General features: G+C 61.2%; 37 protein-coding genes (1 of these 37 cut by a window edge). 14 read left to right on the top strand and 23 right to left on the bottom strand.

Annotated elements, in window-relative coordinates; all coding sequences use genetic code 11:
* Positions 1-803: the 3' portion of a transporter gene (locus tag SH412_RS18820; RefSeq protein ID WP_336519554.1), read on the top strand. The gene continues 136 nt to the left of window position 1, outside the view; 803 of the gene's 939 nt are visible here — the last part of the coding sequence; its start codon lies beyond the left edge, outside the window; it ends in the stop codon at positions 801-803.
* A gap of 414 nt (positions 804-1,217) precedes the next feature.
* Here SH412_RS18820 and SH412_RS18815 read toward each other — a convergent pair whose 3' ends face one another.
* The 20 genes from SH412_RS18815 to SH412_RS18720 form a co-directional block, all read right to left on the bottom strand.
* The gene (locus SH412_RS18815; RefSeq protein ID WP_336519553.1) at positions 1,218-4,400 is read right to left on the bottom strand and encodes an efflux RND transporter permease subunit; all 3,183 of its coding nucleotides are present in this window, start codon (positions 4,398-4,400) and stop codon (positions 1,218-1,220) included.
* Positions 4,401-4,422: 22 nt separating this feature from the next.
* Positions 4,423-6,603 (bottom strand): heavy metal translocating P-type ATPase, encoded by a 2,181-nt coding sequence (locus SH412_RS18810; protein ID WP_336519552.1) that lies wholly within the window; start codon positions 6,601-6,603, stop codon positions 4,423-4,425.
* A gap of 30 nt (positions 6,604-6,633) precedes the next feature.
* The gene (locus SH412_RS18805) at positions 6,634-6,987 is read right to left on the bottom strand and encodes a YnfA family protein (RefSeq protein WP_336519551.1); all 354 of its coding nucleotides are present in this window, start codon (positions 6,985-6,987) and stop codon (positions 6,634-6,636) included.
* Between the two features lie 22 nt (positions 6,988-7,009).
* Positions 7,010-8,473, bottom strand: coding sequence for an efflux RND transporter periplasmic adaptor subunit (locus tag SH412_RS18800; protein WP_336519550.1), 1,464 nt, complete (start codon positions 8,471-8,473; stop codon positions 7,010-7,012).
* A 162-nt stretch (positions 8,474-8,635) separates the two neighbouring features.
* Positions 8,636-9,127 (bottom strand): hypothetical protein, encoded by a 492-nt coding sequence (locus tag SH412_RS18795; RefSeq protein WP_336519549.1) that lies wholly within the window; start codon positions 9,125-9,127, stop codon positions 8,636-8,638.
* A 236-nt stretch (positions 9,128-9,363) separates the two neighbouring features.
* Positions 9,364-9,759, bottom strand: coding sequence for a hypothetical protein (locus SH412_RS18790; RefSeq protein ID WP_336519548.1), 396 nt, complete (start codon positions 9,757-9,759; stop codon positions 9,364-9,366).
* A 514-nt stretch (positions 9,760-10,273) separates the two neighbouring features.
* Complete coding sequence (locus SH412_RS18785; RefSeq protein WP_336519547.1) at positions 10,274-11,842, bottom strand: TolC family protein; 1,569 nt, start codon at positions 11,840-11,842, stop codon at positions 10,274-10,276.
* Positions 11,843-11,971: 129 nt separating this feature from the next.
* Positions 11,972-12,385 carry a hypothetical protein gene (locus tag SH412_RS18780; protein ID WP_336519546.1) on the bottom strand — a complete coding sequence of 138 codons (414 nt, stop codon included), beginning with the start codon at positions 12,383-12,385 and terminating at the stop codon, positions 11,972-11,974.
* Positions 12,386-12,430: 45 nt separating this feature from the next.
* Entirely contained in the window at positions 12,431-13,123 is a 693-nt protein-coding gene (locus SH412_RS18775; protein WP_336519545.1) for an ABC transporter ATP-binding protein, read from the bottom strand.
* A gap of 4 nt (positions 13,124-13,127) precedes the next feature.
* Positions 13,128-14,348: an ABC transporter permease gene (locus SH412_RS18770; RefSeq protein ID WP_336519544.1), complete on the bottom strand. Its 1,221-nt coding sequence runs from the start codon at positions 14,346-14,348 to the stop codon at positions 13,128-13,130.
* A gap of 49 nt (positions 14,349-14,397) precedes the next feature.
* Entirely contained in the window at positions 14,398-15,210 is an 813-nt protein-coding gene (locus SH412_RS18765; RefSeq protein ID WP_336519543.1) for a hypothetical protein, read from the bottom strand.
* On the bottom strand, positions 15,207-18,380 hold the full coding sequence (locus tag SH412_RS18760) for an efflux RND transporter permease subunit (RefSeq protein WP_336519542.1): 3,174 nt from the start codon (positions 18,378-18,380) through the stop codon (positions 15,207-15,209). Before SH412_RS18760 ends, SH412_RS18765 begins: the two co-directional genes overlap by 4 nt.
* 22 nt (positions 18,381-18,402) lie before the next feature.
* Positions 18,403-20,031, bottom strand: coding sequence for an efflux RND transporter periplasmic adaptor subunit (locus SH412_RS18755; RefSeq protein WP_336519541.1), 1,629 nt, complete (start codon positions 20,029-20,031; stop codon positions 18,403-18,405).
* 814 nt (positions 20,032-20,845) lie between these two features.
* On the bottom strand, positions 20,846-21,178 hold the full coding sequence (locus SH412_RS18750; RefSeq protein WP_336519540.1) for a hypothetical protein: 333 nt from the start codon (positions 21,176-21,178) through the stop codon (positions 20,846-20,848).
* Positions 21,179-21,316: 138 nt separating this feature from the next.
* Positions 21,317-22,693 carry a TolC family protein gene (locus SH412_RS18745; protein WP_336519539.1) on the bottom strand — a complete coding sequence of 459 codons (1,377 nt, stop codon included), beginning with the start codon at positions 22,691-22,693 and terminating at the stop codon, positions 21,317-21,319.
* A 242-nt stretch (positions 22,694-22,935) separates the two neighbouring features.
* Entirely contained in the window at positions 22,936-23,469 is a 534-nt protein-coding gene (locus SH412_RS18740) for a hypothetical protein (RefSeq protein ID WP_336519538.1), read from the bottom strand.
* Between the two features lie 57 nt (positions 23,470-23,526).
* Positions 23,527-26,991, bottom strand: a complete 3,465-nt coding sequence (locus tag SH412_RS18735; protein ID WP_336519537.1) for an efflux RND transporter permease subunit — start codon at positions 26,989-26,991, stop codon at positions 23,527-23,529.
* Between the two features lie 15 nt (positions 26,992-27,006).
* On the bottom strand, positions 27,007-28,434 hold the full coding sequence (locus SH412_RS18730) for an efflux RND transporter periplasmic adaptor subunit (RefSeq protein WP_336519536.1): 1,428 nt from the start codon (positions 28,432-28,434) through the stop codon (positions 27,007-27,009).
* A 174-nt stretch (positions 28,435-28,608) separates the two neighbouring features.
* Positions 28,609-29,049 (bottom strand): hypothetical protein, encoded by a 441-nt coding sequence (locus SH412_RS18725; RefSeq protein ID WP_336519535.1) that lies wholly within the window; start codon positions 29,047-29,049, stop codon positions 28,609-28,611.
* A 69-nt stretch (positions 29,050-29,118) separates the two neighbouring features.
* Positions 29,119-30,150: an IS630 family transposase gene (locus tag SH412_RS18720; RefSeq protein WP_336518647.1), complete on the bottom strand. Its 1,032-nt coding sequence runs from the start codon at positions 30,148-30,150 to the stop codon at positions 29,119-29,121.
* 919 nt (positions 30,151-31,069) lie between these two features.
* On the opposite strand from SH412_RS18720, the gene SH412_RS18715 reads away from it, so the two are divergent.
* From SH412_RS18715 to SH412_RS18685, 7 genes are all read left to right on the top strand, one after another.
* Positions 31,070-31,471: an ArsR/SmtB family transcription factor gene (locus SH412_RS18715; RefSeq protein WP_336519534.1), complete on the top strand. Its 402-nt coding sequence runs from the start codon at positions 31,070-31,072 to the stop codon at positions 31,469-31,471.
* Positions 31,468-32,595 (top strand): cysteine desulfurase family protein, encoded by a 1,128-nt coding sequence (locus tag SH412_RS18710; RefSeq protein ID WP_336519533.1) that lies wholly within the window; start codon positions 31,468-31,470, stop codon positions 32,593-32,595. Before SH412_RS18715 ends, SH412_RS18710 begins: the two co-directional genes overlap by 4 nt.
* 41 nt (positions 32,596-32,636) lie before the next feature.
* Complete coding sequence (locus tag SH412_RS18705; RefSeq protein ID WP_336519532.1) at positions 32,637-33,035, top strand: rhodanese-like domain-containing protein; 399 nt, start codon at positions 32,637-32,639, stop codon at positions 33,033-33,035.
* A 48-nt stretch (positions 33,036-33,083) separates the two neighbouring features.
* A complete protein-coding gene (locus tag SH412_RS18700; RefSeq protein ID WP_336519531.1) occupies positions 33,084-33,437 on the top strand; it encodes a DsrE/DsrF/TusD sulfur relay family protein in 354 nt (117 codons plus the stop codon).
* A 51-nt stretch (positions 33,438-33,488) separates the two neighbouring features.
* Positions 33,489-34,079 (top strand): disulfide bond formation protein B, encoded by a 591-nt coding sequence (locus SH412_RS18695; RefSeq protein WP_336519530.1) that lies wholly within the window; start codon positions 33,489-33,491, stop codon positions 34,077-34,079.
* 72 nt (positions 34,080-34,151) lie between these two features.
* Positions 34,152-34,967 (top strand): sterol desaturase family protein, encoded by an 816-nt coding sequence (locus tag SH412_RS18690; RefSeq protein ID WP_336519529.1) that lies wholly within the window; start codon positions 34,152-34,154, stop codon positions 34,965-34,967.
* A gap of 818 nt (positions 34,968-35,785) precedes the next feature.
* Entirely contained in the window at positions 35,786-36,334 is a 549-nt protein-coding gene (locus SH412_RS18685) for a hypothetical protein (RefSeq protein ID WP_336519528.1), read from the top strand.
* Positions 36,335-36,540: 206 nt separating this feature from the next.
* Here the strand turns inward: SH412_RS18685 and SH412_RS18680 are convergent, their stop codons facing one another.
* Both SH412_RS18680 and SH412_RS18675 read right to left on the bottom strand, forming a co-directional pair.
* Positions 36,541-38,001: a PP2C family protein-serine/threonine phosphatase gene (locus tag SH412_RS18680; RefSeq protein ID WP_336519527.1), complete on the bottom strand. Its 1,461-nt coding sequence runs from the start codon at positions 37,999-38,001 to the stop codon at positions 36,541-36,543.
* A 207-nt stretch (positions 38,002-38,208) separates the two neighbouring features.
* A complete protein-coding gene (locus tag SH412_RS18675; protein WP_461824430.1) occupies positions 38,209-40,299 on the bottom strand; it encodes a glycogen debranching protein in 2,091 nt (696 codons plus the stop codon).
* A 1,382-nt stretch (positions 40,300-41,681) separates the two neighbouring features.
* Here SH412_RS18675 and SH412_RS18670 point away from each other — a divergent pair.
* The 6 genes from SH412_RS18670 to SH412_RS18645 all read left to right on the top strand — a co-directional run bounded on the left by SH412_RS18670 (position 41,682) and on the right by SH412_RS18645 (position 55,841).
* Positions 41,682-43,739: an efflux RND transporter periplasmic adaptor subunit gene (locus SH412_RS18670; RefSeq protein WP_336519525.1), complete on the top strand. Its 2,058-nt coding sequence runs from the start codon at positions 41,682-41,684 to the stop codon at positions 43,737-43,739.
* Positions 43,736-47,245 (top strand): efflux RND transporter permease subunit, encoded by a 3,510-nt coding sequence (locus SH412_RS18665; RefSeq protein WP_336519524.1) that lies wholly within the window; start codon positions 43,736-43,738, stop codon positions 47,243-47,245. The genes SH412_RS18670 and SH412_RS18665 overlap by 4 nt, the downstream gene beginning before the upstream one ends.
* 75 nt (positions 47,246-47,320) lie before the next feature.
* Positions 47,321-47,785, top strand: a complete 465-nt coding sequence (locus SH412_RS18660; RefSeq protein WP_336519523.1) for a hypothetical protein — start codon at positions 47,321-47,323, stop codon at positions 47,783-47,785.
* A gap of 135 nt (positions 47,786-47,920) precedes the next feature.
* Positions 47,921-50,641, top strand: a complete 2,721-nt coding sequence (locus SH412_RS18655; RefSeq protein WP_336519522.1) for a calcium-translocating P-type ATPase, SERCA-type — start codon at positions 47,921-47,923, stop codon at positions 50,639-50,641.
* Positions 50,638-52,194: an efflux RND transporter periplasmic adaptor subunit gene (locus tag SH412_RS18650; protein WP_336519521.1), complete on the top strand. Its 1,557-nt coding sequence runs from the start codon at positions 50,638-50,640 to the stop codon at positions 52,192-52,194. Before SH412_RS18655 ends, SH412_RS18650 begins: the two co-directional genes overlap by 4 nt.
* 59 nt (positions 52,195-52,253) lie before the next feature.
* Positions 52,254-55,841, top strand: a complete 3,588-nt coding sequence (locus tag SH412_RS18645; RefSeq protein ID WP_336519520.1) for an efflux RND transporter permease subunit — start codon at positions 52,254-52,256, stop codon at positions 55,839-55,841.
* 379 nt (positions 55,842-56,220) lie between these two features.
* On the opposite strand, the gene SH412_RS18640 is transcribed toward SH412_RS18645, so the two are convergent.
* The gene (locus SH412_RS18640; protein ID WP_336519519.1) at positions 56,221-57,666 is read right to left on the bottom strand and encodes a TolC family protein; all 1,446 of its coding nucleotides are present in this window, start codon (positions 57,664-57,666) and stop codon (positions 56,221-56,223) included.
* Between the last annotated feature and the right edge of the window lie 5 nt (positions 57,667-57,671).

Genomic DNA, 57,671 nt, shown 5'->3' with positions numbered 1-57,671 from the left:
GCGCTGACATTTCGCGCGACGCGGAAAGCCTCTTTTCGTGGCGGGAAGAGGAATGGGAGTCGCCGGCCGTCGAACGAGATCGGCTGGTCACTGATCGACCGCATCTATGCGAAGCCACAAGCTTGGTCGGACTCGGGCGAGTCCAGTTGGAAACCGGCTATTCATTCTTCAATGACGGAAACGCCGGAACTCGGATGCAGACTCACTCGTTTCCCGAACCGCTGCTGCGTTGGGGAGTGTTTGCCGAATGGTTCGAGTTTCGGCTCGCCTACAATTACCTGTCAGAGGTCGCCAATCCCGATGCCGGTCCCACAACTCGCTTCTCCGGAAGCGATGATCTCCTGATCGCGGCTAAAGTGGCTCTGATCAAGCAGAGCGGCTGGTTGCCGGACTTCACAGTGTTTCCTCAGCTCCGAGTACCTACTGGCTCGCAGGGCATTACTGCGGGCGAGCCGCTGCCGGGGGTAAACCTTGCATACAGCTGGGCGGTGTCCGAACTGATCGAAATTGAATGCAACACCGTGCTCAATCGTCGTCAGGATGACGCCAATGCACTCTACCTGGAAGTCTTTCAGGCGGTGAACATCGAATACGACCTTGGCGAGCGATGGTTGCTATTCACGGAGTACGCGGCTTTTGTACCGTCAGGTAGCAACTCTTCCGTGTTCGAGCACTACTTTCACTACGGTGCACAGTACTACATAACTCCCAATATTCAATTCGACGTGCATTCTGCCGTTGGCCTCAATCGTGCCGCTGACAATCTCGCATTCACTGGAATCGGGTTATCTCTGCGACGGTGAGCGATGCGAGACATTATCAGAATCACCGCCACGGCCACGACGTCGGCGGCATCCGATCGTAGAATCGAGGGCTTTGGGAGCATGGACTTCGCGGTTTTGCCAATTCTCGCTGCCTTGCCGTCTCGACTTTCCAACATCGCCCTGCGCTGATCTCTCGCGAAATCACTCGAATGCGCCCGTAGCCGGACCGGTCAGCTTCCAAGTGAGCTGCGGCGGCCGTTTCGGCCGCTGGCTGGTCAGGTACCGGCATTCGAGCACCCGCACGTTCCTGGGGTGAATCATGATCTACGGATCGAGCCGGACTCGGTCACCGCCCCGCTCCTCATGCTCCTGATGCGTCTGCCGGTCCTTGCCGATTGAGGCTTGCCGTAAACCAATCTACCGGCATACTTCCGTGGACTAAACCTAAACCGCTCACACCCCAGACCTCGCAGGAGCCGGGATCCCAAGTTGATCAATGTCCCCATGATTCGTCAATCGAGTGGCGTCTTTGCCGCTAAAGCGGAAGAACAAGCCAGGATGGACTACGTATTCGCAGATCGTGCAGGTGATGAGGCCACCGAGAATCACAGTAGCGACTGGATAGAGAATCTCCTTGCCGGGTTGGTGGCCCCCTAACACCAGTGGCACTAGGCCGATACCGGCGGTCAGCGCCGTCATCAGCACCGGGGCCAGACGCTCCAGACTGCCGCGCAGCACCATTTGCTGCGTGAAACCTTCACCCTCCTCGCGCATCAGGTGCATGTAGTGGGAGACGAGCAGGATGCCATTCCGCGCCGCAATTCCCCCGAGCGAAATGAAACCGACCATGCTGGCCACAGTCAGCGTCTGGCCGGTCAACCACAGTGCGAATGCGCCGCCGACGAACGCTGTCGGGAGTGCGAACATGATTTGCAGGACGATGCGCGCAGACGGGAATAGCGTGTACAACACGAGGAACACGCCCCCGAGGGATACGAAGCTCAACAGCGTGATCGTGCGAGTCGCTTCCTGCTGGGCCTCGAATTGTCCGCCATACTGAACGAAGTATCCTTCGGGTAATTGGACCTTCGCCTCGACGGCCTTCTTGATATCCGCCACAACGCCGCCGAGGTCGCGGTCAGTGGTGTTGCAGCGAATCGTGATCCGCCGCCGGACATTCTCGCGGTTGATCGTGTTGGGGCCGCCCGATTCATAAATTCTCGCTACGGTGGACAATGGAATCCGTCCTCCCTGCGGAAGATTGAGCGACAACCGCTGAATCAAATCGAAATCAGTGCGGTATTGGTCCTCCAGACGAACCAGCAGGTCAAAGGTACGCTGCCCATCCAACACCGTCGAGACGACCCGCCCATTGAGGGCTGTCTCGATAAACTCGGTGACGTAACCGGCCGTCAATCCATACGCAGCCAGCTGTTCGCGATTGACGTCGATGCGCAGCTGGGGAATCAGTTGCTGCGGCTCCACAACCGGCGGTGCAAGTCCCTCAACCCCGGTAATGGCGGATTTGATCTCCTGCGCCTTACGTCGCAAGACGTCCAAGTCATCTCCGTAGACCTTGATCGCGATCTGCGCCGACACCCCGGACAACATGTGGCTGATCAGGTGCGCAAGCGGCTGCTCAGCTTCGTACTCAATTCCGGGAATCTGTTCCAACTCTTTTCGCAACGTCGCCAGAGTATCAACACGGGAGACGCCGCTGTGTGGATTCAACGTAACGATGTACTCGGTCATATTCACGCCTTCGGCGTGCTCGTCGAGTTCAGCACGACCGCTACGTCGAACCCACTGCATCACGAGCTGTTTCGGATGCTCATCGTCGACCATGTGACGGCGGAACGCCTTGTCCACCATGGCGCTGGCGCGATTTGAAGCTTCTAAAGATGCGCCCGGCGGCAAGACAACGTTGACTTGCGCGGCTCCCTCGTCGAACTGCGGCAAAAAGTCGGTTCCGAGTTGCGTGATGACGACGCCGCTCCCCAGTATTGCAGTCCCCACGGCCAGCAGGATCACAGTGAGTCCGAGCGGGTGCATGCTGGTACGGACAATGGGGGTCGCAATCGACTTCAAGAACCGCAGCAGCGGGCTGTCTTTCGAGCCGTGAGATTGCGCCGCTTTTCCCGACAGAAGCAAGCTTCCTAAGACGGGCGTCACAGTGAGCGAAACCAGCAACGACGCGAGGATGGAGACAATGTATGCAATTCCAAGCGGCACAAATAGTCGCCCTTCGACACCCGACAGAGCGAACAGCGGCACGAACACGAGAATCACCAGCATCGTACCGTAGACGATGGCTCCGCGAACTTCGAGGCTCGCTTCATAGATCACGACCAGCGCCGCACGAGGTGTGGCGAGGGCCGCATTCTGTCCCAGGCGTCGAAACACGTTTTCAATATCGACGATCGCGTCATCGACAAGTTCCCCCATCGCTACAGCAAGTCCACCCAAGGTCATGACGTTGATCGACATGCCGGTCCAGTAAAAGAACAAGCCTGTCAGGACGATCGACAATGGAATGGCGGTCAGCGTGATGAACGTCGTGCGGACGTTGAGCAAAAAGAGAAAGAGAATGATCAGGACCAGGATTGCCCCATCGCGAAGTGCCTCCAGAACATTCTCGATCCCGCGATCGATGAATTCTCGCTGCCGGTAGATCTCAGTCTCAATTACGATGTCGGACGGAAGTGCCTTCCTGACCTCTTCCAATGCAGTGACCACTTCTTCAGTTAATCGGCGCGTATCGCCTTGGGGCTGCTTGGCGATTGTCAGCACAACGGCGGGATGGCCGTTCACCGAACTGTCGCCGCGCTTAATCTGGGCTCCTTCGCGAATCTTTGCTACATCGCGTAGCAGCACGGCCCTGCCCGCTCTTGACTTCACGACCGATTCCTCCAGATCGGCCACCGACTGGATGCGTCCCACTCCACGGACAAGGAATTCCATTGATCCCTGTTCGACATACCCTCCAGTCGCGTTCTGATTGCTCTCTCGCAGGGCGCTTTCGACGTCTTGAAGCGTGACTTCGAAGGCCGTCAGTTGTTCGGGGTCCACCAGCACCTGGAACTGCTTGCGTCCACCACCCATCGTGATCACCTGTGCCACGCCGGGAATTGTCAACAAGCGAGGTCGAACGACCCAATCGGCAAGTGTGCGGACTTCCAATGGGGGAGTCTTTCCCTCTTTGCTGTACATGCCCACCATCACGATTTGCCCCATGATGGAGCTGATCGGTGCAAGTTCCGGCTTAACGCCTGGTGGCATGCGACTGCTGACTGTGGCGAGCCGCTCGTTAACTGTTTGGCGGGCAACATAGATGTCGGTGTTCCAGCCGAACTCAACGTAGATTACGGACAGGCCGATGCCGGACGAACTCCGAACGGCCTGCACACCTGTCGCACCGTTGAACGCGGTTTCCATCGGAAACGTGACCAGGGTCTCCACTTCTTCCGGCGACAGGCCGGGGCATTCGGTCATCACCGTGACGCGGGGCCGCGTGAGATTGGGAAAGATGTCGATCGGCAGACCGATCATGGTCCGTGTACCGAGACCCAGGGCGATGATTGCCAGACTGACAACCAGCAACCGATGGTGCAACGAAAAGCGAATGAGCCAGTTCATGAAAGAGCCAATCCTTTGGGCGTCAGTTTCCAGCTTCGACTGCAGTCGAACTGCGCAGAACCCGCAGTCCGTTCATAACCACCAGCAGTGAAGCTCCTGCGTCAGCCGCAATCGCCCCCCACATTGATGACCAACCTAGAATCGTGAGCGTAGCGAACAACACTTTGATTCCCAGCGAAAACGCAATGTTCTGGCGGATGACGGAAAGCGTGTGCCGGGCATGCCGAAACAACCACGGCAGCCGCGTGAGATCGTCGGACATCAGCGCCACGTCGGCCGTTTCAATCGCGGCGTCACTTCCGATGGCGCCCATCGCGATCCCCAACGTGGCACGGGCTAGTGCGGGGGCATCGTTCACACCATCGCCAATCATGGCCACCGTTCCGTAGCGGACGAGCAGGCGTTCAACGGCCGCGACCTTTTGGGCCGGGAGCAATTCGGCCTCAAAGTCATCGACCCCCACTTGGCGGGCGATAGCCTCGGCAGTACCGAGATTGTCGCCCGTCAGCATGACGATGGACGCTACGCCGGCCCTTCTCAGAGACTGCAGAACTTCCACCGTACCCGGACGAACCGTGTCGGCGAGTCCGATCATGCCGCAGACGTGCTGTTCGTTGCCGACCACGACTACGCTGCAGCCAGCATCGGACAACGCTTCAAGTTGCGAGTGAACATCCGGCGTCTCTTGCCCACGTTCTTCCAGCCAGCGATGCGAGCCGAGCCAGAACAATCGGCCGTCCCAGCGTCCTTCAGTTCCTTTGCCGGGGATCGCCCGTGCATCTCTGGCCGGTTCGAAGGGCAACCCCAGTTGATGGACGTGTTCGATAATTGCTTGTGCCAATGGATGCAGGCTGCCGGCTTCCAGAGATGCGGCGCGTGTGAGCAATTCAACTTTGGAATGTCCGTTCAGCGGTAAGACTTGAACAACTTTGGGACGTCCGACGGTTAATGTGCCGGTTTTGTCGAGCGCCAGCGCCTTGATATGGGCGGCCTGCTCCAACTGTGCTCCACCTTTCACCAGCACGCCTTGTCGAGCTGCGGCCGCTAAGCCGGCGACGATGGTGACGGGGGTGGAGATCACCAGAGCGCAGGGGCAGGCTATCACCAGTAAAACCAGCGATCGATATGCCCATAGGGAAACGGGCTGATCTAAGACGAGCGGGGGCAGAAACGCTACGAGGATCGCCGCTACGAACATCAGGGGGGTATAGACGCGAGCAAATCGTTCGACCCACTGTTCGGAGGGGGCTCGCTGCGACTGGGCTTCGGTGACAAGATGAATAATGCGGGCGAGCGTTGTGGAGTCCGCCGTCTTTGAGGAGCGCGCTGTCAGCTGACCATCCCCGTTGATGGTCCCGGCAAATACAGAATCTCCCGGCTGCTTGGACACGGGAACGCTTTCGCCAGTGATCGGAGCCTGATTCACGTCACTGCGGCCCGTCGTCACTTCACCATCCAGGGGGAACTTTTCGCCCGGCTTGACGACGAATAACGCTCCGACAGGAATCTCAGCGGCAGGGAGCGAATGCTCGCGGCCCGCATCATCGACCGTGCGAACGACGGATGGCGACAACTCCATGAGGGCGGCAACCGCTCGCCGGGCGCGACTGACGCTCCAAGTCTCCAGCGCCAGTGAGACCGAAAATAAGAACGTAACTGTCGCAGCCTCTAACCAGTCTCCCAGCAGCACGGCTCCACACACTGCGACGGTCATCAGCAGATTCATGTCGGGACTCAGGCGACGCAGCGCGGCCCATGCCCGCGGCGCAATGGGCCAGCCGCCGATCCCGATCGACGCGAGACACAATGACCGGAAAATCCAGAGTTCGGCAAGTGCGGGAGTGTGCCCTTCGATGCGGTACGACCACATCTGAAGCGCGAATGCCGCCAACCAGAGCACGCCGCAGATTCCGGTGAGCGCCGTTCGCGTTCCCAACCACGGCGTATCGGGCGGATTCGGAGACAGTGAGTAGTCTCGCCACGGTTCAGCACGCAGCCCCGTCCGTTTGATCGCTGCGAGAATCGCATCCACCGCGATACCGTTTACGGCGTGAATGGTCAATTTCCGATTGAGAAAATCAAATGCCAAGGTCTCCTCGCCGACGAGCGGAGCTAGTTCTCGGCGCAGTAAGTTGGCCTCTTCGGCGCAGTCCATGCCATCGACGCGGAATGACTGCATTGATTGCTGACTTGAGATGGGCACGATACCAGCTTTCACTCACGCCAAATGTGCTTACAACTCAACGAAGGGCGCAGTCGCCCCCCGCGGGCCGTACATTATGAGGAGCACGCCAACTAGCGCAATCGCCCCTCCGGCCACGTCCCACAAATCGGGACGATTGCCGTCACACCACCAACCCCAAAGCAAAGAGAGCGCGATAAAGAAGCCGCCGTAAACCGCGTAGATGCGGCCAAAATGACTGACTTGAAACGTAGGAATCACGCCGTACAGCAGCAGCATGACACTACCGAGCAACGCCCAGCTCCAGGGCTTGCCTTCTCGCAAAGTCTGCCAGACGAGCCAGCCGCCACCGATCTCGAAGACTCCAGCGACGATAAACAGCGCAAGGCCCCAGAGAATTTGCACGGATTCGTCTCCTCGACGAGACTTAGTGATTGTGTCCCGCATGCGGATCGACGCCTGACCCCTGCTGTTTCTTCAGTGCCAGATTGATCTGATACGCCTGATTCATCGCGATCTCGTCACCCATGAAGACGCTGCCATCGCTGCGGAGCACCACGAACCGCGGATCGCGGTGCTCGACGACGACCGGCACGCGTTCCAGGAGTTCGCCGTTGGCGCGGAAGACGTACACGTCTGGCCCTTCGCTAACGACGGCCTCCGCAGGCAACACGATCTGGTCGGTCAGCTTCTGCACGGGGAGCAGCAGCCGCACCTTCTGACCTGGCTTAAACCGCCACGAACGGTAGATCACTCCGTTGTCCGCCTCCGCGTCGCGGATGACTTCGTTCTTGAGCGGGACGAAGAACCGCAGCGTACGTGTGGCCGCGTCGAGCGAATTCTCGACGTAGCGGATATGCAGTCCCTCCCGCAATTCTGCGGTGTCGGATTCGCCTTCAAACAGTGCCGTGAGCGGAAGCTGCTGTTGGACGGCGAGGGTGATCAGCCGGCTGTCTCGCTCAAATGCGCGGCCTTCGAGATACAGTTCCGTGTGCAGTCCCAGATCGCACAACTCGTCACCGGGCTGTACGAGCTTGCCGGGAAAAATGTCGATGTTTTCGACAGTAAACACAGTGTCTGCGGCTGCAGACTCTACCTGTTCCGGGACTCCCACAAAGCCGGTCGGGACGATCGACGGATGGTCATGGCCTTCCTCATTCGAAGGGGGCTTCGGTGCTCCGCCGGGAACGTGAATCGTGAAATCGCGGAGCAACGTTTTATGCTCAACCATCTCAGTGACTTGATAGGGTGTCAGTCCGCGAACCAGCAATTCCTGGATCTGCACCAGTTTGCGAGAGTCGAGCCGCTTGCGTTCGTATTCCCTTTCTATTTTGGTACGAGCGGGAACCGAACCGCCGTCCACGAGAGGCGTAAGCCGCCTAAGTTCCGCATCAACCAGCTCGATGTCTTGCAGCGTCTTCAGTAACTCGGCCTGCGCGGTAGTCAGCAATTCACCCGTCGGTCGAATGTCCAGCAAGGGGTCGCCGGGCTTTACGGCCTGGCCAGGGAAAGCGTGCACCTTGACCACGACGCCGGCCAATGATGTCGTGATGCGGCGTTCGCTGTGTCCCGGCTGCTCCACGACCACGCCGGGAATGACGAGATTCTTTGTATAGTTCGTCAACTCGACCGGGCCAAGCTTCAATCCGAGATTCGCCCGCGCCTGTTCCGAAAGTGGGACGTTGTTTTGATTGCCCTCCGCCCCATGCCCTTCTTCAGCACCGTGGTCGTGGCCCGCATGGTCGTCATGTTCCGCCTCGGCCGGAGCTGCGGACAGTTTCGCGTTCAACAACGGAAGCCAGCGGTCGCGGGTGGCGGTAGTCGCTCCGGCAGCGAGTCCCGTCAATACGGCGAACGCTCCGAGCGTCAGCAGTCGTTTGGGCAGGCGCATGATCGTGGATCTTTGACGAGATGTCTGTTGTGTGGATCGCAGCCTCGCGACGGCCGCGGGCAGGAATCACTCGTTTACTGGCAGGCTCCCAGGACCACCCGGCGCGACGAGCGACCGTCGACACCGGGCAGAACCAGGCGCGTCAATCAGCGACCGCAGAGTTTAGTGCTTGTGGTCGTGTTTCAACTCGAATTTGGCGCTGTACGCCTTGCCTTTGATCTTTACGGCCAACCGTGCGTCATTGTTCTTATGGTGGAGATCATGCACCAGCTCTTCGTTCTTTACCTGAAAAGCCGACGCCATTCCCGTTGGATCAGTCTTGAGGCGGACCGCCGGCAGCTTGAACTGCTCGGGCTTTCCGTCATGCTTGAGATTGATCAGCGCTTCCTTGGCGTCGATCGGCACCATAGCCTTGGCCGCAGCGTCGAGCACATAGAGCGTCAGCGTGTTGGTCTTTTCGTTGAGCATGACCTCGATGTGATACTCCTCGTCACCCAGCTCCAAGAGTGATCCGCCATGCGGTCCCTTTTCGGGGTGAGCGTGTTCGGCGGCCGGCGGAGCCGACCAGACGTACGATACCATCGCGAGGGAAAAGATGGCTCCGACCAGCGCGAGATCCATATCGCACCACCGAGCCCACTTAAATCCAGCCATGAGAGAGTCCTTTCGTTGCGAGAATCTGGACGCCGACAAATGCGTCCAGGCGGGCGTCAAGAGTGTCGACGCCACGGAGTTGTCCGCTCAAGCGGACCACACGATCCGCCGGGGTGGAAGGAACCGCCAACCGTCATCCCAAAACGGCCAGCGTAGAGAATCGCGCAAGCGAGACCGACTCGGGGTCCGTCATGCGACAGAGCGCAGCTCGCAGGCGAAAGAGGGCCTGAGCGCGACTAGATGACCCACACGCCCAACACGGCGCGCTGGCGCCGTGGAGCTGGCGGTCGAACTGAATAACCAGCGATTGCAGCAAACGACTTGCAAAGACGCTGATCGACAGCAGCTTCCAATCGTGGAAGAACTGCCTGGCTCAAACTCAAATCCAGCAGGAGTGAGTCCGCATCGCCCTGTGCCAGATAGAACAGGTGCGTGGCAACACACAGATGATGCGAGGTGCCGTCACGAGCGGGAAACGAACTTTCGTGGTCGTGGTCGCCGTGATTCTCGCAGGCCGACTTCGCTTCCTGCGCTTCGACTGATTCTTCGCATGACTCGCAGCTTTCGGCGCAGCAAGTGAATTGCTGCGGCACGAAGCAAATTAACGCCAGAACTGTGAACCAGGTTCGCACGGAGCATCCCTTAATGATCTAAACAATTATCGTCACATCCGTTCCGGGGTCAAGTGCGAATCTTGCCGCAATTCGCATCTGTGAAAGGCATTGCAGCGAGAATACCACTGCGGGTCAGCCGCTGCTGCACAGGCTGTGCGGGAGCCGCCTCGCTTCGCCATTCGAGATCCTCCTTGCCGAATTCCTCGGCGCGAAGACTCTCATTTCTTCTGGTCTATTTCCACCAAAGCAGGCCAGAGACAGACAGGAATGTCTGTCCTACCGGAAGAGAATTCCTCTGAAAAGGTGGCCCAGACATTCCTGTCTGGGCGTTTCGCTGGAATTGTTCAACTCGCTGCTATGGCCGACGACGCAGCAATCCTATTGTTTCCTTGCGTCGAACTGAACAAAAAAAGGCGCTGTCTTACGGGGATCGGCTCAGTGAAACAGTTTAATTCGCAGTTCCCGCGCGAGACTCGGATCGTAACCGACGGAATTCGTTGCGACAACGACTGTCAGTGATTCCAACATTCACCTACCGTCCAATCTGGGCCGCTGGCAGCAGTTGCTTGGCAGCCCGATCCTGGACTTCCTGCAGCAGAGCACGTTGCCGTGAACCGCCGCCGCCTTGCGTTTGAATGGCAGAGCCGATCGCCGCCGGGTTCAGCCCCCCCGTCAATTGCAAACCTGCGATCTCCACCGCGACCTTCTGCGCTTCCGTGACGGCTTCGATTCTCGCGATTTGACTTTGGGCAAACGCCTCCTGAGCGAACAGTACATCGCGGAAGCCGACTTCCCCGCCTTTGTAAGCCGCCATCGTGAGTTTCAGGTTCTCTTCTGAGGCCGGCAGGATAGACTTCGTCAACGTTTCGGCTTGTACGCGGCTGGATTTGTAGCGTCGGAAGGAATCCGCCAACTGGTCGCGAAGGACGAGTTGTACGCGGGCGACGTCCGCTTGATCCACGCGGACATCGGCCATAGCCTTGTCGATGTTGCCTTGGTTGCGGTTGAAGATCGGCAGCGGCAACGCGACGAGCGTGCTCGCCGTAGTGGACTGCGTCACGCGATCATAGTCGGCCACGACTTGCACAGTCACATTCGGAATCGCCTGTGCCTCTGACTGCCGTAATGCGGCCCATCCGTGATCCAACTCCGATTCAGCAGATTTCAATTGCGGACTTTCCGCCAACAGTTGCTGCCATTGAGATTCCAGATCGAGATCCGGAATCTCGTCGTTACCTGGTTCTGATAGTGTTGTCACGGGGAGCGAGGGTACGCCGGCCATCGTCGCCAGTTGCTCCCACGCGGCCTCCAGACGATGATTGGCCTCCGCCAACGTGATACGGGACGAATTCACTAGAACTTGGGCTTGAAGCACATCCGTCTTCGGCACGGATTTTCCGAGAAACTGCTTCTCGGCCGTCGACAGACTTTCTTCGGAAAGGCTCACGAGCTGACGATTGACGGCAACGGCCTTCTGCGCCCCCAGGACTTCGTAGTATCGGATTCGCAAATCGTTGATAACTCGCATCCGCTGGGCTTCCTGGTCCCACTGCAACCGCTTGACCTCCTGAGAATCCGCGGCCTGCGACAGCGGGATTTTCTTGGCAGTCACGAATTCTTGACTGAGGAACACGCCGTTGGACTGCTTCGGCGCCGATTGATTCGCCGAAGTGTTCAAATAGCCGATTTGCGGATTGGGATACAACCCCGACTGACGATACGCCCCCCATTCCTGATCGACAGCCGCGCCGGCCTGAGACAAGGTCGGATTGTTCTGCAGGGCGAGCGATTCCAGTTCTGCGAGCGTTAAGACCACCGATCCAGAATTGTGCTCCAGCGAGAGTTCGCCGGAACCAGCCTCGGTCGGTGCTGGCACGAGCGGCGGCTCCTCACTGCTCGTCAACTGAATCTCGCCAGCCTCAGTGTTCAGCGACTTGTTCTTCACACTCAATCGCGAGGTGTCCGACTCGCCAACACCCGCTCGCGCGTCTGACCGTCGCGGTTCTGATTTGCCGATGCGAATGGCCGATGTCTGCGCGCAACCGGCCGACAAAGCAACGACGTACAGCGACAATAATCCAGCAAGAATTCGATGCCCCACGATGTCGCCCTCCCTGGCGGATCACATAGAAACGGGAAACTTGGTTTGGTTGTAGCTGCTCGCCGGTCGTTGACTCCGCTGCGGGCGTCGAACATTCCTTCGAACGACGCCCGCTCGCAAGAGAGTCACTCAGCCTTCAGGCGTCGGCGGCTGCTTGCCGTTCTTAGCTTCATGCTGGGCCGCGAACTTGGCCTGCAGTTCGGGATGACACTTGAAGCACTGCGATTCGGGCCGGTCATGCTCCTTGCACCAGTCCCCTTTCTTCTGGAATTCGGCCGCCAGCTTGCTGTTGCACTGACCGCAGACTTCTTCGGGGACGCCGTGCTCATTGCACCACCAGCCATCGTGGCTATGACCGGCCTCCTTCTTGTCATGGTCATGGCCATCACCTTCGTGGTGCTCATCGCCGTCCTCGTGGCCGGGATGGTCAGCATGATCCGTTTTTGCGACTTGCGGTGGAGAGGGATTCTGGCCGCAGCCGACGAGGCCGTAGCTGGCGGCGATCAGGCAGGTCAGCAGCAGATTCTTCTTCATCAGACTCATGGACGCGTTCCTTCTTGAGGGGGGGCGGAAACCAGTGATCGGAGACTATGCAGCATTTTTGGCATTAGGATCAGTAGCCTCAATGACTTCGCCGTTGCTCAAACAAAGGCGACGAACCGCCCTTCCGGCCGCGGCTGGGTCGTGAGTCACCATGACAATCGTGCGGCCTTCACGCACGAAGTTGTCAAACATCGAGAGCACGGCTTCGCGGCTATCGGGGTCGAGGTTTCCGGTCGGCTCGTCGGCGAGAATCAAGCGTGGGTTGTTGGCCAGCGTGCGAGCGAGGGCGACCCGCTGTTGCTGGCCAGTGCTCAGTTCGCTCGGTTTATGATCGATGCGGTTGCCGAGCCCTACTTGCTCCAAGAGCGCGACGGCTCGGTCGCGTTGCTCAGCTTTGCCGACACCGTGCAGGAACAGTGGGACTTGGACGTTCTCCAATGCCGTGAGGTACGGCACGAGATTGAACGTCTGAAACACGAAGCCGATTCGCTCTCTCCGACGTCGTGTCCGTTCTGCGATCGGCAGGTCGTACAGCGACTCGCCCTCGAAGAGGACTTTGCCGCTGTCGGGCGACAGCATGCCGCCGAGCATCGACAGCAGTGTTGTCTTGCCACTGCCGCTGGGACCGACGACCGCCACGTACTCGCCAAGCCCGATGTCGAGCGACCCGGCTTTGAATGCGACAACCTCTTGGCGCCGCCGGCGGTAGACCTTGGTGATGTCTTGAAGATGGAACATGACGCTAGACCTCCTGGAAGCAGAAGCACGGATCGAGCTTAGCTGCTGAACGAGCCGGCCACAGCGCGGCCAGTGTTGTGATGATGAGTGCCGCTCCGGTGGCAAGTATGATCAAGTCCGGCAGCGGTTTCACGACGACCCCGGCCCATCGCGCGCCGAGTACCATCGCCACGGTCAGGCCGAGCACACTGCCGCCAGCCGCTCCGATGATTCCGAGCACCCATGCTTTCAACAGGAACATGCGGGTGACGAGACTTGGCGTGGCGCCGAGCGCCATCAGTGTGCCGATTTCACGGCGACGTTCGCGCACGTTCGACGAAATCGTGCTCGCGACGCTGGCTCCTCCGACGATCACCAGAATGCCCAAAACGTACAGTGACATTTGGCCCATCAGGCGATTGATTCCCACTTGTGTCGAGACGACCTGTGAAATGGTTACGACCTTCGCATCAGGCAGCAGTTCAGCCAGCTTGGAGACGAGTCCACCGGCTGCGTCCTCACAGCAGCCCATGACTTCAATCGCGTTGACGACTTCGCCCGCGCTCGTCAGTCGTTGGACCGTGTGCAAGTGTGCGAAGACGCGCGAGTCATCGACCGTGCCGGTGCGCGGCAGCACGGCTAGCACTTGCAGCTTTTCGCCGAGTAGTTCGACCGATTGGCCCGGCTTCAACCCGGAGAACTCGGCGACGTCGGCTCCGATGACCGCCTCATTACCCTTCAACTTGTCGATGGTCCGTTCGCTGGCAAGCAATTCGGGCGCGGCGTCATACGTCTTCGGCCCGCATGAGGCTTTCTTGCAGCCTTCATGCTTGTTGCTGAACAGCGACACCGATTGCCACGCCGCCTTCGCTTGAAACTCACTTTGCGGCAGGATACCGGTCAGCGTCACGTCGCGGTTCGCGACCTTCGCACTCACGCACAGTTTGGGCGAAAGGCGCTCAACGCCCGGCAGATTTTCCAACAGGATGCTGGAAACATGCGATTCCGGCAGCGTCCGCTCGGTGAGGTCGGCTGAGTAGTAGTCCTGCAACGTCGCGTCCTTGGGCAGAACGAGCATGTTCGCACCGAGCGATTGCAGTTGCTGCCCAACTTCGCGCTCCGAGAACACGGTGACGTGACGAATCGCGACCAGCGCCATCACGCCAAGTAAGATGGTGAGCGTGCTGGTAAGCATAGCCGAAGGCCGCTCCGCCAGTTCGCGCCAAACGAGGGTTCTGAGGTTCATGGGTTCTTCCTTGAAGGAATCGGGAGCACGCTATCCGTGCGCTCTGCGATCAGTTTCTTCGAGTGCTTGAAGATGGAGTCGCCGTCCGTTGCGCGGGAGCGTGTTGATGATGTTTGCAGTTCGGGTCGTCGCAACACTTGCCAGCCTTGGCGAGGGCGGCGGCGATCTCGTCCTTTGACGCGCCTGCATCGAATTTGCCCACCATCACACCGGGGGGAGCCAACAGGACCGTGTGTGTGGCTTTGGCCTTCGAGTCGATCTGCATCTGTCCGACAAATTTGCCTTCTCGCGGATCATCTGCCGACATGCTGGCGGTAACGATGCGGCCTTTGAAGTGGGGGTCGCCTTGGAAATCCTTGATCGCGACAGGGGCCGGAGCTTTCGCCAAACCTTGCACGGTTACTAGAACGAGTTTGTTCTCTTGCAGGTTCTTCATCGCAAACATCATCGTTGGCGTGACGAACGCCTCGCTCAGTGTCTCGGCCGTGACCTTCTGGGCAAACATGCCGGTCATGGCTCCGTTGGGTGCGAGAGCGATGATCATTGGCATCGGAGCGCGGCTCACATCGTACTTGGCGACCAGGGCCTGATCGCCTGGATTGCCAACCTGAACATAGGCCGCGACGACCTGCTCAGACTTGCCAGCCACGGCGTCTTTCAGGGTCGTGGCCATCGCGTTCGACGCGGCGTCTTTCTGTTTGTAGAACATCAAGAACGTGTACTTGCCGTCCTGGGCCGCTTGATCAATCATAGCCTGCGCCCCTGTAGCCGGAGGCTGCTTGGGTTGTTGGGCCAATGCAGACCCGCTCAGATTTGCGCCAGCCATCGCCAGCAAAGTCACCCACAGAAATCCATGTCTCATTCGTCGTTCCTCCAGACAGAAAAGGGTGGTTCCTTCGATCCCGCCAGCACCAGATCGGCGGGGGTTTCTTCGCGAGTCTCCTGGCGATGCTCTCGTCGAGCCGCAGGAGTGTTGAAGATCAGATACAGCACGCGGAGCACGAGCAGTGACATGATCATGGCTCCGATGACTCCGCCAATGACGACAGTCGCTAGCGGACGTTGCACTTCCGCCCCCACGCCGTCACCGAATGCCATCGGCAGAAAGCCGAGACTGGCGACCAGCGTCGTCATGAGCACCGGTCGAAGGCGTGTAATTGCCGCCTGCGTGACCGCCTCATCGAGCGGTAGACCTCTGTTCCGAAGCTGCCGGACGTACGAGACGAGGATCATGTCGTCGAGCACTGCCACTCCCGACATGGCAATGAAGCCGACACCCGCCGAGATGGAGAACGGCATGTCCCGCAGCCAGAGTGCGAAAATCCCGCCGACCCACGCAAACGGGATGCCGGTAAAGACCCGCAGCGCATCCACGATGCTGTGGTACGTCATGTAGAGCAGGGCGAAGATCAGAGTCAGAGCCAGCGGCACGACAATCATCAGCCGGGTCTGCGCCCGCTGGAGATTCTCGAACTGTCCGCCGTACTCGACGCGGTAGCGGGCCGACGGCAACGCCACCTTCTCGGCAATCTTCTGCTGAGCCTCAGCGACAAAACTTCCCAGGTCGCGCCCGCGGACGTTGGCGGTGATCGTGATCCGCCGCTGCCCCCATTCGCGAGTAATCGTGGACGGCCCTTCTACGATCTCGACCGAAGCGAGCCGGGACAGGGGAATCCGCTCTCCGGCGGGAGTGGAAATCAGCATCTCGCCGATCGACCGCGGACTGTCCCGGAACTCTTCCGGCAGTCGGACGATCAACGGAAACCGCAGCTGCCCCTCGACAACCTCGCCGACCGACTTGCTGCCGATCGATTCCACCAGTTCGAGCACGTCCTGAGCGGTCACGCCGTACCGGGCAATCTGGTCCTGTTTCACCTTGATCTGCAGCATCGGCTGACCGGTGACCTGCTCGACGGCGACATCGGCCGCGCCATCGATCGAGTTCAACACTCGTTCAATCTCCTGTCCCTTGCTGACCAGGACATCGAAATCATCGCCAAACAGCTTCACTCCCAGATCGGCACGGACGCCGGAGACCATTTCGTTGATGCGCATTTCGATCGGCTGCGAATAGGCCAGACGCTGTCCCGGCATGTCCCGCAGGGCCTTGTCGATGAGCTGTGTCAGTTCCGCCTGCGTCGCCGCCTTCTTCCACTCGGAACGCGGCTTGAGCGTAATGAACGTGTCCGTCAGCTCGACCCCCATCGGGTCAGTGGCCACCTCGGCGGTCCCCACACGACTCCAGACGTTCTCCACTTCGTCCGGAAAACTCGCCAGGATGACCTTCTCCATTTCCGTGTTGTAACGAACGGACTCGCTCAGGTCGGTTCCGGCCAATCGGACGACGCCGATCGCAATGGCGCCCTCGGACAGTCGCGGGACGAATTCGGAGCCCAGATTAGGGGCGATCATTCCGAAGGCCAGAATCAGGACACTGGCTGCAAAGCCCATCACCGCCAGCTTGTGATGCATCGCAAACCGAAGAATCGGAGCGTGGATTGCGTGAGCAATCCGCATCAGGAATGGCTCCTGCTCTGCAATTCGCTTAGGCAACAGCAGGCTCGCCAGGACCGGCATCAGGGTCAGCGACAGGATCATCGAACCGATGAGAGCGAAGATCACCGTCAGCGCCATCGGCCGGAACATCTTGCCTTCGATCCCTTCGAGGGTCAGGATCGGCAGGTAGACGATCATGATGATCAGTTCGCCGAACATTGTCGGTTTGCGGACTTCGACGGCGGCGTCGCGGATAATCGCCAGGCGCGTCTTGCCGCTGTTCGAGTCCTGCGCCAGGTGCCGCACGCAGTTTTCGATCATCACCACCGAGCTGTCGACCACGAGTCCGAAGTCAATCGCCCCCAGACTCAGCAGGCTGGCTGAAATTCCAAAGCGGTACATCCCGGTGAACGCAAAGAGCATCGAGAGCGGAATGGCCAGCGCCACGATCGCAGCGGCCCGCAGGTTGCCGAGGAAGGCGAAGAGCACGGCGATGACGAGCAATCCTCCCTCGAACAGATTCTTCCGCACCGTATCGATCACGTAATCCACGAGCTGGGTCCGGTCGTAGACCGGCTGGATCTGCACATTCGGCGGCAGGCTGGCTTCCAGTGACTTCAGCTTGTTTTTCATCGCCCAGGTGACCTGATGGCTGTTCTCGCCCATCAGCATGAATCCCAGGCCCAGGACCACTTCGCCTCGGCCGTTGGCCGTCACGGCACCTCTACGGATCTCGTGTCCAATTACGACATCTCCAACATCGGCAACCTTGATCGGCACCCCGTCTTTCGCGGTGATCACGATCTGCCGGATTTCGTCAAGATTCGTCGTCCGACCCAGTCCCTGCACGAGCAGCATGCCGCTGGGCTGGCTGATGTTGCCGCCGCCGACGTTGACATTGTTCTTCTGGACGGCCTCGATCACCTGATCGAACGTCAGGCCGTGCTTGATGAGCCGATCGGGATTGAGGCGGATCTGGTACTGCTTGACGTAGCCGCCCCAGCTGTTGATCTCTGCAGTCCCCGGGACCGTCCGCATCGGGGGCTTGATGACCCAGTCGTGGATCGTACGCAGCTCCGTGACGTCAGTCCCCTGGCCCGTCACCACATAGTGAAAGACCTCCCCCAGTCCCGTGGCCACCGGACCCATTCGGGGGCGTTCAATTCCCTGGACGATTTCTACAGAGCCGAGCCGCTCGTTGATGAGCTGGCGGGCGAAGTAGATGTCGATCCCGTCGTCGAAGATCACGACGACCTGGGACATGCCGAATTTGGAGATCGAACGGAGCTGCTGGAGTCCCGGCAAGCCGCTGATGGCCTGCTCGATCGGGAAGGTGATCTGCCGCTCGACCTCTTCCGGACTGAGGGCCGGCGCGGTCGTATTGATCTGCACTTGCACCGGCGTCGTGTCCGGGAAGGCGTCGATGTCGAGGTGCTGCAGCGCGAAGACGCCGGCTACGCCGGCAGCCAGTACGCCGAGGATCACCAGCACGCGGTTGTGCAGGGAGAAGTCGATGATGCGATTGAGAAAGTCCATTTTCGCTCAACATCCCTTCGCGTTAGTGCTCGTGACAACCACAACCTGCGCCGAGATTGCTGCGAAGGAGTTGAGCGAGCAGAACATTGCTGCCTTTTGACGCGATGACCTCACCGGGAAGCGCGCCCGCCAGGAGTTCGACGTAGTGACCGTCGCTCGCGCCGAGGCGAACCTGCCGGACGTGGAAGAACTTCGGCGAGTCGTCGTCGAAGTAGTTCTTGTCCCGGACGAACACGAAGTGCGCGTCCGAGGTGGACTGGACCGCGTCGCGCGGGACGACGATGGCATTCGGCTCCTCGCGGAGCACGATGCGTCCTGCACCGAACGTCTTGTCGCGTAATGTCCCGTCCTCGTTGGCGATGACGATCCGGGCTTTCAAGGTACGGGTCTGGGGGTCGACGGCGGAACTGATCCACGAGATTGTGCCGCTGACCGGTTGCTCGCCATTGTCGGTTTGAAACCGGACAGGCAAGCCCATGCGGATGTACCTGGCGTCTTCTTCGCGAACATTGAGCATGAGCCACATTCGGCGCGGATCACTGACAGTGAAGAGCAATTGGGAGGCATCGACGACCTCGCCGGCCAGCACGTCCGACGCGACTACGGTTCCGTCGTAGGGCGCAACGACTGGGATCAAGTTCGCAGTCCTTGCTCCCACCGGCAGCGAGGCGAGCAACGACTTTGGAACTCCGAGGTCGCGGAGCTGATTGGCAAGCGTCTGCGGCGTCTCGGATTCAAGTTCCTCCGGTAACTCGAACCCCAGATTCGCCAGCACCTGGCGGGCGGAAATCACCGCCACTTCCGCCTCTCGCAGGGCGGCTTCCGCTTCGATCAGCGTTCGCTGCGGTACTGCCCCGCTGCCGGCAAGTGGTCGCAGACGTTCGACGGTGGCGTTCCGCGTCTGAAGCTGTACGATCGCCTGCAGCAACTGTGACTTGGCCTGTCCGACCTGCGATGCGTCGACCACAGCCAAGACATCACCAGCGTGAACCGCATCGCCCACCGTCTTCAGGACGGCGGCCACAGTTCCGGGAACCTTCGTCGAAAGATGCGCAACACGCGTCGGGTCGAATTGCAGCTCTCCGTTGGCCGTCACTGCGTCCAGCATCGGACGCTCCTGGACCACGTCCACGTCGACACCGGCCTTCGCGACACTTTCCGACGACGAAAACTGGACACGGCTGGAGTGCATCGTATTGCGGCTGTTGTTTTCCGGCCGGGCCATCACCGCGATCGCCTGCACCGTGTCATACTTCGGCAGCTGCGGCTCCCCGCGAACCTGGGCAAGTTCGGGATGGTGAATCACGCACTCGGCGACGCCATGTTCCTGACAGAAGCCGAAGGGCTTTCCCCTGGGGAGCAGGTCGGCACGACATTCAATGCACGACGACTCAGGAACCAGGTGCTCGGCACACCAGTCGTCGGCGGGAACTGCAACGGTTCCCGCCAGCGCGGATAACTTCGGCAGCTTCCAGCCTGTGTGATGGCCCACAAACATCACGCCGCCGAGCAGCGAGAACACCACCAGGTTGGGAATGGCGTTGAGCGCCGCCATCCACCAGCGTCGGTGGGGACGTTTGGCGAGGGAGTGCGTGTCGACGGGCTGTGGCATGGCCACCGGACGCGCCGGGGCCGGACTTGTCACGGACATACAGTCTCTCCCGAGTTCGTTGGGTGAGCGGAGACCGGCCAGATCACGAAGGGTCTCTTCGCGCAGGCAGGGTCGTCGAGACGGCGAGGACACGTCGGCCAAGCAGGTCTTTGAAATCGACCATCAGCTCAGGACGGCAATGCCGAGGAGAGAGGCTGCGATCAGCAGCGCATGACGACCGTCGAAACAACGGTCAAATGAAAGTCCGGAACGGCGGGCGGTCCGCTCGACGGACTGCTCAACACAGGCGACGCGGAAACTTCGTAAGCGGAACACTCAGCAGACAGCCCGGCAACAATTTGAACCAGACGCTCCGGGTCGCTGGCGGACGAAGACCGAGCGACTGACGTCGGCTGCCCGGCCGGGACCATCACCGCAACGTGGATGCACCCGCAGGGATCATCGACGAGACGTTCCTCACGGCCGTTGTCCGAGGGCAGGTCGGCGTGTTGGTGCTCGCAGCACGATTCCGCACATCTGTCGTCGGCATTCTCACATTCTTGCGAGCGACACGCGACCTGCGACTCATCAGCATGTTCGTGACAGCAGGTGCAGGAACCGGGCCCCGAATCAACGCAGCAGAATGAGCCGTCGCTTCCGATGCACAGGTAGACCGAACCGCCACTCCCGGTAAGGAGTTGCGCTGCAACCAGCATCAGAATGAAGAACGACTTTGCCATTGAGCCACCAGACCCGAAAACAGGTACTTCCGTTGTATCGGCCATCCAGTGGAACGTCAATGACTGGAATTCCAGGATTGATTCAAGCTGCGTCACTGGAGCCCCGTTGTGACTGATGGTCCCTGCAGCGATGATCACGGGGCGAGTCGCATCCATGCCCCAATGGCGATGACTGCCAGGCACAGTCCCATTCCCATCGCTGACCAGAACCCCAGACTGAGGCGTTCGGCGAAGGCCAGCGGGAAGAAGAACGGAAGCGTTAATGGAACAAGGATCAGAGTCTCACGTGCCATCCGGGAAAGACTCTTCAAATCATGCTGATGAACCCACGACATGCTGAAGGCCAGGATGCTGACCAGTGGCAACGACAGCAATAGCGCCCCCAGTCGCGGTGAGCGTCTGGAGATCTCCGAAACGGCAAGGATTACCGCCACGGAGATTGTGATCCGAATCACGATTGAGAGCATGGGCATCCTCCCCGGCGGACATGATCGTGGTGATGGAGTGGACATGTCTGTAGCTGGACTTGCCCCCCCCATGTTTCGAACTCCAACGAATGCGAGCCCGCGATTTCATTTCCTGATTCTGCATCAGGATCTCTGTGGCTACGGAAACTCCTCTACCTGCGCGATGCCGGCCATTTCTGCGGCGGCCATCCAACGGTTTTCCAGCGACGTCAGATACCCCAGGCTCGATTCCACGAGCGTCCGCTGCGACTGCAGCAGCCGCAGGAAATCAAACTGCCCCTGCTGGAAGCCCTGCTGGGCGACGCTCACGCTTTCCCGCGACTGGGGCAGAATCTTCTGTTCGAAACGCCGCACCTGCTGATCGGCCTGTCGGAACCGGCCTGTCGCGTCGGCCATCTGTCGGGCGATATCGTTCTGGACCTGCTGCACGGTTTCAATCGCCCGGCCGACAGCCGCCTGAGCCGCGTAACGGTTGCCCTGATTGCGGTTCCAGATCGGCAGTGGAACTGAGAGTTGCAGAATCCCGTAATTGTGCAGCGGTTCCACCTGGTACATGTACCCCGACTGGACCGTGACGTTGGGAAACGGCTCGACATCGGCACGGCGAGCCAGAAACTCCGAACGGGTGATTTCCTGCTCCGCAATCTGAACGTTGGCATTCCGTGGGACGTAGTCGTCGACCGCGATCTGCGCGGCGAACTCATCGAGTGCGATCGTCAACTGCCCGGAAACCCCCTCAATCTGCAACGACCGCTGGCCGATCACGGCCGCCAGTTGCCGCCGCCAGGCTGCCAATGCCGTCTGTGCATTTTCCAGGGCCACTTCGGCCTTCTCCAGCTCGATATTCAGCAGTAGCGTGTCCCCCCTGGTTCCCTCACCGGCATCCTGCAGCTTTTGTGCGGCGGCCTGTGATTTGCGGGCGATTTCGACCAGCCGGGTCAAAACATCTACTCGTTTTTCTGCCGCCAGCGTTGCGAAATACGCTTGGCGAACTGCGGTCAGCAGGTCGAATCGCCTCCGCAGAAACTTCAACTCCGCCTGATACAGCGCACGCTCCGCAGCACATTGCTGCAGTTCCAGCTTGTGTTTTGTCACAATTTCCTGGCTCAACATCGCCAGGTACTGGGACTGCCCGGCATTGAGTTGTTGGGTGCCGCTCATCAGGATTGGATTCGGATACCGCCCCGCCTGATCCCAGTGCCCCCGCGCCATTTCGATGTCGGCGGACGCCTGCCGCAAATTCGGGCTGGACCCTTCGGCAATTCCGATCAGATCTGCCAGCGTCAGCCCGGAGCCGATGAGACTCCCTTCGTCGGCGCTGTCCGCGGATGCGGTTTGCGGCGACGGCGGCAAGGGTTCCTGCTCAGCGAAGGCCACGTTGGCGACCACCAGTGGCCAGGCGGCGGCCATGACCCACGCTACGATTCGAGACGAACGGAGCGTCAGGCGGAAGCGTTCCGAGCAATACTGCGTACCGCTATCGCCGTCATTGAGATCTGTGATTTCCGATGCCATGCTGTTCCTTCCATGAAACAAAGGCCGTCCATTTTGCACGGAGCGGAACCGGAATGTCCGCGACGTGCTCCCCGAATTCCGTCTGCCGAGGTCTGCCCGATCTTCGAGTTGCCTGCAGCAACCCCCTGAACCGACATGCCAGTCGTAGTAATTGGGCCTGCAATTCAACGCCAGAATCGGCCTCAGCGGAAATGTCCAACAACGCCACCGAGACCGAGTCGACTTGAGACGCTCCATAAGCCCTATTTGTGCTCGTGCTCGCCGTGCGGTTCTTCCTTGAATTCACCGGCGTAAGGCGTTCCTTCCACATCACCGCTGATCGTGCCGGCAAACTCCCGGACGATCCCCAGGTTGTCGTGGGTTCCCACGAACCGGGACGCCATCCCTTCGGCCTCACCTTCCAGCGGCGATGCAGCCAGCTCCACCTGGAACGCCGGCTCCGCAATGGACAGCAGCAGCTTGCCGTCGGCGGTCTTCACGGGAGCTGGCGTCTTCTCGTCGCTGCCCAGCACGTAGATTGTGGCTTCTTTCTTGTCGTGGTCGACCGTGAACTCCACGTGGTACTTGCCGCCGCCCCAGTCGGCGAGCGTCCCCTCGTGCGGGCCGGCTCCGTGACCGCCGTGGGTGTGTCCCCCTTCGCCGTGGTCGTGATCTTTGGATTCGGCGGGAGCCGTCTTGGCTTCCGGGGCCGGAGCCGGGGCCTGCTGCTGGCAGCCGGCAGCAGCCAACAGGCAGGCCGTCAGCAGGGCGGTCGTGTGCATCGAAAACAGCTTCATCGGTTTCTTCTCCCAAAACGGAACAGGTTGGTTCGGGCCGCTCTGGCCGTCCCCGGATCAGTGATGCGTCTGGAGCCAGTGCTCCGGATTCGCGTCGGTCTCGTCTTGATGGGCCAGTTTCTCGGCATCCCGGCCGCTGAACTTCCAGAACAGGCCGGGGTGAATCAGGAACTCGCAGAACGTGGAGGTCACCAGCCCTCCGAGGATGACGGTCGCGACGGGGTACAGAATCTCCCGCCCCGGCTCCTGGCCGCCGACCACCAGCGGAATCAGTCCGATACCGGCCGTCAGGGCGGTCATCAGGACCGGGGCCAGCCGTTCTAGACTGCCCCGCAGGACCATCTCCGGCGTGAACGCTTCTCCTTCAACCTTCATCAGGTGGAAGTAATGGGTCACGAGCAGAATGCCGTTGCGGACGGCGATGCCCCCCAGCGAGATGAAGCCGACCAGGCTGGCCACGGTCAGCGATTGCTGAGTGAGGACCAGCGCCAGGACGCCGCCGATGAACGCCGTCGGCAGCGCATTGAGAATCTGCAGCACGATCCGTACCGACGGGTAGAGGATCATCAGGACGACGAACATCCCGACGACGCTGACCCCGGCCAGGATCAGAATCAGATTGGTAGCCCGCTGCTGGCTTTCGAACTGGCCGCCGTATTCGATGAAGTAGCCCTCCGGGAGCACCACCCCGGCCTGGACACGCTGCTGGATCTCTTCGACTGCGCTGGCCAGGTCGCGATTCTGAGTATTGCAGCGAATCACCATCCGCCGGCGCGCGTTCTCCCGGTTCACGGCATTCGGCCCCAGACCTTCGCCGATGTCGGCCAGCTCTTTCAGCTCAATCTGGCCGCGATTGTCGGGCAGGTCGATCCGCAGTCGTCCCAGGTTGGCGTAGTCCGTCCGGTAGCCTTCTTCGAGCCGGACCAGCAGGTCGAACCGTCGTTGCCCTTCCAAGACCTGCGAGACGACTTCCCCCTGCAGGGCCGTCTGCAGCACGCGGGCGACGTAGCCGCGGGTGACGCCGTAGTAGGCGAGGTCGTCCCCGCGGAGCTGGATGTGCAGTTCTTCCGTCTGCTGGATCGGTTCCACGACCGGCGGCGTCAGGCCGGGGACGTCGCGGATGGCCTGCTGGACTTGCTCGGAGAGCTGGCGCAGCGTGTCGAGGTCGTCCCCGACGATCTTGATGGCAATCTGGGCGTAGACGCCGGAGACCATGTGGCTGATCAGGTGGGCCAGCGGCTGTTCCACTTCGATGTCGACGCCGGGGGCTTCCTTGCGGAGTTCGGACAGCAGTTCCTGGATGATCTCTTCGCGGTGCTTGCCGCTGTGGGGATTCATGCTGAGGATGTATTCCCCGGCGTTGACCGGGGCGGCGTGCTCATCCAGTTCGGCCCGGCCGGTCCGGCGGACAAAGTACAGGATCGCCCCGTTCGGTTTCTGCTCAGAAACCTGCCGTCGTCGGAACACCGCGTCGATGGTTCCCGAGACCTGATTCGAGGCGGCCAGCGAAGAACCGGGCGGCAGCGTCACGTTGACGAGAACGCTTCCTTCGTCGAATTGCGGCAGGAAGTTGCGGCCGAGGTGAGAGACTTCCCAGGCCGCATACCCCACGCCGGCCCACGTGAGGAGAAGCAGGATGACCGGGTGGGCCATACTGAAGCGAATCAGGAATCCGGCCAGCCACTTCAGACTCCGCAGCAGCAGCCCGTCGTGGTCCCGGTGCGTCGCCCGCGACTGCGGCAGCAGGTAGTACGAAAGCACCGGCGTGACGGTCAGCGACACGACCAGCGACGCCAGAATTGAAACGATGTAGGCCACCCCCAGCGGGGCAAACAGACGCCCTTCGACTCCGGAGAGCGCAAACAGCGGCAGGAACACGAGAATCACGACCGCCGTGCCGAACACGATGGCGCTGCGGATCTCCAGGCTGGCTGAGTAGACGACCCGCAGCGCCGGCAGCGGCTGAGCCAGGGCGTTGTTCTCCTTCAGCCGGCGGAAAATGTTTTCGACGTCGACAATAGCGTCGTCGACCAGTTCTCCCATCGCGACGGCAATCCCTCCCAGCGTCATCACGTTGATGGAGAGATGGGTGCCGGTGACGTAGCCCATCATGCGGAAGACCAGCGTGGTGATCACCAGCGACAGCGGAATGGCGGTCAGCGTGATAAACGTCGTCCGGAAATTCAGCAGGAACAGGAACAGCACGATCAGCACCAGCACGGCCCCGATGACGAGCGCTTCGCCGACGTTGAAGATCCCGCGGTCGATGAAGTTCTTCAGGCGGAACAGTTCCGAATTGATCACGATGTCCGCCGGCAGCGACGCCTCGGCGTCTTTCAGTGCCGCTGCCACGCGCTCGGTCAGGTCGCGGGTGTCGACGTGGGGCTGCTTGGCAATCGTAAAGACGACGCCTGCCCGGCCGTTGACGCTCCCGTCGCCTCGCTTGAACGTCGGACCTTCGACGACGCTGGCGACCTGTTCGAGCAGGATCGACCGGTCGATTCCTGCCTTGACGGGAATCTTCATCAGGTCCCTCAGCACGCGGTCGGGTTCAGGCCCCAGGCGACCGAGAATCCGGATCGGCCGTTCGGTTTCGCCCTGCACGGCAAACCCGCCGCTCGTGTTGATATTGCTCTCCTGCAGCGCGCGTTCGACGTCCTGCAGAGAGATGCCGTATTCCAGCAGCGCCGCTGGATCGACCAGCACCTGGTACTGCTTGCGGTCACCCCCCTGGACGAACACTTCTGCAATGCCGGGGATCTTCAGCATCCGCGGCCGCAGGACCCAGTCCGCCATCGTGCGGAGACTCATCGCCTGTTCTTCAGCCGTCGGGATCGTGATTTCGTGCGCCCGTCCGTCGATGGTCAGCGTCACTTCCCGGTGCCCCAGCATGACCGCGTCATTGAGCGACGACGGGGACGGCCACTCGACGGCACTGACCTCGACCTGTTCCCAGGTCTCGGGCCGGTGTCGATCTGTCGGCTGCCAGACCTTGATCTGCGGCGTGTCGGACTCTCCCACAAATTCCGCCAGCAGGCCAGTTTTGCCGATGGGGACCAGTTCGCCGCCATCAGGTCCCGTCTGGCGGTAGATGCCGGCAATCAGGATCTGCCCCATGATCGAGGCGGTCGGCGTCATCTGCGGCCGGATGCCTTCCGGCAGAATCCCGGCCAGCGTCGCCAGGCGTTCCTGGACCGTCTGACGCGCAGCGCGGACCTCCGTGTCCCAGTTGAACTCGATGTAAATCACGTTGAGCCCGGCCGTCGTCTGGCTGCGCACGGCCTGGACCCCGTTGGCTCCGAGCAGTGCCACCTCGATGGGCTGCGTCACGAGGTTCTCCACCTCTTCGGTGGCCAGCCCCGGACACTCGGTAATGATCACCACCCGCGGCCGGTCGAGGTCGGGAAAGACGTCAATCGGCATCTCCGTGGCCAGGTAGGAGCCGTAGACCAGCAGCACGAGGCTCAGGACGACGACCAGCAGCCGGTACCGCAGCGAAAAGCGAATGACAGCGTTGAGCATGAGACAACTCCTCTCTCAGTGGGTCCCGTGGGTCGTGCCGTCAGCGTGGACGTGGACGCCGGCGGGTACGCCGCTGGCCGCCTGCGCCTTCAGCACACGATTGAGAGAAGCCGCTCCGTTCTGAGCGACGTAGAACCCCGGCAGAATCTGGCTGTCCCGCCCGAGGACGATGTCGAGCCGATCTTCGTGCAGGACGTGTACCGACTTGCGGTTGAAGAGGTCTCCGTTCTGGCGGAAGACGTAGGCTTCCGGCCCGTCGCGGACAACCCCGGCCGCCGGCAACACAAAGACGTCCTGGAACTCTTCGACGGGCACATGCAGCCGCACCCGCTGACCCGGCCGGAACCGCCACACGACGAATGTGTTGCGGTCCTTTTCGTATCCGCGGGACTGATTGTCGAGCGGAATGAAAAAGCTGAAGGTCCGCGACGCCGGGTCAATCGCGTTGGCCAGGTGTCGAATCGCGAATGTCTCTGTGAGGGCCGGCCAGCCCGTGGCGTCATCTTCGGCGAACTCAACTCGCACGGGCCAGTTGAGTTGTGCGGCCCGCTCCAGCGCCGGCGCTTCGTTCTTGAAGGCGCGGCCTTCGATGTAGAGCGTGTGGTGGTTGGCCAGATAACTCAGCAGTTGCCCGGCCTGCACCTGCTGTCCCAGGTCGACTTTCAGCTCCTGAACCTCGTAGGCCGGGCCATTGGATGTCTGATCGATGAGCAACGGCCTGCTGGCCTGTTCTGGGTCGGTGGACAGTGCAGTCGCGGTCCCAGCCTGCAAACTGCCGCTGAACGGCGGAGGCGCGACGATCTCGATCGTCGTCACGAATTGGCCTTCAGCAACGCCCTCAATCTGGGGCGGGCTGAAGCCGCGGGTCAACAGATCCTGCCGAAACGCTTTGATGGCGGCGTTCTGGCGGCGGAGCTGGTTCTCCAGTTCGATGGCGCGGGCGGCCGGCAATGCGCCGCTCTCCGTAGCAGTCTTGATCCGCTTGTACTGTTCGCCAATCAATTCGGTTTCGCGGGTGGCCTTGAACAGCTCCGACTGCGTGTTCTGCAGATACTCGCTGAAGACCCGCAGCGAGAAGAGCTTGTCCCCCGGCCGGACCGTGTCCCCCGGATACGCGTGAATCGCCGAGACGACCGCCACCGCCGGCGACGTGATGCCGCGGTCGGACCAGCCGGGGCGGTCGACGATGGTTCCCGGCAGTTGGATCGTCCGCCAGTAGGTTTGCAGCTTCAGCGGTTTGATGACCAATCCCAGATTGCGGCGGGCCTCCGGGCTGAGTTCCAGCACCTCAACCTTCTCCGGCGGCGGCGGTTTGTTGGGGGCGGCGACGGTGGGAGCCTCACGACGGAGCAACGGCAACCAGCGGTCGCGGGTGGCAAACAGACCACCGCCGACGCCGGCCAGGATTACGACGGTCAGTATCCAGCGGACAAGCGATTTCACGGCCAAACCTCCAGCGCAGGCAGAAGCGCAGGGCAGCGGACAAGGAGACGCGAGCCGACGCAATCAGCAACGCCGACAACCAGTACCAGCAGGGCGGCGAGAATGCCGCCAGCAGCGTCTCAACCCACAGTTCAGCGCCGCGGGCGTCTCAGGGACGCCGGGCGCGGGGAGCCATCAGCAGCGCAGCACGCAACGGGATTCGAGGCCAGCAATACACGAGTCGCCATCTGGCGGACCGTGCCACATGCAGCGGCCGGCAGGTCGTCCGTCCAACGTCCCCATCACAACGGTCAGGCATCCTACCTGATCGAGCGACGCCTCGAACGCAAGCCGATACGGTGCCACGCGGACCACCGGCAGGATGTCCGCCGCGGAAACATACACGGCGTCACGGTCGTGCTTGTTGGCTGGGTCCGAAACTGGCGAGCCCGGTTCATGTTGCGCATCGTGAGAATGAGAATTCCCCTCATGACTGTGGGCATGCAGGTGAAGATGTGCACGGCCAACTTGTCCCGAGTGACTCACCTCACCGTTATCCCAATGCGCATGCGACAGCCACCCGCCTTGACCGGGCAGTGCTGCGGACATCAGGAAAATCGTGAGGAAGATACGCATGTCAGCCTTTTTCGGATTTGCTAATTCTAAATCACCGGCCACGATTCTGAAACACTTCGATGGTCGTTCCTACAGCGCCGCCGGTCGCCGGTGGTTGTGTCGGCGGATGTAGGAGCGGACGTTTCGCATCAGTTGCGGCATCGTCGAGCATTTGTGGTTCCGTGTCACGTTGGCGTGTAAGTCCTCCCACGTTCGTTCGATCCGGTTGTGATCCGGACAGTACGGCGGCAGGAAGTGCAGGCGCAGCCTGCGCCCCAGCGGCGTCGCCAGACTCTCCCGCACCAGTCGGGTCGTATGGATCGCGTAGTTGTCCAGGACGACATGGATCTTCTTCGCCTGCGGATAGCGCTGCGTCAGCTCCCACAGCAGCAGTACGAACAACGCCGTGTCCTTCCGGTCGCCTTCGATCGCGATCAACTCCTTCGTCCGCGCATCCTGAGCCCCCGCCAGGTAACGCTTCTCGTTCTTCCCCGGCGTGAGAACCTGTTTCTGCTGCCCGCGGAGCATCCAGTCCTCGCCGATCTTCGGATTGAGATGGATGTCGATCTCGTCCTCCCAGACCGCCACTTCGCCCGTCGGCAGATGCGCCACCAGTTCCTCGATCTGCTCCAGACACTGCTGTTTTTCGGCCTCCGGCCACGGACACTCGACCGTTGGCTTCGGTCGTCCGCGCCGCGCCCCGATCAGCCGCAAGGCCCGGCTCATCGTCGACAGGCTGATCTTCACACTCGTCCGTCGACGGAGCGTTGTGATCAGCATCTCCCGCGTCCAGGTCGGCCGCTTCCAGCCGTCCTGCAGCGGATCGCCGGCCACGACCTCCCGCAACTGCGTCAGGTACTCCTCGGTCAGTTTCCGTGGCCCGTTGCCGCCCCGCCGGTCGAACAAACCGATCTCGCCGTCCTTCCCGTAACGCTGCTCGGTCCGATACACGGTGCTGCGACCGACCTTGAGCGAGCGGGCAATCCAGGTGGGAGAACGTCCTTCCAGTCGATGGATCACGATCAGATACCGCGTTCTCAGCCCGGCGTCCTTCAGAAACTTCAACTGCTCGGACAACCGCTGCTTGGCGCGCTCCGCCCGGGGTGAAAGAATGCCTTCCATGGGGAACTCCTTCCTTGGTTTGGAGTTGTGATACCTCCAAGGTAAGGGTTCCCCATCTCGTTTCCACTGCAATCCCTCCGCTCTGCCGCGCGCCTCACATTCGTGGCCGGTGATTTAGGGCTTGAATCATTCCAATTGCAATGGAGCAAAAATGGCGGATTTGGGTGATTCAACCAAATCTTGCTCATCTGGAGAAAGTCAGAAGAATCTGAGCACAAGGAACGCATGACCATCCAGGCCGAGAGCCGCGACCGGCTCGGAAGAGTCCGAGCCGGTCATCGTGATGGGGTGAGCGTGACCGTGGTGCGTATGCCCGTGCAAATGGACATGCGGCCGCGCAGCATGATGCCCAGGCTCGGCAACGTCTCTCGCCCGGTCCGGGCAGGAGGGCTGAGATCAGGAGTAGCGTAAACAAGTACCGCATGGAATCCCTCTCGAACCCATCGAAAGTCTACACGGCACTCCGCCTGGGCGCAAAGTGCGTGCAGATCAGTGAGGAGGAACCCTGCGGAATGATTTCGACCGAAGTCATTCCGCAGGCAAGGTCTTATCTCCCCCCTTCTTCCGCAGCCATTGCCCGATCCACTTGGAAATCCAGGCACGATGTTTCGGCTGGACAGATTGGCAACTCTAATGGATCTCGGCACGGCCTCTCGCAGTCCAATGAGCCGTAGCCACCGTTTCCTCTTGCGCCGCGGTGGAAAGTGACTGTCGGAATCGACGATGCCTTGTCCTCAATCGGCAGCGGCTGGCAGGCTTCTGCGGATCACGAGTTAGGACTTGTTGGCAATCGGATGCTCCGGTACGGCCCGAGAGTCAGGTCTCGTCAGACACAGGATAACTCTCAATCGCCCCTTGACCCGGCGGCAGCCTTGCATAGGATATTCGAATCTCCGAATATAGTCGCCCAGGCGAAACCATGACCGCTCCCACAGATCCCCTGGCTGCCGCCGAGCTGCTCAAGGCGTTTTCCCATTCGACGCGGCTGGCGATCCTGCACGAGCTGCTGGCCGGGCCGAAGTGCGTCACGGACATGGAAGAGCTGCTTCCGGCCCGCCAGGCGAACATCTCCCAGCACCTGGCCGTGCTGCGCCATGCCCGGCTGGTGGACTACGCTCAGGATGGGGCGGTCCGTTGCTACTACCTCAGCCGGCCGAGGCTCGTGGAAGATCTGCTCGCCCTCGTTGAGCGCGACGAGCCGATTGTGAAACGGACGCCGCAGGAGATTCAGGCCGACAAGGATCGCCTGGCCAGAGCGCTGGCCCGTTCGCCGAAGGCCAAGGCCGATTCCTCTGCGGGCCGCAGGAAGCTGGCCCGATGAACCGCCGCATCTACCTGGACCACAACGCCACGACGCCGCTGGCCCCCGAGGTCGTGGCCGCCATGCGCCCTTTCCTGGAAGAGGCGTACGGGAATCCATCCAGTTTGCATTGGGCGGGCGTTCCGGCCCGCGATGCCGTGGAACGCGCACGCTCTCAGGTTGCCTCGCTGCTGTGCTGCGACGCGACCGAGGTGGTCTTCACGGCCGGCGGGACTGAGGCCAACAACCATGCCATCACGGGCGCGTACTTCGCCCGTCGCGGCCGCGTGTCGACTCCGCACATCATCGTCAGTCAGATCGAGCATCCCGCAGTCCTGGAACCGTGTCGATTTCTCGAATCGCTCGGAGCCAGAGTGACGCTGGTCCCGGTGGATCGCTGCGGGCTGGTCGATCCGGATGACATCCGCCGGGCCATCGGCTCGGACACGATCCTGGTGTCGATCATGCATGCCAATAACGAGGTCGGCTCAGTCCAGCCGATCGAGGAGATTGCCCGGATCGCTCGGGATCACGATGTCCTGTGTCACACGGACGCGGCTCAGTCGGTCGGCAAGATCACGGTCGACGTCGAGGCGCTGGGCGTCGACCTCCTGTCCGTCGCCGGTCACAAACTCTATGGACCGAAGGGCGTCGGAGCCTTGTTCGTGCGCGAAGGCGTCGAGCTGGTGCCGTTGCTGCACGGCGCAGGCCACGAAGCGGGACGACGCGCCGGGACCGAGAACGTGCTGGGAATCGTTGGGCTCGGGGCGGCTTGTAGCGTGTCGCAACGGTGGATTGCTGAACCGCACATCCGAGACTTGCGAAATCGGTTCTGGCAGAACCTGTATGCGGCCTGCGGAGATGGCGTGGTTCTGAATGGCGATCTGATGCACGGCCTGCCTAACACGCTCAGCGTTGGCTTCCGCGGATCGTCCGGGAATGCCATCCTCGCCAGGCTTCCGAACGTTGCCGCCTCGACCGGGTCGGCCTGCCACGCCGGCGCAATCACCATCAGCCCCGTTCTCGCGGCAATGCACGTCCCTGAGGATGTTGCGCTCGGAACCATTCGGTTCAGTCTGGGCCGCGGCACGACCGTCGACGAACTCGATCATGTTGTCGCAGCCCTCGTCGAAATCCTGCGTTGATTGAGGTTTCTAGTTCTCTCTCCCCATCGGAAGGAAAGTCGATGTTCAAGCATGCTGCATTTGGAACTCTGCTGGCAGTGGCGATGGTTGCACCGGCCTGCCAGGCCGCGGAGCACACTCGCGATTCGCTCAAGACCGTGAAGGAGAACGTTGATGCACGCAAGGCCGTGCTGGTCGACGTCCGCGAGAAGTCGGAATGGGACAGCGGGCACGTCGCTGGAGCCGTCTTCCTGCCCCTCAGCGAACTCCGCAACGGCATCGATCTGAAGCGGTTGATGGAGAAGCTGCCCAAAGGAACCATCGTCTACACGCATTGCGCCATCGGCAAACGCTCGCTGACGGCGGGGGACCTACTGTCGAAGCATGGCTACAACGTTCGTCCGCTGAAGCCCGGCTATTCCGAGCTGCTGCAGTCTGGTTTTCAGAAGGCGGACAAATAGCGCCACCGCCCGATATGTTGGGAGGCGAACTTCCTCAAGGAGTCACCGATGGCCCAATTTCTGTTCATCCTCAACGGACCGCCGTACGGGAACGAGCACTCGTACAACGGCCTGCGTCTGGCGGATCACCTGGTCCGCCACGAGGGGAACGAAGTCCGCGTCTTCCTGATCGGCGACGCAGCCGCCTGCGCCAAGCGCGGGCAGAAGGTTCCGCAGGGATTCTATAACCTCGAACTGATGCTGCGTCCGATCGTGCGGCACCAGGGGCAGATTGGCGTGTGCGCTTCCTGCATGGATGCTCGCGGCATGACCGACGCCGAACTCGTCGAAGGCTGTCAGCGCAGCAGCATGGATGAGCTGACGAGTTGGACGCTGTGGGCCGACAAGGTGCTGGTGTTCTGACAAGGTGGGCGAGTGGCGGACGCTGACCGCCGCTCGTGAGGAGTGACATTGATGACGGAGTCCAGCGGTCTCGCGACCGGCGAAGAGTCCCGCGCAAGCACATTGGCGACCGCCGCTCTGCTGATGAGCCTGGCGGGATCGGCGGGAAGTCTCTCCCTGAGCCTCGGCATGGGACTGAAAGCCTGCCCGCTCTGCTTCTATCAGCGATCCTTCATGATGGCGACCGCGGCGATCCTGCTGTTCGGTCGCTGGCTGGAGCGGGATCGTTCCGCACGGATGTGTGTCCTGTCGCTGCCGCTCGTGATCGCAGGGCTGGGAGTCGCAATCTTCCACACCTGGCTCGCCAGAGCCGGCAAACTGGAATGCCCGACCGCAGTGCTCGGCTGGGGCGACGCTCCCACGCAGAGCCTGGTTGCGTTTCTCGCCCTGACAGTGGTCAGTCTCGGCGCAGTCTGGAGAAGTGTTCCAACGAACGGGGGAAGTCTATCACTCCAGGTTCTCGGAGCAATTGTCCTTGGCAGCGTCATGGCCTGGCTGTCGGTGGCGAGTGCTCCTCCGCTGCCACCGTCACCGACTCAGCCCTACGATCCCATCAAGCAGCCGCTCGATATGTGTCGGCCGCCTTATCGCGGGGCCGAGTGAGAAAATGATACCGTCAAGTCCCTTCGTGCAGTGCGGCGGGGCTGAGGCAGGCGCGTTGCGGCGGGAGCCCTCATGTCCGGATCACTGGAAGCGACTCTGCGCCTCGGCGTGATGTTTAGCGTGCTCGCCGCAATGGCGGTCTGGGAGATCGTCGCTCCGCGCCGTCGCCTGACGGTCGCCAAAGCTCCTCGCTGGGCCAGCAATCTCGGTCTCGTGGTTCTGAATACCGTCGTGGCGCGGCTGGCAGTTCCCGTCACCGCCGTCGGGCTGGCGGACGTGGCCCAGTCCCGCGGCTGGGGGCTGTTCTCCCTCGTGGACTGGCCGGCCTGGCTGGAGATCGCTCTTGCCGTGGCGGTTCTCGATCTCGCCATCTACCTGCAGCACGTGATGTTCCACGCCGTGCCGCTCTTCTGGCGGCTGCACCTCGTGCATCATGCCGATCTCGATTTCGACGTGACGACGGGGCTGCGATTCCACACCGTGGAAATCCTGTTATCGGCTCTGATCAAGCTGGGGGCGGTCGCCGTGCTGGGGCCGTCTGCCCTGGCCGTGCTGATCTTCGAAGTCGTCCTCAACGCGACCGCCATGTTCAACCACAGCAACGCGCGGATTCCGGTTGCCGTCGATCGCTGGCTGCGGCTGCTGGTCGTGACGCCCGACATGCACCGGGTCCACCACTCGACCGTTCCCGTGGAGACGAACAGCAATTTCGGCTTCAATCTGCCGTGGTGGGATTTCCTGCTGGGGACTTATCGTGCGCAGCCCTCCCGCGAGCACACGACGATGGAGATCGGGCTTCCTGAGGTTCGTGACGAACGGACCGCCGACCGCCTTCCGTCGATGCTGCTGTTGCCGTTTCGCACTGATTGGCGGCGAAGGTCGAAATAACGCGTGAAGACTTTTCAACTGTAACATCGGCACGTACGGTGCCGCCCCGATACACGGCTCCCGACAAGCGTGGTCGTTTCACAGGTTGCACGAGGCCCCACCATTTTGCAGACCGATGAGTTGCGATTCGATACAGACACGAATTCTGTTTGACAGCCGGAAGAAATTCGCCCACACTGGGATTGGTTTCTGCGTATCATCCGGCAGGTGATCCGAATGCCTGTGAACCGTTTATTCGCCGCATTATTCGCAATAGTGATCCTGGTTCCCCCTGGGACCTGCGGGATCAGTTGCGCTCAACATGTGTTCGGCGTCGATGTTGCGGTTCCCGCTTGCTGCCACCTCATTTGTCCGGAGAAGACCGGGAATTCGGATCACCGGCCGTCGACCATTCCGCCGCGATGCTGCTGCGTCAAAGACGGCATTGTTCTGCAAAAGAACGCTCCGCCTTCCGATCACGCATCGGCTGTAATGCCGGTGGCGATCTGTGATCTGATCGGCCTGCATTCTTCCGCGACTCCAGTCGCGCATGCACCTGCGGTCGATCCGCCAAGGCTGCGACTCCATGCACGTCTGTGCGTGTGGCGGTGCTGAGAGGCCCGCGTGCCTAAGAGTGAGAACGCTGGCAGGCCGCGAACGTCGCGCTCCAGTGTCGTTCTCCCCGCCCCCCAATGCTGTCACTCCGTAACGCCTTACTCCGCTCAGACGGGATATGGCCGAACCTCGTTTCTCGCCGCACAGGGCACGTGCCCCGGCGCGGAGTTTTCTGTATTTATTTTTCCCGAGGTGAGTTGCTCACCCTCAGTTGAGGATTTCCGATGAAGACGTTTTCGAAGACTTTCTGCACGCTGGTTCTGGTTCTGACTTCCGCCACGCTGGCCTTCGCACAAGCCGGAGCGCCGATCAAGGCTCGCGGCGCCTTTGGCGAAGGCTTCTGGGAGGCCAGCAAGCGCCAGCAGCATGCGCAGGACCACGCTCAGATGCTCTACAACTACGGCCAGGCCCAGCAGCCAGTGGCCGTCGAAAAGGTGAAGGAGCACAGTACGGCCATTCGTCAGAACGTCACCGCGTCACAGAAGGCGCTGACCGAAGCGAAGAAGGCCTATGCCGACAACAAGGACGTGCAGGCTGCCGTGGCGAAGATCGAATCCATCCACAAAAAGGTCGGCGCACACTGCGACCTGCTGGATGCCCAGGCCGGAGCGGCAAAGACCGACAATGTGGCGATCCACGCGTGCTGTGCCGACATTTACCACGACATTGCCGAGGCCGACGCCGAACTGGCAAAGTTGATGAAGACGCTGAAGATTGCACCACCGGCGCCACCCAAGAAGACCCCGGCTGCGACTCAGCCTGAGAAGAAGTAAGCCAAACGGTCATCGCTCGTTTCAGGCGGCGTCAAAGTCTGAACGGCGGCGACCATCCATAACATCGCATCGAGTGACGAGTGCCCGCCGGGTTTCATGTCTGGCGGGCATTCGCGTTTCGCAGGGACCGATCGCCGAGGCTCAGCCCAACCGAGTCGCAGGGAAACGACTCCGTCGTGAGAGTCTCGATCCGCGAATGAGTCGTATCACTTGGAAGGATGCTCCGCAGTGCCGGCGTCCCGGCCGATAACCAGGAGTGTCAGGTCGTCAGCGAGCGCCCGGTCCCCGACAAACGCCCGCACGGCGGACAGAATCGCGTCGTGCAGCCCCTCCAAGGAGCCACGTCCGATGGTTGCAATCAGTTCCTGGAGTCGCTTCTGACCAAACATCTCACCGGTCGGTGAAAATGCCTCGATGAGGCCGTCCGTGAACCACACCAGTCGATCATCCTCGGTCAGTTGAACTTCACAAGGCTGGTAAACGACATCTGCCAGAATGCCGACCGGCACGGCGGACGCTGACAGCTCGCGGAATCCGAGCTGAGAATTCCAGAGCAAGCCGGATGGATGGCCCGCATTCACATAGACGAGCTGCCCCGTGTCAGGATGCCAGACCGCGATTAATGTCGTGACAAATATGCCATCCGGAAGCAGCGACGCGATGTGCCGGTTGACTTCCCGCAGGATTTCATCGGAGTTCTGATGGATCTGCGATGCGCACAGCAATAATGCCTTCAGGAGCGTCGCCGCCATTGCCGCAGGAATCCCGTGCCCGGCGACATCGGCGATAACTATGAGCCAAGTGCCGTTCGAGAGGGGAATCAGATCGTAGTAATCGCCGGCCACATCTTCGGCGGGCTGGTAGTTTTGCCGAACGACGAGCCCAGGAACGCGTACTTCGGTGGGCAACAGGTGCTCCTGGATTTCGCGTGCCCGCTCCATTTCACGCCGACGTCGGTGTTCTTCGTTGGCAAGTTCCAGGCTCATGGAGTTAAACGACTGGGTGAGTGTCTGCAGTTCACGCCCCCGTGGCACTTCGAGCGTTGCGCCAAACTCACCGCCGGCAACCGCATCCACCGATGCCGCCATGCGTCGCAACGGCCGCGTGATCAGCCGGAACAGGACGGTATCCACGATTGCTGCCGCGACCACCGCCAGGGCCGAGAGACTTGCCAACCGCCAGAGGACTTCCTGCCTCGCGCTCCGCCGAATGTTGGTGGCCAGTTCGGCAATGATCACCGCGGTGCCCTCGTCTTCGTATCCTCCCAGCACAACAAGCTTGCTTTGAACTACGAATCGCGACCGACCATCGCGAAATGCGTTCAGCAATGCGGCGTTCTCGTCGGCGGACAACTGGCTGTGTCCGTGGCTAAGTAGGACGTCGCGACCGCGAACTACAAAGATGACGTGTCCGGGCGACCGATTGACACGCATTTTCTCGCAGACTCGTTCGATGAAGTCCTCCGTCGACTTCGTCGACGCCTCATTCGGCAGATGGACCACCGCCTGATGGACGGCGATGGCTTCATCGGCCAACCCGGCTTCCTTCTCCAACAGGGCCTGATCCATTTCATCTCGGTACTCGAAGACGAGCAGCACGGCGAGCATGATTGCCAGCGGCAGGTTTACGGCCAGCAGCAAGTGTGCGCCGAGTGGCCACCGTCGCATCGCGATCCTGAATCGGCTCAAACGACTCGACGGTTGTTCTGTCGTCGTTGGCAAGGTCACTGTCACTTCTGAGAATCCCCTGAAGGTCAGTCGAACTTGTGACCGTCTCAGGCCGTTCGGATCTGCGGTTGCGAAATCGATCGCTGATGAGAGCGCTCTTCGACACGCGTGCGAAGTTCAGGCGATGCGCCCACCGGCTCAGTCGCGTCACTTTGCCCCTGCCTGCAGTACGATGATGGCATGCGGAGCGACGTCGACGGCCTCAGAGAGCGTCTCGCCGAGCGGTTCGTTTGCGGAAATGTCATGTGGCGACTCAAGGGCCGTATTGATCATCGGCTTCCACTCGCGCGGGAACTCGTTTGGAATCCGGAAGCGAAGCGTAGACTCCGACGCATTGATCATGGCATACAGGTCAGCGTCGCCAGTTTCGTGGCCCTTCAGCAGAAACGCCAGCGAACGGGACGATTCCGAGAGTTCGACGGGACCTCCGGGGCCAAACCACTGGACGTCGTCTCGCCAGAATTGGCTTCGCGCGATCGACACATGCGCCTTGCGGAAGGCGATCATTTCTCGAAAGAACCGAAACACGTCGTGGTGCTGATCAAATCGCCCCCAATCCAGCCACGACGTCTCATTGTCCTGATTGTACGGGTTGTTGTTGCCCCCCTGTGTCTGAAGGAACTCGTCACCCATGCGAAACATCGGCGTACCGTTCGAGAGCATCAGCAGGCAACAGAAGTTCTTGACCCGCTGTTTCCGCAGCCGCATGACATCGGACCGAACGTCGATATCCCCCTCGACACCGCAGTTGTGACCGAACTCCGTCGCGCCGTCGGAGTTTCCATGTCCGTTCGCCTCGTTGTGATGATGATCGTAAGCGACCAGGTCGTACATCGTCGACCCGTCGTGGGAAGTCACGTAGTTCAGGCTCTGCCTGGGCCGGAGCGAGTGGAAAAGATCATCGGGAAACAAGTCGCAGCTGCCATACAGGCGCGTCATCAGCTCGCCGACCAGGCCCGGATCGCCACGCACGAACCGCTGGATCGAGTCCCGGTATCGCGAATTCCATTGCATCCACAAACTGCCGGGAAACTGCTGGCCGAGCAGGAAGGCTCCACCGGCATCCCAGGGCTCGGCGATCAATCTCACGTCGGCAAGTTCAGGATCGCCGGCGATCTCCGCGAAGATTGGAGGATCTTCGAAATTCACGGCACCGTCAGACTTTCTTGTGAAAACGGAGGCCAAGTCGAAGCGAAAGCCATCCACGTGCATCTCCGTGGCCCAGTAGCGCAGACTGTCGACGACGAGCTGTCGTACGGGGGCATTGGCCGTCCGCAGCGTGTTCCCGCAACCGCTGAAGTTCACGTAGCCGTCCCCGGAATCTTCGGAGAGCAGGTAATACGTGGCGTTGTCGATCCCCTTAAAGCTGTATGTGGGGCCGTCTGAGTTGCCTTCGCACGAGTGATTGAAAACGACGTCCAGAATGACCTCGATTCCCGCAGCGTGCAGCGCCTGCACCATTCGCCGGAACTCACTCCGCTGGGCACAACTGTCAGCAGACATCGCGTAGCCGTGGTGCGGTGCGAAGAACGTCAAGGGCATGTAGCCCCAGTAATTGCCGTCCTGGGGATCGAACTGGAACACTGGCATCAACTCGACGGCCGTCACGCCCAGTTCGGACAGGTAAGGAATCTTGTCGATGACGCCTTGAAAGGTTCCCCGCCGCTCCGGCGGCAGTCCGGAACTGCAATCCCGCGTGAAGCCTCGAACGTGCATTTCGTAAATAATCAGGTCCGATTCGCGACGGACGTGCTTGTCATCGTCCCATTCGAACCGGCACTGACACTCGTCGAGGAGCGCAACCGGAGCCTGTCCCATGTTCGAGCCGGAACGCATGGCGGCAGACCTGTCGAAGGCCGGCGGGAAATAGACGGTTCTGGCGTATGGGTCCAGTAGGATCTTGTTCTGGTCGAACGCATGCAGCGTCGATTCGTCGTGGTTGTTTGGCCCTCCGATCCGATAGGCGTAGTATCTGGCGTCATTGACATCGCTCACGGGAATATGGCAGTGCCAGACTGGGCCGGACTTGTTTCGCAATGCGTCAAATTGGAAGGCGAAAGTGGGACGGTCGCAGTTGTCTTGCTGAAAGAACAGGAGTTCCACGGTCTGCGCATGGCGCGAGTAGAGTGCAAAGTTGTAGGCCTGCTCGGCTGGAAGCCAAGTCACGCCAAACGGAAAAGGGAGCCCCTCTGCCTCGCTCCAGCGGCTTGATGGACGCGGCCCGATCAGACTGTCCATCGATGTCTTGCAGTGCCGGCAGCGGTAGGCGGGTTCGGTGGATTCCGGCATGTCTACGCGTCCTGAGGGGCTGTCGACAATTACGGACAGTGAGTCGGATGAATCTCCGAAGCGCGGCACTCGACTGCTCAACGCCATTTCGACTCAACTCGCGAATCCGGCTCCACCAGAGTATATCGGGACAGGCCGTGAACGGAGCGATGGGGAATGGCGACCTGCTGAACGGCGGTGGTGCGACTTCGAAGAGTTCCGTGAACACGGCCTGTCCGATCCCGACCTGTCAGGTCGACAGAGGCGGACTTGGGAAGTGATTTGGCTGTCCTCCATTTCCGACGGACTGTGACCGCTGGCAGCTCCCGAAAAGGACGCGTGTGCAGGTTGGTGTCTCGAATTCACCTTGACCAAAGTGGACTCTAGAGCATACTTAAGGGACGGAAAACGATGCGACAATCAGTCCTAAGCATCCGTCGCTTCCGGGTTTTGACTGGATTTCGCCGAACCGAATGCCGAAGTTGCATCGATGTTCGGTGGAATGTTTTTAACCGCAGGTTCAATCGAGGCGTCGAGACTTGGCCGCCACGCAACACATTGTCACACGCTGCTTGATCTGGATGGTTGCCCTCGCGGTGCCCACCCAGGACGTGGCGTTTGCGTCGTGTGGTTGCCACGGTAGCCAGATGTCTCAGATCCGGTTGGACGCGTCGGCGGGTGACTGCTGTGCCTCGCAGCCCCGCAGCCATTGTGATGGCTGTCAGCCGCGGGATCGCAAGTGCTGCGAAACTGGTGCCTGCCCCTGTGGCGCCGGCTGTCAGTGTGGCGACGGCCGCGAGTCGGGAACGCCTGCCGTTCCTGCGAATGAGAGCCGGGCGGAGCGTGTTCTCGTGTGCGTGATTGCCAACACGCCAACGGCGCGTCGCGTGGCGGCTGGTGTGCCGTCGCTCCGTAGCGCTGTGTCTGTTCCGTCGCAGGAATCCACTTCGCTGGAATGCTGCGTCGTTCTTTGCCGCTTCACGGTCTAGGCGGCCTGCGCGGGGACATTCTGCGCATTGTGCGTCCGGGAGTTGGCGAAAGCCCTCCTGCGATTGCCCCCGCCGTCCACGTTGTCGCCGGCTGAGACTTGGGGCTCATCTCGGTGGCGTCTCGTGGCACCCTGCTTCTCGGAATTCTCCGTAGCTGGTCCGTTGATGAGCGTGCGCTCCCGGACCGAGCTGCTGGAACTGGCGCATTGGCTCTGGAGCGAGCTTCTCATGGAATCCTCACATTCGCCGACGTCGGAGACGGGTGGTCAGACGACCGAACCGATTGCCCCTGCGGCCGAAGCAGAGAATCCACCTGCAGTGAGCGAGACACGCGCCGTTCAATCCGCGTCGCGGGCGTTGGTCATGTTGCTGCTCCAACCGGTGCTGGTGCTGGCCGCGGGCACGTTGCTGTTTGTCGGGCTGGGGCTGGCGCAGCGGAAAGGCTGGATTTCCGGCGGCCACGGAGCGAAGACCGCGCCGGGCAATGGGGCCGTCGATCACAACGTCCAGTACATCTGCCCGATGATGTGCACGCCGCCGCAGGCCGAGCCCGGACGCTGCCCGGTCTGCGGGATGGAACTGGTTCCGTCTTCACACAGCCAGCATGGCGAACTGCGGTCCGTCCACATCGATCCGGCAGCGCGGCGAATCGCCAACATTCAGACGGTCGCAGCCAGGTCGCTGTCGGTCACCCGTTCGATCCGTGCCATCGGCGAGCTGCGCTATGACGAAGGGACGCTCAAGACGATTTCAGCCTACGTCGACGGTCGTCTCGACCGGTTGTTTGCCGACTACACGGGCATCGTGGTCAAAGAGGGGGATCACCTCGCGCTGCTCTATTCGCCGCAATTGTATTCGGGACAGGTGGAACTGCTCCTGGCCCGGAAGGCCCGTGAGCGGAGCCAGGCCCTGTCGACCACGAAGACGCTCTCCAGCGGGCCGGATTTATATGCCAGCGCCCGGGAGCGATTGAAGCTGCTGGGGATGACCGACATGCAGATCGGCCATCTTGAAGAGCGGGGTGCGGCCGACAGTCGCCTCGAACTGTGCGCGCCGATCAGCGGGACGGTGATCGAGAAGCTCGCGGTCGAGGGGCAATATGTCAAGGAGGGGGATCCGATCTGCAAGCTGGCCGACCTGTCGTCGGTATGGCTGATGCTGCGGCTCTTTCCCGAGGATGCGACAGCGATCCGCTACGGCCAGAAGGTGGAGGCCGAAGTGCAGTCACTCCCCGGCCGGAAATTCTCCGGCCGCGTGGCGTTCGTGGATCCGCAAGTCGATCCGAAGACCAGGACGGTCGGCGTGCGCGTGGTGATTCCCAACGAAAAGGGCATGTTGCGCGTGGGGGATTACGCGAGGGCAACGATTGAGGTTCCATTCGGAACTCAGGAGGAATCGCTCGTTTACGATCCGGAACTGGCCGACAAGTGGATCAGCCCACGCCATCCCCAGGTCATGTCATCCACGCCGGGCCAGTGTTCGGTCTGCGGAGTGGAGCTGGTTCCGGCGGCATCCCTGGGGTTCATCGGCGAACCGATTGCCGGCAGCCAGGCGATTGTCATCCCGCGCGATGCGGTGCTGATGGCCGGGAGCCACAGCGTCGTGTACGTGGAGACCGAACCGGGACGCTTCGAGATTCGCCGCGTCGTGCTGGGGCCGACTACGGGCGACCAGATCGTTATCCGCAGCGGAATTGGCGAGGGAGAGCGGGTCGCGACACGCGGCAACTTCCTGATCGACTCCCAGATGCAACTGGCCGGCAACCCTTCGCTGATCGATCCGACCAGAGCAGAACCGAAACGCGAAGAACTGCTGACGCCCGAAATGCTCGCGGTGCTGGACAAACTTGCGACCAATGATCGACGCCTTGCCGTCGAACAGCAGATCTGCCCCGTGACGAACCTCCGGCTGGGTTCAATGGGAGTCCCTCCCCGCGTGATTGCCGATGGTAAGACCGTGTTCCTCTGTTGTCCGGCCTGCGAAGGCAAGTTCAAGGCAGCCCCCGACAAGTACCAGGCCGTGCTGGCTAACCGCAAGACATCCGCCGGACCACCACCGTCGTTCGAAGATCCATTGGCGGGACTCTCGGCGGAAGACCGGCGACTCGCCAAGCGGCAGGAGGTCTGTCCGGTTGCCGATCTGAAGCTGGGAACAATGGGCCAGCCCGTGCGGCTGAGCGTGGACGGGAAGCCTGTTTTCCTCTGTTGCGAGGCCTGCCGCAAGTCGTTGCTGTCCGAACCGGACAAGTACCTGAAGAAGCTGGCGGCGCGCAACAGCAGCGAAGCAAAGCCCTCGGCCGAAGGCGAAGCGGCGGCGGGCGCTCCCTCGCTGGACGATCTTGAGATGTTTGAGATCGAGGAGATCTCCCCTCCCGAATCGCAGAAACCTAAGTCTCGTCCCGGTCGAGGGGAGACGCGATGATCGAGAAACTTCTCGCCTTCTGCATTCGCGAACGGATGCTGGTCGCCTTGGCATCGATCGTCATCGTCGCCTGGGGCTGGTATGCGACGCAGAAGGTCCCCCTCGACGCAATCCCGAACGTGGGCGAAAACCAGGTCATCGTGCTCGTCGAGTGGCTCGGGCGATCCCCCAAGGACGTCGAAGACCAGGTCACCTATCCCCTGTCGGTGGCCCTGCAGGCGGTCCCCGGCGCGAAGAGCGTCCGTGGCCGGAGTATGTTCGGTTTCAGCTTCGTCCAGGTGACGTTCGACGATGCTGTCGACTTTTACTGGGCACGGTCGCGTGTTGCCGAGCAGTTAACGACGGCGTCGGGGTCGCTGCCGGACGGTGTGACTCCGGTGCTTGCCCCGGACGCCACCGCCTTGGGCCAGATCTACTACTACGTGCTCGAAGGTCCGCCGGGCATGGACCTGGCGGAACTCCGCTCGAAGCAGGATTTCTTCGTCAAGTACGCGTTGCAGTCGGTCGACGGCGTCGCAGAAGTCGCGTCGGTCGGAGGCTACGTCAAGCAGTACCAGGTCGACGTCGATCCCGACAAGCTCCGCTTCCACAACCTCCCGCTGCAGAAGGTCATTGTGGCAGTCGAGGCCGCCAACATCGACGTCGGGGCAAAGACGGTCGAAATGAGCGGAATGGAGTTCATCGTCCGTGGGAAAGGCTTCATCGGCTCGGGGCGGACCGAACTGGAGACGATCGAGCAGATTGAGAACACGGTGGTGATCGAACGGGAGGGGATTCCAGTTCGCGTCCGGGACTTGGCGCAGGTCCAGACCGGCCCGGCGTTTCGTGACGGGGCTCTCGATTACAACGGCCATGAGGCGGTGGGCGGCATCGTCGTCATGCGCTATCGCGAGAATCCGCGCGACGTCATCCTGCGGGTGCGCGACAAGCTGAAGTCGCTGGAGCCCGAACTTGGCGGGGTCAGGATTCACGGTGTTTACGACCGCACGCTGCTGATCGACGAAACGGTCACCACGCTGACCGATTCGATCGGGCAGGAAACGCTGATCACGATCGTGGTGATGGTGCTGTTCCTGCTGCACGTGCGGGCCAGCATCGTCATTGCAATTACGCTGCCGATGGCCGTACTGATGTCCTTCATCGGCATGAAGGTGTTCCAGGTCGACGCGAACATCATGTCGCTCGCGGGCATCGCCATCGCCGTCGGCACGATGGTCGACATGGGAATCATCATCCTAGAGAACATCTACGGCGCACTCTCCGAATGGGAAGAAGCCGGATCGCCCGGCGGAGCCCAGCAGCGTCTGAAAGTCATCCGCGAGTCGGCCGCGGAGGTCGTCCCCGCCGTGATGACCGCCGTCAGCACGACGGTCGTGAGTTTTCTGCCGGTCTTCTTCCTGACCGGTCGCGATCACAAGCTATTTGCCCCCCTGGCCTGGACCAAGACGTTTGCGCTCGTGTCGAGCCTGATCGTCGCCGTGACGGTTATCCCGATGCTGTGCCGGGTCTTCCTGAGAAGCTCCCGGCTGCCGCGCTGGTCGGCGTGGCTGGCCGGCACTGGAACGGCCAGCCTGGCGGCGTCTCTGTGTCATTTCGTCTGGGCCGACCACGTCACGAGCTGGACGACGTTGAGCCTTCCGTGGGCGACGGGCCTTGCCGGCACAATCGGGTTTGTCGGCGGCTTCCTCGTGACGCGGGAGCGCATCTGGCCGATCGAGCAGAACCCCGTCAGCCGGCTGCTCCGCTGGCTCTATGGCGGTCGTCTACGTTTGGCGCTGAACCACAAGGGCCTGATGCTGTCGTTTCCGGCAATGGTTGTCCTGCTCGGCTTCGGGGCATGGTTCGGACTGCCGACGGTCCTCCGACCGGTCGAACAGCTTGTGTCGCTGACCGGCTCTGACCTGAACGAGATCCCCGGCTATGTCGACGCCAAGCACGTCTTTACCGGCCTGAAGTCGGATGACTGGATCGCGCTGGATGAAGGAACCTGGTTCTACATGCCCAGTCTCTACCCCGCGGCCAGCTTCAACCAGGCGATGGAGATTTTGCAGGCGCAGGACACTCTGATCGGGCAGATTCCGGAAGTTGCCAACGTGCTCGGCAAGATCGGACGCGCCCAGTCGGCCCTTGACCCCGCCCCGGTCGCGATGGTCGAAACGTACGTGATGCTCAAGCCGCGCGACCAGTGGCGACCCGGCATGACCGAGCGGAAGGTCTGGGATGAGATCAACGCCGTGGCGACGTTGCCCGGCGTGACGCCGGCGTCACCGCTGCAGCCGATCGAGGGTCGCGTCGTCATGCTGCAGGCTGGCATCAAGGCCTCGATGGCTGTGCGGATCTATGGCGGCACGCTCGACGGCTTGGCCAAAGCGGCCCTGGCGGTCGCGGAGCAGTTGCGAGACCACCCGCTGGTCAACAGCCGCACGGTCAATCCCGACATCGTGATGGGGAAGCCGTACGTCGAGTTCGAGGTCGACCGGGAAGAGGCAGCCCGTTATGGCATGACGACGATGATGGTAAACCAGATCGTCGCCGCGGGGCTCGGTGGAGTGGACGTCACGACGACTGTGGAAGGTCGGGAACGGTATCCGATTCAGATCCGTTTCAGCCGCGACGTTCGCGAACACGCCGACGAGCTGTCGCAGATTCCCGTCGTCACGGAGACGGACGATGTCGTGCCGCTCGCCCGCCTGGCCGACGTCACGACAACGTGGGGGCCGGGCATGATCAACAGCGAAGATTCACGGCTGGTGGCGCATGTGATGTTCTCTCCATCCGGAGCGGCTGGCGATCTGGAAACCGTGGACGGGGTTATGAAGGCGCTGACGGCCGCGCGGGAGAGTGGCAAGCTCTCGTTTCCCGAGGGGAACTTCGAGTTGCAGCCGGTCGGATCGTTTCAGAACCAGATCGAGGCGAACCGCCGGCTGATGTGGATCATCCCGCTCGTGGTCCTGATCAACTTTCTGCTGATATACCTGGAATTCCGCAACGTCCCGATTGCGCTGACGGTCTTTACCGCACTGCCGGTTTCGTTCGCGGGCGGGATGATCCTCGTCGCACTAATGGGGGTCGAGTTGAACACGGCGGTGTGGGTCGGCTTCATTGCCACGTTCGGGCTGGCGGAAGACGACGGAGTCGTGATGGCGACCTATATCCGCCAGCTCCTGAAGCGCCGGACGATCCGCTCGGTGGAAGACATTCGCAACACCGTTTACGAGGCCGGCTTGAAGCGGATCCGTCCCTGCATGATGACCACGATTACCACGCTGGTCGCGCTGGTTCCCGTGATCGTCGCCACGGGGCGCGGCGCCGACGTCGCCCGCGCCATGGCCTGGCCGGTCCTCGGAGGCATGCTCGTCGAGCCATTCGCCTCGTTCATCGTACCGACGCTGTATAGCGCCTATCTGGAATTCAAGTTCCGGGCCGGGCTGCGGGACGAAATCTGGGATGCCCCGACCGAACCCATTGAAACAATGGCCGCGCCTTCGGAACCACGTGCGGCTTAGGGAGAGCCCCGTCGTCGCGGGAGGCGTCGGCGGGAATGGTTCCGCGGTTTATAACTCTCGAAAGGAGAAGTTTCCATGCTCATCAAACGATTTGGACTGCTGGCAGTCGTGCTCTGCGTGAGCCCCTTCGCGCTTGCTGCGGGCGACGTGGCGGCGGACAAGCAACAGGTGCGGATCGACGTCCAACAAATCTGCCCGGTCTCCGGGAACAAACTGGGCGAGCACGGCGCACCGATCAAGGTGTCGATCGGCAAGCAGAAGGAACAGGTCTACCTCTGCTGCCGGGCCTGCCTGAAGCAGTCGATCTCCAAAGAGCATTGGGCGATCATCCACGACAACTTCCGGCAGGCACAGGGAATCTGCCCGGTGATGAAGAAGAAGCTGCCAAAGGACGCCAAATGGACGATCGTGGACGGCCGGATCGTCTACGTCTGCTGCCCTCCGTGCATTGAGAAAGTCACTGCTGATCCGGAGACGTATCTTCGGAACGTCGACGCATCCTATGAAGTTGCGTTGAAAGAGCGGGATGCTTCGAAGTGATCGGAGCGGTTGGGCCATTGCGGTGCGAGCGTGTTGCCGGGGATGCTCCGTGACGTTATTCCAGATAGCGGCATCTCGCATTCGCAGTGGTACGGCGTTGACCGGTGCTTTCCCAAGTCCTGAAAGGGCAATCCGATGACGCAGATGTCTCACGCCACGGCGCGGGATCGGATTCTGCAGACGCTGTCGAGCAACGACCAGACTGGCTTGTCTACGTCGCAGGTGACTGCAGCCCGTGAGCAGGCAGGCTGGAACGAACTCGCCGGCGTCGCTCCGGAACCGGCGTGGAAAAAGTTACTCGCGCAGTTTGGCGATGTCGTCGTGTGGATTCTGATCGCTGCCGCGCTCATCTCCGGTGCAATGGGCGAGTGGACCGACACCGCGGCGATCCTCGCCATCGTGCTGCTCAACGCGTTCCTGGGATTCTTCCAGGAAGACAGGGCCGAGAAGGCGCTCGCGGCGCTGCAGAGCCTGGCTGCTCCGACGGCCAAGGTCATTCGTGACGGAAAGCTCGCTCAGGTTCCCGCACGAGACCTCGTGCCAGGTGACATCGTCGATCTGGAAGCAGGAGACAATGTCCCTGCCGACTTGCGTCTGTTGTCTACCTCCTCGATTCGCGTTCAGGAGGCCTCGCTGACCGGCGAAAGCGAGCCGGTCGAGAAAGACGCCGAACTCGTCCTCCCGGAATCTACTCCGCTCGCCGATCGGAAGAATCTGGCTTTTATGAGCACGGTGCTGGCGAACGGCCAGTCGCGGGGCGTGGTCGTGGCGACGGGAATGCAGACGGAAATTGGCCGGATCGCCGGCATGCTGCAGACCTACGAGCGTGAACTGACACCCTTGCAGCGCCAGCTTGCCAGACTCGGCCGCGTACTGGTCATCATCTGCCTGGCGCTCGTCGGTCTCGTCTTTCTCCTCGGACTACTGCGCGGCAATTCGTGGTTCGAGGCGCTGTTGTCATCCGTCAGTCTGGCGGTTGCTGCCGTGCCCGAGGGGTTGCCTGCCGTCGTGACGACAACATTGGCGCTGGGGTTGCAGCGCATGGCGAGACGCAACGCCCTGGTCCGGAAGCTGCCGAGCGTCGAGACGCTGGGGTGCGTCTCGGTCATCTGCTCAGACAAGACAGGAACGCTGACCCACAATGAGATGACCGTCCGGGAATTGCTTGCGGGCGGAGTTCATTACCGGGTAACCGGTTCCGGCTACGCGCCGCAGGGAGAGTTCTTCGAGGTCTCATCTAAGGGCGAGCGGCCCGTCACACTGACGGACGTAGATGCGAAAACGGCCATGCGAGTTGCGGCTTATTGCAATCATGCGCAAGTCCAGCCGGGAAAGACCGAAGGCACCTGGAACGTCATCGGCGATCCGACCGAAGGGGCGCTGGTCGTGCTGGCGATGAAAAGCGGACTGACGTCGCGCGAACGATCTCCCCGCGTTGTCCAACAACTTCCCTTTGACTCGGACCGCAAAGCTATGTCGGTCCTGCTCAAAGACGATACCGGTCGCCGAATTCAGTACACGAAGGGGGCTCCAGAAGGCATCCTCGCCAATTGCGTCTCTGAGCGTCTGCATAACGAGGTCGTCTCAATGACTGATGATCGCCGGCGTGAGATCATGCAGGCCAATGTCGAAATGGCTTCACGCGCCTTGCGTGTCCTGGCATTGGCCTGTCGAGACGACGACGGAACCGCACCGGCGATCGACGAGACACGACTGACGTTCGCCGGCCTGGTCGGGATGATCGACCCACCCCGCGCAGAAGTGAAACAGGCCGTGGTGCGCTGTCGCGAGGCAGGCATTCGCCCGGTGATGATCACAGGAGACCATCCCGCCACGGCCGCGGCGATTGCCAGGGAACTCGGCATCGCTGCAGTGACCAACCGTGTCGTGACCGGGCAGGAACTCGACGCGATGACCGACGCGGAACTGGCAGGGAATGTCGATCATATCGCCGTCTATGCACGCGTGGCTCCCGAACACAAGCTGCGGGTCGTGCGCGCGTGGAAAACTCGCGGAGATGTCGTCGCGATGACTGGCGACGGCGTCAACGATGCTCCCGCAGTGAAGGCGGCCGATATCGGCATCGCGATGGGAGTCAGCGGAACGGATGTGACGCGCGAGGCCGCGGCGATGGTGCTGATGGACGACAACTTCGCCTCGATTGTGAACGCGGTCGAAGAGGGACGCGCGATTTACGACAACATTCAGAAGTTTCTGATCTTTCTCCTGTCGTGCAACGCCGGAGAACTGATGCTGATGCTGCTGGCGTCGCTCTTGGGATGGCCGATTCCGCTGTTGCCGGTGCAACTGCTGTGGATCAACCTCGTCACCGATGGTCTGCCGGCCCTGGCGCTGGCGATGGAGCCCCCCGAGCCCGGCCTGATGCGTCGGCGTCCAAGGCGGTCGGACGAGCCGATGTTGTCCTGGTCGCTGGGCGGAGTGGTCCTCGGTCAAGGATTGCTGCTGGCGGCCGTCGGTTCGATAGCGTTCTGGTATGGCTACGAACAGGAAGGCGACCTCGACCAGGCTCGAACGATGACTTTTTGCGTTGTCGTCTACGCCGAACTGTTGCGCGCCCTCGCCGCTCGCAGCCGCGTCTGGACCTTCTGGCAACTTGGGCTGTGGACGAATCCCTATGTCTTCGCCGCGGTTGCCATCTCCGCCTTGCTGCAAGTGGGTATCATCGCGTTGCCCTTTGCCCGGCCGATCTTCGATGTGACGACGCACACGCTGCTGGAATGGTTCGTACTCTTGGCACTGGCGCTCACGCCAGTCACAGTGATTGAACTGGTGAAGCTGTGCCGACAGTGGATCGGACGGGACCATCAGGCAGACTCTTCGGGAACATCGTCATGAACGTGAGACGACATCTGGTCAAGCTGGGCGTCGCGACCGCGGTCGTTATCGGACTCGTGTTGCTGGTCGTCTGGCTGCCGAAGACCTCCGGCAAAGCGGTTGCGGGCGGGGAGATCTGGACCTGCTCGATGCATCCGCAGGTCCGTCTCCCCGGACCGGGAAAGTGTCCGATCTGCGCGATGCCGCTGATTCCGACGTCGAAGCTGAAAAGCAAGGGGGATGGCGTGAGCCCTCGCGGAAACCTGGAGACCGAGGCGATCGCGCGACGGGAACTCTTCAAGGAGATCCGAACCGTCGGCAAGATCGATTACAACGAGTCCCGCGTCGAGCTGATCTCGGCACGCATCGCCGGCCGAGTGGATCGACTGTATGTCGACTTCACCGGAATCGAGGTCAAGGAACAGGATCATCTCGTGGATCTCTACAGCCCGGAGCTGTATTCCGCGCAGGCCGAATTGATCAGGGCCCTGGAGGCTTCCGAGTCGGGCGATAAGAAGGGAGCCGAGCGGCTCGTCGACCGGTTCACCGAAGCGAACCTGCTGGCGGTGCGCGAGAAGCTGCGTCTCTGGGGATTACTCCCCGAGCAGATTGCCGAGATCGAGAAGACTCGCAAAGTCCGAACTCACATCACGATCTACGCGCCGCTGGCCGGCACCGTCATCGAGAAGGACGTCCGGCTGGGACAGTACATCAAAGAAGGAGACCAGCTTTACCGGATTGCAGAACTCGATCCGATCTGGCTGTACCTCGATCTCTATGAGTACGACATCGCTTCGGTGCGCTACGGGCAACCGGTCGATGTTGCGCTGGAAGCCTTCCCCGGCGAGACATTCCGGGGAATTGTGACGTTCATCGACCCGTTTCTCGATGACCGCACGCGGACGATCAAAGTCCGCGTGAACCTGAAGAACCCGGATCGTCGTCTGAAAGCCGGCATGTACGCTTCGGCGACAATTCGCGTGCGTCTGTTGAGCAACGGGAGTCCGGCTCCGACGGGGCTGGAGGGAAAGTTCTCGTGCCCGATGCATCCGGAAGTGATTCAGGACGGCGGCGGAAAGTGTCCAGTCTGCCGGATGGATCTGATTCAGATTCCCGACGGCGGACCGTTCTCGGCAATGGCTGGCCACAAACACGACGAGCCGGGGCCAGTCGCTGCAGCGCCGGCAGACCGGGCGGCCCTTCCGGAAGCGACAACTACGTTGCCGGCAGACCCGCTCGCGATTCCCGCGTCAGCGGTACTGGACACGGGACGCAGGCAGATAGCCTACCGAGCGACAAAAGACGACAACTTTGAGCTGGTCGAACTACAGCTCGGCCGTCTCGCGACTTCGACCGACGAAACCGGCCTCGCGACGCTCTATTACCCCGTACTCAGTGGCTTGAACGACGGTGATCGCATGGTCGTGCGCGGTGGTTTCCTGCTCGACAGCCAGACTCAGATTGAAGGTCGACCGAGCCTGCTCTTCGCGAAGGGACAGGCGGGATCCAGTCTGCACGGCGGGCACGGATCCATGCCGATGCCCGCGCCGGCGGCAGGTGAACACAAGCATTGAGCGACGCGCACGATCGGAAGTGGCTGTCTTCGTCCACGATTTGAACGCGGGACACATTCATGGTGAGCCTCCTGATCCACTGGTGTCTCAATAATCGCTTCATGGTGATGCTGTTGACGTTGGTCACGGCGGGCGCCGGGTACTACTGCCTGATCAACACCCCGGTCGACGCCATCCCCGACATCGGCGAGAAACAGGTCATCGTCTTTGTCGACTGGCCGGGCCGCTCTCCGCAGGACGTCGAGGATCAGGTTACGTATCCGCTGACGATCAGCCTGCAGGGGACTCCGCAAGTCAAGACAATTCGCTCGGCGTCCGGCTTCGGCTTCTCGATGGTGTTTGTGATCTTCCGCGACGAGGTGGATTACTACTGGGCGCGAACGCGAGTGCTGGAGCGGCTGAACGTCGCGATGACGAAGCTTCCGCCGGGTGTGGTGCCGGTCCTCGGACCCGATGCAACGGCCCTCGGGCAGATTTTCTGGTACACGCTCGATTCCGACGAACGGGATCTTGCCCAGTTGCGGACGATGCAGGACTGGTACGTCCGCTACCAGCTGCAGGCGGTCGAAGGGGTGTCGGAAGTCGCCAGTATCGGCGGATTCGTCAAGCAGTATCAGATCGACGTCGATCCGGAGAAGCTGCGGGCGCATCGCGTAACTCTGCCGGAAGTCTATGAAGGGGTGCGCAAGAGCAATATCGACGTCGGAGCCAAAGTCGTCGAGAACAACGGTTTCGAGTTCTTCGTGCGCGGCGTGGGTTTCGTAAAGACGGTGCAGGATGTCGAAAACATCGTGATCCGCGAGGTTGACGGAACCCCGCTGCTCGTGAAGAACGTGGCGACCGTACAGCTCGGCCCGGACTTCCGCCGGGGCATGCTGGACAATGCGGGACAGGAAGCGGTCGGCGGCGTGGTCGTCATGCGGTACGGCGAGAACCCGCTGCGCGTGCTCGAACGCGTGAAGCAGAAGATTGCCGAAATCGAACCGGGGCTGCGTATCCAGCGTGCGGATGGCGCGCCGGTCCCTGTGAAGATCACACCGTTCTACGACCGCACCGATATCGTGAACGAAACGATCGACACGCTCCGCGAAGCGCTCACCGAGGAAGCGCTCGTCGCCGGCGCGATTGTGATCATCTTCCTGCTGCACCTGCGGAGTTCGCTCGCCATTCTGCCGACGCTGCCGCTTTCGCTGGGGATGGCGTTCATTGCCATGTACCTGCTGGGGATCGACAGCAACATCATGTCCCTGGCCGGTATCGCGATTGCCATCGGCGACGTGGCCGACATGGGTATCATCATGACCGAGAACATCTATCGGCGTCTGGCTGCCGAGCCGGAACGCCCCTACAACGATGTGATCCACGAAGCCGCGACCGAAGTCGGCGGTCCGATTCTCACCGCCGTGACGAACACGATCATTTCGTTCATTCCCGTGTTTGCTCTGACCGATCAGGAAGGGAAGCTCTTCAAGCCGCTGGCGTATACGAAGACATTCGCGATTGGAGCGTCGGTGGTGCTGGCGTTGACCGTGGTGCCGGTGCTGAGCTACTACGTGCTGAAGCCGATCCGCTGGTCCCGGCGAACCTCCCTCCTGTGGGGCGGAGGACTCGGACTGGCGACCCTCTACCCCGCCTATGTGCTACTCCACGCGGGGTTTGGAACCCGCAGCCCCTGGAGCGGCTGGCCGATGGCGATCGGAATCAGCATCATGGTCGCCGCAGCCGTCTATCGCATGGGCCGCGAGCAACTGGTGCCGCTCGAAAAGAACGTGGTCTCGCGCGGCATCCACGGAATCTTTCACCCGTTGTTGCACTGGACGCTGGACCACAAACCGACGTTTCTGGCGATTCCGGTTTCGATGGTTCTGCTCGGCATGCTCGTGTGGCTTGGATTCGCCAGCATGGCGTACCCGGTGTCGGCAACGCTGAAGCTGGCAGGCGCCGATATCACGAAGAATGCCGCATGGAATCGTCTCGACCAGGTCTTTCCGGGAATCGGGCGGGAGTTCATGCCGCCGCTCGACGAAGGCTCGCTGCTCTATATGCCTTCGCTGCTGCCGTCAGCCTCATTGACGGAGGCTCGCGATGTCATCGCCCGCCAGGACGTCGCGATTCGTGCGGTGCCGGAGGTGAAATCCGTCGTTGGTAAGGTGGGCCGGGTCGAATCGGCGCTGGATCCGGCCCCGATCGGCATGTTCGAGACGATCGTTATCCTGAAGCCGGAAGACGAGTGGCGACGCGTCTCTCAACAGCGCTGGCACAGCGAGGTCGCCTGGTTGAACTGGTCTCGACCAGTGCTGACGTACCTCTGGCCGGAAGTGCGGCCGATCACCAAGGAGGAAATCCTTCAGGAACTCGAAGCCACGACGGCGATTCCCGGCGTCCTGCCCACCTGGCTGCAGCCGATCCAGACGCGCATCGTCATGTTGCAGACCGGGTTTCGGGCGATGATGGGCGTGAAGGTCTTCGGCTCGGACCCGCGCGAGATCGAGCGGATTGGGCTGCAGATCGAACAATTGCTGCAGAAGGTGCCAGGTGCAGTCGACATTGTCGCCGACCGCATCGTCGGCAAGCCCTATATCGAGTACGAAATCGACCGAGCCAAAATCGCCCGCTATGGAGTCCATATCCGCGACGTGCAGGACGTCATCGAAATCGCGATTGGCGGCGAGAATCTCACGACCACCGTCGAAGGCCGTGAACGCTATCCGATGCGTGTCCGCTACCTGCGCGAGTTGCGGGAGCGATTCGACGATCTGGAACACATCCTGGTGCCGACGTCGAGCGGTGCGCACATTCCCATCGGGCAGGTCGCCACGATTCGCTACACGATCGGTCCGCAGGAACTGAAGAGTGAGAACGGCCTGCTGGTCGGCTACGTCACAATGAATACGCGCGACCGGGACGAAGTCAGTGTCGTGGAAGACGCCGAGCGGCTGCTGCAATCCGAGAAACTCCGGAGCGACGAGCTCGTCGCCGTCGGAAAGCATGCGGAGGCCAGCCTCGTCCTGCCTCCCGGCTACTACTGGAAATGGGGCGGTCAGTTCGAAAACCAGCAGCGTGCGACGAAGCGCCTGTCGTTGCTCGTGCCCGTCGTCCTGTTCGCGATGTTCGTGATGATCTATCTGGGGTTGGGCAAGTGGTGGCTGGCCTTTATCGTCTTCTTCGGTATTCTGGTCTCAGCGTCCGGCGGCTTCGCGCTGTTGTTCTTCTACGGCGCGAACGTCAGCGTCGCTGTCTGGGTGGGCTTCATCGTACTGTTCGGAGTGGCGGACGACGCCAGCGTCGTCATCCTTAGTTTTCTCGAAGACAATTTCCGCGGCAAACACCCGCAGAGCGTCCCCGAGATCCGCGGACTGGTGATTGAAGCCACTTTGAAACGCGTCCGCCCGCTGCTGATGTCCACAGCCACCACCGTCATTGGCCTGATGCCGATTTTCCTGACGCACGGTCGAGGCTCCGACGTAATGCAGCCGATGGCCATCCCCAGCGTGGGCGGCATGGGAGTACAGCTCGTGACGTTCCTGATCGCGCCGTGCATTTACTGTCTGGTCAAGGAAGCGCAATTCCGACGGGACAGTTTCATTGCCGCGAAGACTGCCACTGACTCGGCAGGCCAGTCATCTCCAGCGTCGAAGACACCGTGATGCCGTCGATCCTGCGTTACGACGAGGCGACATCGGACTGGGTGATGTTCGCCAGGATCCCGATTGCCGAGATTCATCGCGAAACAGGGATCTGATCTGAAGCTCAACCCATAACGACTCCGCCGCATTTCACGGCGAGGGGGCGGGCGGAGGAGACACAGCCGGAGTCCGGTGGACTGTATAGCTGCTCGCGACGGGCGTCGGGCATCCGGAATAACTCACATACGGCAGCGGCGGATCGGGGCAGTAATTGTAGGAGACGCAGCCACACGGGGACTCGTGGTACGCATGGGCGCAACCGGAAAGCGAGGCAAGCACCAGCAACCCAAGCCGGCGAATCGAGTGCGTCGGGTGCAGCATGACCGTCTTCCCGTCGTTGCTAAAAAGGATCCGCCGGCAGAGCGATCGCGCCTGGAACGGGAACGGGTGGCATCGGACTCGAAATTGCCCCGCCCACCACTCGCTCCAGCGTGCTCAGCGTTTGCCGCAACTGGCTTTCCTGCTGGCTGAGCATGACTCGGAACTTCAGCAATTGCCGCCAGTTGTCGACGAGCTGCAGGAAGTCCGTCTGTCCGACCCGATATGCTTCCAGGGAGACTTCGAGCGTCTGCTCCGCCTTGGGAATGATCTCATTCTTGAACAGGGCCACCAGGTCGCGCTGACTGAGCGCCTGCGCGAAGAGATCTTTGACCTCGGCCTGAGTGCGATCCTTCATCGCGTCGTATTCGCGGGCGCTGGAAACGGCTTGCGCCTCAGCTTCGCGAACGCCGGCCTGCAGCTTCTTGCGGTAGAGCGGTACGTTGATCTGCGCCCCGATGTTGAACATGGAGACGCCGTCAGCGGCAGCCGATAACGCCCCGGACGTCGTCATGCCGCCCCACATGGCGTTCAGCGTGACATCGGGATAATACTGCAGCCTGGCCAGCTCCACCTGAGACAGGTCGCGGCGGACCGCCGCCAGTTGGGCATGCAGCTCCGGACGAGCGGTAATCGCCTGCTGGTAAAGTCGCTCCAGATCCTGCGGAACTTCCTCTTCGGGCCACTCATTGAGAGCCTGTAAGGGGGTCTCGGGCGAGACGTGAAGCAACTGAGCTAGGCGTGCGCGGGTGCTCTGGAGCTGTTGACGCAACTGGATCAGTTCTGAGTCCACGTTGGAAACTTCGACCTGAGAACGCAGCACGTCCTGCTGGCTGACAGCCCCCGTCGTGTAACGAATCTCAGCGATCTCGCTCAACTCCACCAGCAGACCGCGACTCTGTTCCGTGATGTGGATCGTCTGCTGCGAAAAGGACAGCGCGTAGTAAGCCCGCTTGACCTGCTCGACGATTTCCAGCTCTGCGGCGACAAGCTCGGCACGGGCGACATCGGTGCCGGCTTCTGCGACTTCCGACCGCGTTTCCAGCTTGCCGAGCCACGGCAAATTCTGGGACGCCATCACGTTCGCCGTCGAACGTCCTCCCGCGGTCTGCAGCACATACGGAGAGAAGGGATACCCATTCACTCCGAGCATCGGATCTTCGAGACTCGCCGCCTGGGGCACGCGATAACTGGCGGCTTCGACGCGTTTCCGGGCCGCCTGAATCCGGGGATTCTGCGAAAGCGCGACGGCGACGTATTCGTCGACGGTTGACGGTCCGGCCAATTCCGAAGCCACCGGAGTGATGGCTGCCAGTGCCGGCTGCGAGTCCATCATCGCCCGCGCGACGTCGGACTCCAGTTGCGCATATTCCGAGTCATGAATCGTCCGCGCCGACCGACAGCCGCTCACCAGCAGAACAGCGGCCAGGCTGACGCAGGAAGGCCACTGTGAGCGGAACGACAACATGACGT

The organism is Planctellipticum variicoloris, assembly GCF_030622045.1.
Taxonomy (GTDB): domain Bacteria; phylum Planctomycetota; class Planctomycetia; order Planctomycetales; family Planctomycetaceae; genus Planctellipticum; species Planctellipticum variicoloris.
The sequence above is the reverse complement of the archived record's forward strand: the minus strand, read 5'-3'. Positions and strand labels throughout refer to the sequence as shown.

Excerpts from the sequence above, each read along its gene's own strand:
- SH412_RS18815 (WP_336519553.1), bottom strand. The coding sequence starts at position 4,400 with ATGAACTGGCTCATTCGCTTTTCGTTGCACCATCGGTTGCTGGTTGTC.
- SH412_RS18800 (WP_336519550.1), bottom strand. The coding sequence starts at position 8,473 with ATGCGCCTGCCCAAACGACTGCTGACGCTCGGAGCGTTCGCCGTATTG.
- SH412_RS18795 (WP_336519549.1), bottom strand. The coding sequence starts at position 9,127 with ATGGCTGGATTTAAGTGGGCTCGGTGGTGCGATATGGATCTCGCGCTG.
- SH412_RS18780 (WP_336519546.1), bottom strand. The coding sequence starts at position 12,385 with ATGAGTCTGATGAAGAAGAATCTGCTGCTGACCTGCCTGATCGCCGCC.
- SH412_RS18775 (WP_336519545.1), bottom strand. The coding sequence starts at position 13,123 with ATGTTCCATCTTCAAGACATCACCAAGGTCTACCGCCGGCGGCGCCAA.
- SH412_RS18770 (WP_336519544.1), bottom strand. The coding sequence starts at position 14,348 with ATGAACCTCAGAACCCTCGTTTGGCGCGAACTGGCGGAGCGGCCTTCG.
- SH412_RS18765 (WP_336519543.1), bottom strand. The coding sequence starts at position 15,210 with ATGAGACATGGATTTCTGTGGGTGACTTTGCTGGCGATGGCTGGCGCA.
- SH412_RS18760 (WP_336519542.1), bottom strand. The coding sequence starts at position 18,380 with ATGGACTTTCTCAATCGCATCATCGACTTCTCCCTGCACAACCGCGTG.
- SH412_RS18755 (WP_336519541.1), bottom strand. The coding sequence starts at position 20,031 with ATGTCCGTGACAAGTCCGGCCCCGGCGCGTCCGGTGGCCATGCCACAG.
- SH412_RS18750 (WP_336519540.1), bottom strand. The coding sequence starts at position 21,178 with ATGCTCTCAATCGTGATTCGGATCACAATCTCCGTGGCGGTAATCCTT.
- SH412_RS18745 (WP_336519539.1), bottom strand. The coding sequence starts at position 22,693 with ATGGCATCGGAAATCACAGATCTCAATGACGGCGATAGCGGTACGCAG.
- SH412_RS18740 (WP_336519538.1), bottom strand. The coding sequence starts at position 23,469 with ATGAAGCTGTTTTCGATGCACACGACCGCCCTGCTGACGGCCTGCCTG.
- SH412_RS18735 (WP_336519537.1), bottom strand. The coding sequence starts at position 26,991 with ATGCTCAACGCTGTCATTCGCTTTTCGCTGCGGTACCGGCTGCTGGTC.
- SH412_RS18725 (WP_336519535.1), bottom strand. The coding sequence starts at position 29,049 with ATGCGTATCTTCCTCACGATTTTCCTGATGTCCGCAGCACTGCCCGGT.
- SH412_RS18720 (WP_336518647.1), bottom strand. The coding sequence starts at position 30,150 with ATGGAAGGCATTCTTTCACCCCGGGCGGAGCGCGCCAAGCAGCGGTTG.
- SH412_RS18715 (WP_336519534.1), top strand. The coding sequence starts at position 31,070 with ATGACCGCTCCCACAGATCCCCTGGCTGCCGCCGAGCTGCTCAAGGCG.
- SH412_RS18710 (WP_336519533.1), top strand. The coding sequence starts at position 31,468 with ATGAACCGCCGCATCTACCTGGACCACAACGCCACGACGCCGCTGGCC.
- SH412_RS18705 (WP_336519532.1), top strand. The coding sequence starts at position 32,637 with ATGTTCAAGCATGCTGCATTTGGAACTCTGCTGGCAGTGGCGATGGTT.
- SH412_RS18700 (WP_336519531.1), top strand. The coding sequence starts at position 33,084 with ATGGCCCAATTTCTGTTCATCCTCAACGGACCGCCGTACGGGAACGAG.
- SH412_RS18695 (WP_336519530.1), top strand. The coding sequence starts at position 33,489 with ATGACGGAGTCCAGCGGTCTCGCGACCGGCGAAGAGTCCCGCGCAAGC.
- SH412_RS18690 (WP_336519529.1), top strand. The coding sequence starts at position 34,152 with ATGTCCGGATCACTGGAAGCGACTCTGCGCCTCGGCGTGATGTTTAGC.
- SH412_RS18685 (WP_336519528.1), top strand. The coding sequence starts at position 35,786 with ATGAAGACGTTTTCGAAGACTTTCTGCACGCTGGTTCTGGTTCTGACT.
- SH412_RS18680 (WP_336519527.1), bottom strand. The coding sequence starts at position 38,001 with ATGCGACGGTGGCCACTCGGCGCACACTTGCTGCTGGCCGTAAACCTG.
- SH412_RS18675 (WP_461824430.1), bottom strand. The coding sequence starts at position 40,299 with ATGGACAGTCTGATCGGGCCGCGTCCATCAAGCCGCTGGAGCGAGGCA.
- SH412_RS18670 (WP_336519525.1), top strand. The coding sequence starts at position 41,682 with ATGTTGCTGCTCCAACCGGTGCTGGTGCTGGCCGCGGGCACGTTGCTG.
- SH412_RS18665 (WP_336519524.1), top strand. The coding sequence starts at position 43,736 with ATGATCGAGAAACTTCTCGCCTTCTGCATTCGCGAACGGATGCTGGTC.
- SH412_RS18660 (WP_336519523.1), top strand. The coding sequence starts at position 47,321 with ATGCTCATCAAACGATTTGGACTGCTGGCAGTCGTGCTCTGCGTGAGC.
- SH412_RS18655 (WP_336519522.1), top strand. The coding sequence starts at position 47,921 with ATGACGCAGATGTCTCACGCCACGGCGCGGGATCGGATTCTGCAGACG.
- SH412_RS18650 (WP_336519521.1), top strand. The coding sequence starts at position 50,638 with ATGAACGTGAGACGACATCTGGTCAAGCTGGGCGTCGCGACCGCGGTC.
- SH412_RS18645 (WP_336519520.1), top strand. The coding sequence starts at position 52,254 with ATGGTGAGCCTCCTGATCCACTGGTGTCTCAATAATCGCTTCATGGTG.
- SH412_RS18640 (WP_336519519.1), bottom strand. The coding sequence starts at position 57,666 with ATGTTGTCGTTCCGCTCACAGTGGCCTTCCTGCGTCAGCCTGGCCGCT.